Source organism: Reichenbachiella sp., from assembly GCF_039969095.1.
Taxonomy (GTDB): domain Bacteria; phylum Bacteroidota; class Bacteroidia; order Cytophagales; family Cyclobacteriaceae; genus Reichenbachiella.
Genome location: NZ_JBDVOL010000015.1, coordinates 57672 through 115342 on the forward strand (window position 1 = coordinate 57672; position 57671 = coordinate 115342).

A 57671-nucleotide genomic window follows, 5' to 3' on the forward strand; every position below is an offset into this window, starting at 1 on the left:
ATCACACGACATCAACATTATCGACACTGATGATGACAAACTGCAATACATTGCCAATCACCTCGATGTGCATACCACAAAGGGTAACTCCACCTCATTTAGAACACTAGAAGATGCACAGGTAACGAAGGCTGATTTGCTCATAGCAGTCACAGAATCCGAAGCTACTAATATTTCTACTTGCATAATTGGAAAAAATCTAGGTGCCCATAAAACCATCGCTAGGATTACGAACACAGAATATCTTCATAAAAAAGAAACGCTTGACTTGAAAGATATTGGGATTGATGAAATTATCTCGCCCGAATCTTTAGCTGCAAAAGAAATCAAACGTCTCCTCAAACAAACGGCTTTGACTGATCTGTTTGATTTTGAAAAAGGAACTTTGTCATTGGTGGGAATTACCATAGACGAGCAATCTGAGCTTTGTGAAAAAACGCTTGTGGAGGCGGCTTATCTCAATCCTGATCATAGTTTCACAACTGTGGCTATTTTAAGGAATGGAGAAACCATCATTCCTCATGGGGATAATAAGTTCAAGAACAACGACCATGCCTATTTTATCTGTCAACCCGACGGAGTGGAACGAGTGTTGGACCTGGCCAAAAAACAAAGTGAGGATATAAGAAATATCATGATACTTGGTGGGAGTAAGATTGGTATTCAAGCCGCTTTGCAGTTGAGTAAAAAATATAACATCAAGTTGATCGAAGAAGATAGAGATAAGTGCTTCGAATTAGCTGACACACTACAAAACACCATGATTATCAATGGTGATGGGAGAGATGTGGAACTTCTTAAAGAGGAGGGCATAGACGAAATGGATGCCTTTATTGCCGTTACCGGCAACTCAGAAACCAATATTATTTCTTCACTTGTGGCTAAAAACCATGGTGTAGGGAAGACGATTTCATTGGTGGAAAACATGGATTATATCCACCTGTCACAAAACATTGGTGTGGATACCATGATCAATAAAAAATTGATCGCTGCGAGTTTTATCTTCAGATATATCCGGAAAGGTCAAGTCGTAAATATGACCACCATACATGGTGTAGATGCAGAGATATTAGAATTTGAAGTGACAGAAGGCTCTAAAATTCTTGAGCATGAGTTGAGAAATTTAGAGTTTCCTAAGTCAGCTATTATTGGTGGTGTGATACGGAATGGTAGTGGCATCATCGCTCGCGGCAATTTTCATTTCGAAGTGAAAGATCGGGTGGTTGTATTGTCAAGATCTGAGTGTATTAGAAAAGTAGAAGGATACTTCAAATGAGATTCAACTACAAAGTAATCTTTAATGTATTGGGCTTACTGGTTTTGCTCAATGGTGCTTTTATGATGCTTTGTATTCCATTCAGTTTACATTTTGGAGATGGAGATTTAATTCCATTACTAAAATCAGGTGGAATAACCATGCTGATCGGATATATCACATTTGCATTTACTCGAAAAAATAGAAGTAAGGATCTTAAGAAAAAAGATGGCTATCTAATCGTAACTCTCGGTTGGCTCACCATGTCAGCTTTTGGGACTTTACCGTACATTTTAAGTGGTTCTATTCCAGATTTTACTGATGCATTTTTCGAAACCATATCAGGTTTTACTACTACAGGAGCTACTATCCTTACAGATATAGAATCTATCGACAAAGGTGTACTTTTTTGGCGTAGTTTGACACAATGGATAGGCGGCATGGGAATCATTGTATTAGCCGTAGCCATTTTACCCATATTAGGAATTGGCGGAATGCAATTATTTGTAGCTGAGGCACCTGGTATTACACCTGATAAACTGAAGCCGAGAATTACCGAAACAGCCAAAAGACTTTGGTTGATATATGTCGGCCTCACCTTGACTGAAATGATTTTGTTGTGGATTGGCGGGATGACCTTTTATGATGCGCTCAATCATGCACTTACCACGATGGCAACTGGCGGATTCTCTACAAAAAATGCGAGCGTTGCTTACTACCAGACTCCTTTTATTCAGTACACTATTACTTTGTTCATGTTCCTTGCTGGAACAAATTTTACATTGACATATTTCGGATTGCATGGAAAGCTGTTGACAGTTTACCGAAATGAAGAGTTTAGATTTTATGCTACATTTTGTATACTCCTTACTGTTATTTGCTCAGTGAGTGTATTTACTCATTCGAATCAGGGACTTGAAAAATCTTTTCGAGATGGCTTGTTTCAAGTAATTTCTATCATCACGACTACGGGGTATGTAACTGCAGATTACAGCCAATGGACCTCATCTATTGTCGTGTTGATGTTCGTTATGATGTTTTTGGGGGCGTCTGCCGGTAGCACAGCAGGAGGCGTAAAAATAGTTAGGCATATTGTATTGATCAAAAATAGTATCCTTGAACTCAAAAGGCAGCTTCACCCTTCGGCTATTATTCCAGTTCGGCTCAATAAAAAGGCCGTACATCGAGACATTACCTTCAATATTTTGGCCTTTATCATGATATACATTTCCATATTTGCTATTGGATCAGTAATCATGGCATGGATTGGGACTGATTTTCTCACAGCAGTGGGATCTGTGGCGACATGCTTAGGAAATATTGGACCAGGGTTGGGGCAGGTAGGCCCAGTGGATAACTTTGCTGGGATTCCTGAAATTGGTAAGTGGTTTTTATCTTTTTTAATGTTGCTAGGTAGACTAGAACTTTTCACCGTATTGATTTTACTGACGCCTTATTTCTGGCGCAAAATATAACTAAGCATGACATTTATTCTTGATTTTATTATTTGGAGCCCAAATCCAGAAATGTTCACTATCCCTGGTATTGGTCGCGAAGTCCGATGGTATGGTCTACTATTCGCCATGGGATTCATTGTGGCACAGCAAGTCATGTATTGGATATTCAAAAAGGAAAATAAGAATCCTAAGGATGTTGATCAACTAACTATGTATCTAGTTATTGCTGTAGTGGTAGGCGCACGATTGGGACATTGTTTGTTTTACAATCCTACCTACTATTTGAGCAATCCGCTAGAAATCATCAAAATTTGGGAGGGTGGATTGGCCAGTCATGGTGGAGCGATTGGTATGTTCATAGCCCTATATCTTTTTGCTAAGAAGTACGGGTTTACCTATTTGTGGATATTGGATCGTGTGGCGATTGTGACAGTACTTGTAGGGGCATTTATCCGATTCGGAAACTTCATGAATTCTGAAATAATAGGGTTGCCTACTGGTACGGATAATGGAATTGTCTTCTCCAGAAGTGTCGAAGATATGTTCTTGAATGGTGATGAACGTATTGAAGAAGTCTCTTTTGAAAAAGGAGGAAGTGCAGTGAGCGATAGTGCAGGATTGGTGCCGATGACTGTTGTGTTGGAGTATAAGAGAAGTATTGATTTAGATCCTGCGACCTCCAAAAACTTCTTTGAACGAAGTGTGCCCAATGCATTTGCTCGATCAAGTAGTGTGAGTAAGCATGTATACTATCAATCTGGCATGGAAATGCCTTATAAGTTGTACAAAGATGGTGGGGTGCAATATGCAAAAATTCATACTTTAGGAATCCCCAGGCATCCGGGCCAGTTATACGAATCTATCGCTTGTGTATTAATGTTCTTAATTTTAGCGCATGTCTGGTATCACCATAGAGACCAACTGAAAGAAGGATTTCTTTTTGGCTTTTTTATGACCATGCTTTGGTCTGAAAGGTTTTTTGTTGAGTTTTTTAAAGAAAATCAAGAGGCTTGGGAAGCAGACATTCCGCTCAATATGGGTCAATGGCTCAGTATTCCGCTGTTCCTTTGGGGAGTTACTTTTATGATCAAGTATTGGGGCTTCGGAGAAAAGAAATAAACTTATCCAAAGTTCGAAACTTTGGATAAGTTGGCAAGTGCTATCTGAAATAGTATTCAAAGAACCCTGAACATATTTCTGAAGCACCAATATAAATACCTACTCCATAAGTGATGTGTTTTACTGAAAGCTGATTAATGGCAAACGGTAAACCACTAATGTTTAATGTACTAAATCCAATAGCTGTTATAATACCGCCTGCAATCGAAACCGATAGGCTTGAAGAAAGCAGCAACACCAAGACTCCAACTCCCATAATAATCAAACTGGCAGAAAGAACTTTTTGTGTATTCCATATAGCCACCTTTTTACTGATAGCAAAAGCTAGAATTGCTGAGAAACCGAGTAATCCAAAAGAAATATAACTTCCAGCATTTCCTATATCAGGAAATGTAGTTTCAAAACTGGCGGGAATGTATTCTACCAAAAAAGCTTTTCCAATCCCGAGAGCTAAACCGACAACCAGAATGGCTACATAACTAATGAAACTCTGAGGTTTTGTTTTAGCCTCCAGCAATTCTTTTTTTCTTGAAATGACTTCGTCTGAAGAAATTTTGTGAAAGAAGTAGCCACTGGCAGAAATTAAAATGCCACCAACAATGAATGTCAATGTGTCTCCGAAGAATTGCACTAAGCCAACTACCAACGGCTCTAAAGCATACACAAGCTCAGTGACTAAAAACAAGAACCCCATGACAATCGGCAGTTTTTGAGCCGGCGCGAAGGCTTCAATCATAGAATAGGCAGGGCTGATGAATAAATTCATAGAGATCAACCATAGGATAATCATATAAGGAAGAAAGGGCTTCAGCGCTCCTACTGGCCCTGCGCCAATGACAGAGGCCACAATCATAAATATCATGGCTGTGGCTCCAATTCCTACGGTAAAAAGGGTAAAGAATTTACCGTTTTTACCTAATAAGTAATCGGCAAGTAACCCGGCCAATGCTGGAATCATTACTAGGATGATTGCTTTCGATACGATAAGAAAATCTGAAAGATGATCGAAACTAAAATTCTCTAATAGGATGGGTTGATATTCGTGATAGGCAATCCAACTAATCACTACAGAAACATTTAAAGCCCCAAGGCTAAAAATTTCTGGCCATTTAATGTCATTTGCCTTTGCTGTCATAGTACTCATTCTGCTTATTGTTTGGTTAATAACGATAGAGATACGAAGTGTACCTTACTTTTGGATTTATTTAATTAAAAGTATTTGATAAGAAAGCTGGCTGTAATCATACGCTTCCTTCAAGATACACTGTTATAGGAGACCTGCCATCTTAGTTTACTGAATTCCAATTGTTATTATATTTGTTCAAACAAAAAATTACATGGGCTACAAACTCACTTCACGAACTTTTTCATTAATTTTAATAGGGTTGCTACTCAATTTTGGCTCATGCAAATCGTCAAATTATCCGAAGGAGAGAAAACCAAGGAAAATCAAAAAGGGTAAACCAATACCTTGCCCAATAAAAGATTGCTAAAGTCAATGGCATCCAGATATTTATCGACTCATTAACCCACTTGAGCAAAAATCTCATGAGAAAAATTATCATCGCTATTGACGGTTATTCCGCTTGTGGCAAAAGTTCGACAGCAAAACGAGTGGCAGCAGCCCTCAATTACGGATATGTGGATACAGGAGCGATGTATCGCTCGGTTACGCTGTACTTTTTAGAGCATTACATTGACCTTACCAATCCAAAATCTGTTGGTAAAGCACTGGATGATATTAGTATCACTTTTCATCACAATGAATCCAAGGAGCAAAACGAGACCTATCTTAATGGCTTGAATGTAGAAGATAAAATCAGGGAAATGGAAATTTCTCAAAAAGTGAGCGAGGTGGCTGCCATCAAATTAGTGAGGGAAGCTATGGTCAAACAGCAGCAGAAGATGGGTAAGTCGAAAGGCATTGTCATGGATGGCCGAGACATTGGTTCAGTTGTATTCCCGGATGCTGAGTTGAAAATATTCATGAATGCTGATTTTGATGTTCGCGCTGAAAGAAGACAAAAAGAACTGTTTGATAAAGACAACTTAGTCGACTTGGACGAGGTAAAAGAAAACCTTCGAAAGAGAGACAAAATAGATACGAGTCGGGAAGAAAGCCCATTGATCAAACCTAAAGACAGTGTGGAGGTAGACACTACTCATATGTTTTTAGAAGAGCAAGTGGATCACATCGTTCAATTAGCGACTGGAAAAATGGCCAATGGTTAGGATTGCTTTTATACTGTTGGTTTTAGGATTGGGTTGTGGTGAACGTTACAATTCAGATAGCTCCTCAAATGTAGAAAGCAACAACTTACAGACATTAAAAACTGCTGATGTCTGGAACAAAGTTGAAATCAATTCAGAAAAAGCTGATATCACTCCAACCGATGAAAATCTTTTTGGGAAGTTTTATGATGATAGAATTGAGTTTCATATCATCGAAAAGCCTGATATTCAAATTTACAATGCTGGAGTAAACAAGGTGACGCTCTATTATATAGACAGTGTGCTTTGCAAGAAAAAGTACGAACTGGACCGTCCAATCCCAGATGAACTAGCAAAAACTTATGGCAAACTGAGTTATAAGTCACTCAATCAGGCGACAGATTCACTAGCTCGCAACATGGGAATTGTGCTCAGGTCAGAAAGTGGCAATAGACTGAATCCATATTTGAAGAAATATCAATTGAAGTGGAAGGTGGATGAAAAGGTCATTTATTTCAGACACCTGGAAGATTCTTTGAGCACAACTAACTTATACATTGAGGAACTGAAAGAATACCGTCGGTTGTTTAATTCAGTTCAAAAGGAAATCATTTAATTTTGCAGAAAGGATGCAAGTGCTACCATGCAAATAGAAATAGATAAAAATTCTGGGTATTGTTTTGGTGTAGAGTATGCCATAGAGATGGCAGAGGACGAGCTCAATGAGAGTGGGCAGCTCTATTGTCTGGGTGACATTGTACACAATCACATGGAAGTTGAGCGCTTGGCGGCAAAGGGTCTGGTGATTATAAGCAATGAAGAGCTAAAAGACCTGAAAGATTGCAAAGTACTGATTCGCGCACACGGTGAACCGCCTGAGACTTATAAGATTGCGATAGAAAACAACATCGAACTGATCGACGCTTCATGTCCAGTAGTACTCAAATTGCAAAATCGAGTGAAAGGTTCTTTCGATCAAATGGAAGAGCAGAATGGTCAGATCGTGATCTACGGTAAGCCAGGTCATGCGGAAGTCATCGGCCTTACAGGTCAAACAAAAGAAAAGGCGATCATTGTCATGGAAGATGAAGATTTGGAGCAAATTGATTTCTCCAAGCCGGTTACTTTGTATAGCCAAACGACCAAAAGCACCAAAGGCTTCTATCGTTTGAAAGCTATGATCGAAGATCGTATAACCGAAGCTAAAGGGCACGAACTAGAAGTCACGGACTTCAAAGCCAATGATAGTATTTGCAGGCAGGTGTCCAATAGAGAACCTAGCATGGAAAAATTTTCGCAGAAGCATGATGTGATCATCTTCGTAAGTGGCAAGAAAAGCTCCAACGGTCGTGCGTTGTACGGCGTTTGCAAAAACTTCAACGAACGCAGCTACTTCGTAGGCAGTGAAGAAGAAATTGATCTGGACTGGATCAATCCATCTGATTCCATCGGCATCTGCGGTGCTACTTCTACACCCATGTGGCTCATGGAGCAGGTGAGGGACTTTATCCAAAAACATTTTGACTCGGTGCCGATTTAAGGCCTTCACGGATTTACTCATTGACCATTGTTATTTTGGAAAACCAACTCTACAAGGATTTAGGCTTGACTCTGAACCTACCTATTCATTTTCACCCCAAGAGAAATCTCTACACCCTCCAATGCGGTAACCGCATCAGGATAAGCTACGGTTCGGGTTTCAATATCGCCGCCGATTGAACCACCAGAATATGCTCCCGTGATGGCTGCACCAGAATCTCCTTTCAGATATTGCACTTCAGTGGTGATAGAAAATTTGTCATTTACATGAAAGGCGAGCTCTACTCCAGCCATCCATCCAAAGCCAATTTTATTTTCGACATCAAGATTAGCATTGGCTACATCCCAACCTTCATAATCTCTGATAGCTCTATCCATATTGCCATAGTTGATTTGAGGAGCGAGGTGACCCATTCCAAATCCACCTCCAAGGAATTTGACAGACATGGCGTTAGCATCCAAAGTTAAGGAAAGTTGTAAGGGTACTAGTATGGACCAATGAGGCCCTGTCAAAGGTTCGTTCGCTTCAAAGGGCAAGCCATTCATAGGTAGACCCGGCATGTTATATAACGAGATACCAGTTTCAATTCCAATCAAGCCAAAATCCAAACCAAGTCCTCGAATGGACAAGGGACTAACAGGCGCAGAAAAATAGCCATCTTTTGGAATGATAAATGAGGCGGATACACCTTGGCCTTTAGCCGAAAGGCTGAGTAAAGAAAGTGCAAAAATGGAAAGTAGAGTTTTCTTTTTCATACTTAAAAGTAAAACATGTCTACGTCATTACCCTAGACGACGAAGGAGGATTCGGGTAATCCGTCTTTGGTGAGGGCTGTACTGTTCGATCATTCTGTTAATCGTAGGGCAATGACGTCGTAAGTTTGATGTAGCAATGCTTTCGCCCATTCATTACACGACCTTCCCGAGATAGCTGCAGCTGTCTAAATGTGAGGTGCCGCAATTAAATGCGGCAGGGTGGTATCCATTACTCCTCAGAGTCACTCGAAGAGGACTCTGAAAGAGGCGATAAAATAAGTACGCCCCTCAATTTTTTTCTATCCGCTTTCCTTCCTCAAATACTTTTACGATAATTGCGCTCCTAGCCCATTATCATCAATTTTTTATTATTTTTGCCTCGTTTTATAAAACAGGACTTTTGCATTAAAATATGTCTCAGAATATAAAGCTTAAGAAGGGATTCGATATTAATCTCGCAGGAAAAGCTGAAAAAAAAATCGGAGAGCTCCCATCAGCGGAGACTTACGCCATCAAACCCACTGATTTTGTTGGGATGAGTCGTCCAAAACTTCTAGTGAAGGAAGGCGACAACGTGAAGGCTGGTACGCCAATCATGATCGACAAATTAGTAGAGAACGTGATGTACTCAGCACCCGTAAGTGGAGAAATCGCTGAAGTGGTGAGAGGCGCCAAAAGAAAAATTTTAGAAATCAGAATCTTGGCTGACAAAGAGGTGTCTTTTGAGTCGTTCGACAAGCACGACGATGTAAAAGGGGTCTCCAAAGAATCAGCGATTGAGCAGATGACTAAAGGTGGTGTTTGGCCTAATATCATTCAGCGCCCATTCGGCGTGGTGGCTGATCCAAACGACACACCAAAAAATATTTTTGTATCAGCATTCGATACTCACCCTCTAGCTCCAGATATGAACTATATCTTGGAAGGGCAGAAAAAGTATTTTGAGGCTGGTATTAGCATATTAGCAAAACTGACAGAAGGCAAAGTTCACGTAAATGTGAATGCTAATGATTCTTCAGATTTCTTTAAGGGGTCAGAAGCTCAGGTCAATGCCGTATCTGGATCACACCCTGCAGGAAATGTGGGTGTTCAGATTCACCACTTGTCACCTATCAACAAAGGAGAAGTTTCGTGGACAGTACATCCTTATGGTGTTGCTCAAATAGGAAAACTTTTCTTAGAAGGAAAATACGACGCTTCAAAAGTGATTGCTTTAGCAGGGTCTGAAGTAAAGGCTCCTCAATACTACAAAACGTACTCTGGTGCGGCGATCAACAAACTAATTGACGGCACGATCAAAGATGGATATGTAAGATACATTTCCGGAAACGTTTTGACTGGCAATCAAGTGAATTCAACAGGTTATTTAGGGTTTTATCATAATCAATTGACTGTAATTCCAGAAGGTGATTACTATGAGTTGTTTGGTTGGATATTGCCTACGACTAATCGTTTGAGTTTCCACAAAGCTTTTGGCTTGCTTTCTTTCCTTGGCGGAAAGAAAAAAGAATTTGTGCTTGACACAAATAATAGAGGTCAACATAGAGCATTCGTTCAGACGGGTGCCTTTGAGAAAGTGACTCCGATGGACATACTTCCTACTTATTTGTTGAAGGCCATCCTTGCTGAGGATTTTGATGATATGGAAGGACTTGGTATTTACGAAGTAATCGAAGAAGATTTGGCACTTTGTGAATTTATCGACGTGTCTAAGAATGATGTTCAAGCCATTTTAAGAGAAGGACTAGATCTAGTAAAAAATAGTTAAGAATCGATGAAATTTATAGAAGACATATTTGCGAAGGTTCGCCCCAACTTTGAAAAAGGTGGTAAGTGGGAGAAGTTTTTCTATATATACGAAGCGCATGAGACGCTCTTTCTAGCACCGAATAGCACGACAGGTGCAAAAGGCGCTCAGATTAAAGATGCGATTGACATGAAACGTATGATGATGACAGTGATCATCGCTATGCTACCATGTTTGTTGTTTGGTATATGGAATGCAGGACATCAACACTATCTAGCTATCGGTCAGGTGGCTGATTTGGCAAGTGAAATTTTATTAGGTGCTACTTTGGTAGTTCCGATCCTGATTGTTTCTTACTCTGTAGGTCTAGGTATCGAGTTTACGTTCGCTACCATTAGAAAACATGAAGTAAACGAAGGATTCTTAGTAACAGGGATGTTGATTCCTTTGGTGATGCCTCCTACTATTCCATTGTGGCAAGTAGGTTTGGCTACCGCTTTTGCCGTCATTATTGGCAAAGAAGCCTTTGGAGGTACTGGCATGAATATCTTGAACGTGGCATTGACTGCCAGAGCGTTCTTGTATTTCGCATATCCTTCTCAAATCTCAGGCGATGTTTGGTCTTACTTAGGTAACGATCAGGCAGTAGCGGGCTTCTCTGGAGCAACTCCTTTAGCCATTGGCGCTGTCGCAGTAGAGGCTGATCAGTCGATGCTCAGCATGATGGGTGAGATGTGGTCCGAAGGACTCTATAGTTTCAACAACTTATTTATGGGTATCATCCCCGGTAGTATAGGAGAGACTTCTACTTTGATGTGTTTGATTGGAGCTGCGATTTTGATCCTGACTGGTGTAGGAAGCTGGAAAATTATTACCAGCGTATTTGCTGGAGCATTTGTGATGGCTACCATTTGTAATCTGCTTGGTGCTAACGAATACATGTTGCTACCGGCACACTATCACTTGGTGATTGGTGGTTTGGCTTTTGGTGCCGTTTTTATGGCCTCTGATCCAGTGACCGCTACACAGACAGAAACTGGAAAATGGATTTACGGATTCTTAATTGGAATGCTAACCATTATCATAAGAGTATTTAACCCGGCGTATCCTGAAGGGATCATGCTGGCCATTTTATTAATGAACGTATTTGCTCCACTGATCGATTATTATGTGGTAGCTGCTAACAAGAAAAGGAGGTTGAAACGTGCAACGGTCTAATTTATATATTATCGTATTTTCCGCCGTACTAACAATAGTATTGGGCGGGTTGTTGTCAGGGACTTCAGTTGTACTGAAGCCATTGCAAAACAAGCAAGTAGAACTGGACACCAAAAAGAAAATTTTGGGTGCTGTGATGGATATTTCCAATATTGAAGAGGCTAACGAAATTTTGGCTCTTTATGAAAAGCGAGTAACCTCTACTGTAGTAGATATCAATGGTGAACTAATGGCGAAAGATGCTAAAGGTAACCCTTTGGTAGCTGAAAAAATTGACTTCCAGAAAAACCACAACAAATTTAAGAAGGATGTGGAAGCTAGACCTTACCCGGTTTTTATGTATATGAAAGAAGATGGGTCTGGCGTAGATGCTTATATCTTCCCAATGTTTGGAGCGGGTCTTTGGGATTGGATTTCAGGATTTGTAGCTGTGGATTCTGATTTGAATACAGTTCGTGGTGTCGCATTTGACCACAAATCTGAAACACCTGGTTTGGGAGCTAGAATTACTGACGAGGCTGTAAAGTCAAGATATGAAGGTAAGAAGCTCTATGGTGAAGATGGTAAACTGCAATCTGTAAGCATGGTGAAAGGTGAAAAGGGAGAGCCTTTAGACCCCCATCATATCGACGGAATGTCTGGTGCTACTTTGACTGGAAAAGGAGTAAACGCCATGTTGAAAGATTATTTTGGTTACTACGGTTCTTTCATAGAAAAGACTAAAAATTCAAATCAGCCGGTGGCTGAAGTTGTTGAACCAGTCATGACAGAAGAGGCAGAAGAAACTGCAGAATAAATAAAGAATTGATTGGGTTAGCCCCATTTAAAAATAGAATACAATGAGTACAGAAACTTTGGAACAAGCGATAGTAAAAGAGCCAGCAGAGCCTTTATTGTCGAAGAGAAGGAAGAAGTTCATCACGGATCCACTAAACGATGACAATCCGATTACCATTCAGGTATTAGGGATTTGCTCTGCTTTAGCGGTAACTGTAAAAATGGAGCCTACATTGGTCATGTCTATTGCAGTTTTATTTGTGATTGTGTTTTCAAATTTGATTATCTCTTTGATGAGAGATATCATCCCAGGTCGTGTAAGAATTATAGTTCAATTGGCGATTGTGGCTACTTTGGTAACACTAGTTAGTGAAGTGCTTAAGGCCTATTTATTCGATATGTACAAAGTGCTTGGGGCATTTGTAGGATTGATCATTACGAACTGTATTGTTATGGGCCGATTGGAAGCCTTCGCAATGGCAAACAAAGCTTATGACTCTGTATTGGATGGATTGGGTAGCGGATTTGGATATGCTTGGATCATTTTGACGGTCGCGTTCTTCAGAGAATTGTTTGGGTCAGGAACTGTGTTTGACGTTCCAGTTTATGCCACTATTTCTGAATGGACTGGTGGATTTGTAAATATCCAAACCAATGGGCTAATGGTAGATTCAATTGGTGCCTTTATGGTATTAGGCATCTTGATTTGGATTCAAAGAACTCAAAACGGATACGTAGAACACTAAGCCAACGAGCTAAAAGAGATTTAAAATGGAAGCATTTAATATATTTATCAAAAGCGCATTTATCGACAATATGGTGTTCGCATACTTCTTGGGTATGTGTTCGTTCTTGGCGGTATCAAAGAAAGTATCAACTGGACTTGGTCTAGGTGCGGCAGTAATTTTCGTATTGACTATCACAGTGCCTATCAACTGGCTACTTCAAGAGTACGTGCTGAAAGAAGGTGCCCTGGTTTGGCTTAACAGTAGTTTTGAAACCATCGACTTGAGTTTCTTACAGTTCATCATGTTTATAGCCATTATTGCGGCGATGGTGCAACTAGTAGAAATGATCATTGAAAAAGTATCTCCAGCACTTTACGGATCATTGGGTATCTTCTTGCCATTGATTGCAGTAAACTGTGCGATTCTGGGAGCATCACTATTCATGGTACAAAGAGATTATAGTATCGTAGAAGCTACAGCTTATGGAGCTGGTTCTGGTTTTGGCTGGTTCTTGGCTATCATAGCCTTGGCAGCCATTAGAGAGAAATTGAAATATTCAAACGTGCCAAACGGATTGAAAGGATTGGGTATCACCATGATTCTTACTGGATTGATGGGAATCGCCTTTAAGTCCTTTATTGGAATTGTACTCTAAGAATTAAAAGAAATTAATTTGAAACATAAGATCCAGTCTTCGCGAGAAGGCTGGATTTTTTTGTGCCAATTTTAGAATGGAATGATCTGAGGAGCCCTAAAATCAAAATCCCTAATGTTAAGTTGGATGGAGTTGGAGAACTGAATATTACTTTCAGACGAATTGATAGGAGTGCTTGGATAATAGGCCAGACGCAATTGGAAGGTGGAGATAGCTAAGTTGTCATTTCTCAATCTTATACCTCCGCCAAACCCCATAAAGTGATCCGCATCAAAAAAATCATTTCTTATATTTTGAGTCGCCGTATAGTCGAAGAATGCAAAAGTCGCCATACGGAACTCAATAAAATTAATAGGAGTAAAAACGACTGTTTCAAATCGTATATTGAGCTTAGTAGTAGCCCTAAGGTAATATCCACGAAGCCCTCGGATGCCTATATCAGATTCTGAATTTAGAATGTATTCTTCATCAGGATTTAGCGCTTGACTGAAGGTGACATCCACAAACTGTCTAAGCTTTACTTGATTGATATTATACAATGGAGTAAAATAATCTACTCCAACATTGAAAATACCGTTTTCATACCCTTCGTTACCTATAAAACTCCCCCAAGAGGCTATGCCATTGAAATACCCGAACTTTTTGATATAACCACCGCGGGCATAATTAAAACCAACATACATTCTGTTGTTAAATTCTGCAGTTTGATACCCTGCGACGACACCAACAGCACTACCTGTTGGAATATCTTCTATTCGTCCATATTCAATAATAAATCTGTCCTTATAATAGTTTCGGGCACTCAATCCCAGACTGACCAAATAAGTTGTTTTGTCATGATATCTGTAATTGGTATCTGCAGTTACTTCTGGTCTGTCAAAGTAGTTGGCGTATTCCACACCTGCTGAGGCTACAGCATTTGTTTCTGCATTGATACCGAGCAATTGTGTTTTAATAGTGGTTTTGAATGCTCTTGCAAGCCAGAGATTGGCATATTGCTCGTCATAAGTATAAGTGGAAGTAATATCAGTTGTAGGCTCATAGTTATACTCCCCATAATTATATTGAGTCAATGAACCACCTCCGGCATACTTCATTTGTTGGGTCAGGAAGTCTCGTTCTAGAAAGACTCCATAACCTGTTCGTCTGAAATGGTGGGCATAGTTAAGCTCAGCATCAATGAATGATCCACCCACATTAGCGACTTTGTAAAAGAAATCAGAGCCACCATCTCTGATATAATCATATTCAAACTCATGCCCAAACCCAGCAATGTTGATAGACGTAACACCAAATAATGCATCATTATCACGGTTGGGGCTAAATAGAACACTATAGGGTAATACATCTTGAGTGACTACTACTACATCAGCATCTGTCTGATTTGGATTTTCATCAATCATAATCCTAGCATCTTTCACATATCGCAACCGACGTATAAGACGCTCACTATCGACAAAATCAATTGGATTGATATGATCCCCTTGTGTAAAAGTTAAATTTCTTTTTATAATCCAGTCCTGTGTGTGTACGTGGACTTTGTTCCATGGTGCTGTCCATTTTGATGGGTTATAGACTGTGGTATCCTTTACAGTCGATCCAAATATGGGCAAGGCTTTAAAATCAATTGAAGCTACAGTTTCCCTTTCATATGGTATAAATCGCTGTTCATGAAATTCCTCTGTTCTTGGTTTTGAGCTGTTTTGAACAAACATGTAATCGTACATCAAATTAGCAATTTTAGACTTTGTCATTTTTTTTTCTACCTGACGATAAAACTCCTGTGTTCGCTCCATGTTGTTTTTTCGGATATAGAAGTCTGTGGTATCAGGAAGAATAAAAACAGTGTCTTTTTTAGCATAATACACCTGGTCACTGATGAAAATAAATCTATCTGCTTTTACTTTCACAGAGTCCATTTTGGCAGTAGGCTGAGTACCAAAAGTGCGTGTTTGGCCAAATACTGCAACTGCAGGAATGTAAATGAATAGAACGAAGGTTAGAACAGTTGACTTCACTCAATGCTTAGTTTACTAATGACAGAAAGAGTCACAGATTGCAAATAAAGAAAAAGATAAAAAAAGAAGACCCCTAATGCTAGAGGTCTTTCCTTAAATATAATATTATTTTCAACGATTATTCGTATCGCAAATTGTCAACGGGATTTAATTTGGCTGATTTGATTGTTTGCGAAAATACAGTGATGGAACCAAGTAGGGAAAGAATCAAAATACTAGAGAGTATTTCGAATAGACCAATGGTTTTATTATAGAAAATGATTCGCTGCAACATAAACTCATAAAAGGCATAGGCCAGAGGTATGGTAATAACTAAAGCAAGCAGCATCAATTTCAAAAAACCCTGAGATAAATGGCGTGTAAGTTGAGGAACCGAGGCACCCATTACTTTTCGGATACCAATCTCTTTCACTTTGTTTTCCATTGTGAATACCACCATACCCAGTAAGCCGAGGCATGCGATACTTACCGCTAAGAAACTCAGAAAACCGAACATCTTGATTGGATTTTTGAGCTGATCATACATGGCGTTGAGTTTATCTTCAAGGAACGTAAATTCATAGGGGATCAGATCATTCAGTGCTTCCCATTTTTGTTCAAATTTGGTTGCCGTCTCAAAAACATTCTGAGTATCTACCTTTAATGTGGCATACGTGAATTGGCCAGGATCATACCGAAAAAAGAAAGGCTGAATTTCTTTCATCACTGGCAAATGATTGAAATTACCTACCACTCCTATGACTCTTGCTTTTTGATTGTTCGGCAAGTCGAATGACTTTTTTAATATTTCATTTTCAGACAAAGCCATGGATTGGACAAAGGTTTGGTTGACAATAATTTGTACTTCGCTCTCCTGATTGAGGTTCTCAACAAACGAATGACCTTGTATTAACTTAAACCCCATCAAATCAAGAAACGAATTATCTACAAACATTTGATGTACGGCAATAGAGTCTTCCACCTGATAAGTTTGAACCCAAACTTCATTATTGGATCCCGTGCCCGGTATTCCTGAAGAAAATGCGATTTCAGAAACTTCGGGAAAATTGGAATATTCGTGAGCAATGATTTCGGGTTCGATATTATGTAAGGGCAGAATTACTTTTCCCTTTTCATCAAATCCTTTGTCGTAATTCATCGAATGATAATATTGCGAAATCATAGCAATCGCACCAAAGATGAAAAATGTTGACAAACAAAATTGAAATACTGTAAGACCGTTTCTGAGTTTTGATTTGAATAATACGCCAGCTTTTCCACCTCCTCTCAAAGACGATATCGCTCTCATTTTGGAGAAATAGGTGGCAGGTATGATACCGGCCATTAGACTAGTGAATACTGCGAAGCCAACGAAAGCAATCATGACTTGAAGGTTTATGCTTAAGTCAAGCATTTCTGCACCAATGATCATAGCCAGATATTCCTCACGAATGACAGTGAATATGTAAATAGCCCCAAGCAGAGCAACAGATGTAATAATAAAGGTTTCAAAAATGAATTGAATAAATATGTCTCTTCGTCCTCCACCAACAACTTTTCGCATCCCTATTTCTTTAGACCGTTTTAGCGCACGGGCCATGGATAGATTTGCATAATTGAAGCAGGCAGGTGCCAGAATGATAAGTGTCAGCAAAATAAAAAAGGCCATGGTCAAGCGGTCGAATGATGGCCCGATGGAGTAATTGATGTTTTCACCTGCGGCAATGTTAGTGACTGGCTGTAAATTCAACTCAATGGTTTCATCTTGGTTGGACAATTCTTTAGCAATTTGAGCCAATGGAGATTGTAGCTGATCTGGGTTTATACCTTCATTGAGAAGAAGGTAGGTATAACTGTTAGTGTAAAAACGGTAATCTTCAAATCGTTTATTTAGCCCGGGCTCGATAGCGTCCAATGTACTAGAGGATACCAAGGATTCAAACTGCATATGAGAAGCACCGGGATAGTCTTTCATTATACCCGTCACTTGAAAGATTCCTTTATTTTCTAGTTCTATTGCGTTGCCAATGACGTTGGTGTGACCAAAGAGGCGTAAGGCAGTTTTTTCAGTGAGGATAAGACTGAATGGTTCTTGAAGCGCTGTGGATTCATTGCCAGCTACCAGAGGAAAAGTAAAAATTTTCAGAAATGTAGGAGGTACATACATGCCTGATAGAGACAATGTGTTTTGATTGATTATTACTTCGCCAGAAAACCCGTCATTAATTCCTACAACTTCCTCTATTTGGTTCGTGTAGGATTTCAAATGATCATGCACATAAGGTGCAGTAGTTGCAAATTTGTCATTAACCTGATTATTGATCACCTGTGTGTTGACTGTATAGATCCGATCCTTTTTGATATGAAACAAATCGAATTGTTGTAAACTATAGAACATAGTGATACTCAGCAAGCAGATAGACATACCCAATGACAGACCCAGAATATTGATAATAGAAAATGAGCGATGCCTGATCAAAGTTCGCATGGATACTTTAAAAAAATTGTAGAGTAATGCTGGAGATATACTACTAGATCTATAAGAATGTGCTGCATTAGTCTTTCTCGATTTTAGCGCATAAGAAAAAACAAGCGAAAGCACTTGTTTCCAAAAGGCTCTGTTGGCTTTTGCTTTGCCATAGGTGGCTACATTGGAGAGATAGATTTCCTCCATGTCTCCATATAAATCTTCGACTGCCGCAGATCCAGCAAACCAAAAGAATAATCGAGTCGCAAGTTTGGGTGGCTGTTGAGTTTTTTGACCTTGATTTTTCATTGCGCGGAGAGTTTGAGATTAGATAATTGCCACAATTCATCTCGTAGTGATTTCATCTCACCCAATGCCTGTGTGGCTGATGCGGTGAGTTGAAAAAATCGTTTGCGACGACCTCCTCTTTCATTGGTAGGTTCCCCTAAGTAGGAAGTAATAAATCCTTTTTCGCCTAGTCGGGTGATGGTAGAGTGCAAGGCACCAATACTAATTTTCCGTTTGGCTCTTTGTTGGATGTCTTCTAAGACGGCTACACCGTAGGCCTGATCCCCGAGAGTTGCGATCGTGAGAAGAACTAATTCTTCGAGTTCTCCGATATGTCCCTTCATAATGTATGAGTTTTGAGTTTTCGATTACATCATACGAAGGTAGCACTTATTAGTTTCACTTTTTAAGAAGATATAGTAGAACTAGCTGGAAAAGCCTAAATTAAGTATTCTTATTTGTCTATTCTGAAGACAACACCACCAGAAAACTCTCCATGAACAATCGGCACATAAAAAGAGGTTCCACCGCCACAACCCCCTGTTCCGCAGAAAACGCCAACCCCACTAAACATCAAAGGCATGAACATTTTGGCTTGTAACTTGATGCCAATTTTTTCTGTGGGAAAGATTTTGACCCCAAGTCCCGCACCCATTGAAAACCGAGTAACTGCGTCCAACTCGTGACCGGAAGGTTCGATATTTTTAGGTGTATAGGCGCCAACTCCCAAACTAAGAGCTCCATAGGGTATTAACATTTCATTTCCTCCTAAAACTTTTTCTGCACCTAGGTGAAATTGTTCGATGACTACATCTACATTATAAACTTCAGGATTCAATGTTCTGTAATAGACGACTCTCCCGTCTGTTGAATTTCTGTTGTATAAAAATTGAACCTGAATACCGTTGCCCAGATCGTAGCCAAGCGTACCCCCGAATACCGGCCCATCGTAGATGTCTATTTCACCATCGTAATAGTTGGACTCTCCACTCAGCATATATCCGCCATAGCCCGAAAGTTCTATAGCCTGACCGTGGAGGTTAAATATGCCAAGAGTAGCTAAGAAAAATATTAAAATGTACTGTTTCATGTTAGAAGTATGAAGGGGTTATTATTCTATTTAAAGAGAAGTTAGTCACAAAATATGAACCAGCACACGCTTCATATAAAAAATTAAAGCTAACTTATTTCGTTGTCCAACTTATGGTATTAAATTCATATTCAATATGAGATTAAAATATTATTTCACACTATTCATTTACTTAAATGTTTCTATTGTCATTGCGCAAGATCGGTTGCAAGGCGGCAAACCGTATACAGCAGGAGAATCTTTTTTAGCGCCAATGGTAGGGATGAAAGTGACCTTGCCAGAAAATTGGAAAGGCTATTACCCACATAATAGCGAAATATTTGCCATGGCGAATGACACATCTGTGGATGTAAGGTGTATGTATTTTGCCAATCAAACCAACCTTAAAAAATTAGCCTCCAATTGGAAAAAAGGTTTCCCCTTGGCGGAAGGGCTTTCTATAAAGCTAGGTAGCCGTATTAATAACGACGGTGATATCATGTCTGCTAAAGTATTAATTGAAAGTAATACAAACATCGAAGGGCAGTTATTAGCAAGGTGTGGAGCCTTTGGATATTGCATCACTGCAATGGTTTATGGTCAGGTTTCCGAAATGAAAAATTACCAAGACAAATTGAACCCGATTGTTTCCCAAATCGAATTTGTAAAACCTATTCCTAGAAGTGAACTAGAGGTTTTTGATTGGCAAAAGGAATTAACAGGCAAATATTTGTTTGCCTACGATAGAGCTCAATCTTCAAAAAAGGAAAGTCAAGTTTGGCTAAATTTAGATGGAACGTTTAAGAGTAAAATGAAAGGGACAGGAATATTCAAAAATGAGGCAGGAAAATATAAAGGAACAAAAAAAGGATCGTATCTGATCTATAATGAGAAAAATGGAGAACCTGCAAAGCTGGTGTTGCTTTTTACTAAGCTACCAGAAGTCACCTTACAATTAGAAAAAAAAGAAGATCAATTTTATATCAATAACCAAGTATTTTATTTCAGTAACCACTAAAGTTTAACCAAGAGATTATCTCATAACATTATTACTATGAAAAATTCAGTTCTATTATTATTTGCCCTGTTGTTTAGTTTATCCGCAAAGGCACAAAGCGACGATGATTATTTTGAAATCTTTCGATCAACTTTTGGGAATGATAAAAAAACGATAGTCAATCAATTGATTCCGCTTGAAGATATAAAGAATGCAGCATTCAATGAAGTGTACGACGCCTATGAAGCCGAACAACAAACTCTGGCCAAGAGCAGGTACAAATTATTAGAGGACTACATCGCAAATTATTATGAGATCGATGATGAAAAGGCGGACGAATTGATGAAAGAGGCCATGTCAATTAGAAAGAAAGAGACCAAAATTATGTCAAAATATCACAAACAAATGAGTAAAAAATGTGGTGGCAAGGTTGCTGCTCAATTCTATCAGATAGAAAATTACTTTAGCAACACCATCACGTTGGCCATCACGGAAAGTCTTCCTTTTGTTGGAGAAATAGAATAAACTATTTTTCTATAGGCCTATAGATCATCACCTTTCCTTTTGTCACGTGATTTAAATTGAAATTGCTCACCCCTACTTTTTTGCCCCAGTCACTCGTGTTCTGGTGGGCAATTTCATAATCTTTTTCCGCATTTACTTGATATACAATGGCGGTATGCTGGCCCATAGAAGAGCTGTACGAAGTATTCCCAACAGTCCATTTCATTTGAACATTTTCAAATTGGATTAAATCACCAGGTAGAACTTCCTCTTTGTTTGGGTTTAACTTTCTGCCATATATCGTAACGGTCTTTTTAGAACTCCTGTCGAAATAAGCACCAGAAGAAGCTAATGCCCCTGCGGCAAGATCCCAGCATTCCCCTCTATCCACTTTAGTGCCCATTACAGATTCTACATAAGTAATGATTTTAGCATTTAACGCTGGCAATTCAGGTTTAAAACAAAAAGAAGAAAGTACAATTAGTAGTATGATAGGTTTCCACATGGCAATATTTTTTGATTGATAAAATTGTACGAAATACTGAGACGAAAGATGTATAAAAAAATCAAACATGAAATAAAATTGGTAGACACCATTAAGTTCCAAATGAGTAGAAAGGAAGAGAAAAGCCTATCAAAATTTTCCATCTTTCCCACACCATATCTGTGGTAGCATTTTTATCAATCCCAGAATCAGGATTATTTTCGCCCGGTATTCTAGCTATTCTTCCCACGGTTTGTATGCCTCTAGAGTAGACGGTGCCGATCGTCAGGTCTATTTTGTTCAAATCAAGGGAAATGCCGCCTCCATAATTGTTGATATTCGCGGCAAATAAATTATTATCAAATCCATCAGTTTCTTCAAAGGAATCTCCTTGGAATGTACGAACTAGTGCAGAATAATCTGTAGAAAAACTTGTGTATGCATTGACACGACTACTCAAATACCACTCTACCCCAACGCCAAAGTTGGTTACAGATTTTCTTTTGTCTTTGTATCGATTTAGAATCACAGTACCGTCGTCCGGTGCCTGACGCTGAAATGAAGTAGGAACGAGCGCATAGTGTTCATCCACTTTGTCAAACCACTCCGCACTGAGACTAATCACATTCTTGCCAATATTTATCCCAACTCCAAATGCAACTGACATTGGAGACTTGTGTGTGGCACTTTGTGCACTGCCCCAACCAATTTCAGCCAGATTTGTGTATTCTGAAGCTTCATTATGAAAATTAGCAAGCACTTGGCGATAATAGGTATTTCCAGATCCTTTGAGGTTGGCTTTTGGTGTCGTATACGTAATGCCAAATTCAACCAATTTAGTACTATAATTTAATCCAAGTTTAGCTACATACCCATAACTTTTAATACTTCTATTTCTATTCATTTCATAAGTGGCTACTTCACAATTTGTGCAGTCACTGCCATCTTCTTTAGCCACAATACTTTGTGAGTATTTTGCACTCATGTCATGTACAGCTAGAAACTGTGATAATCCAACACTCCATTTTTTATTGTCATCCAATGGAATAGCCCAGGTCAAGCCCATCCATTCTTCTTTAACTTTTTTATTCCAATCAACATCAGACAGATAGCGTTCTTCACCTTCCCAAGCATCATTAAACTCTGCAGTTTCTACTTGAGATAGTTTGAGAGTATAATCCATATTTGTTCTGGAAAGGAAGCCGTAGGCAAACTTATGTCCATGAAAAAATTTAAGGAATTTGACTGAATCAAGATTGAATGAACCAGCCGCTAAAGTAGGTGCAGAGCCGAATACTGAGGAACCTAAATCCGCTTCACCAATTCCGTCTTTCACTTTTAATGAAACATTTTGATAAGCTTTTGCACTGATCAAAAAAGTGGGATCATCCTGCAATGCGAGCCTTGCAGGATTGTAGTACATCGCTCCCAAATCATCCACACTTCCGACTACTGATCCAGACATCAAAGTGGATTTATTTCCATATTGTTCAGTCCAGTAGTGCGCATCTTGAGCCATACAAATTGTATTAATGATAAATGTCAAAATGAGGGTGAGTGCCCAGCTATTGAATTTGATAAATCGCATGTTCAGAAAATTTGTTCACTAAAATTAGCAAAATAAAATGTAGAATGAATTGGACTTTAGCTAAAAGAAAAAACCAAAATCAAAGGAGATCAAGTTTTCTTCTGAGGAGAATGCATAAGATAATGAGGCAGCTGCTTTGCTGAGAGGCGCCACCCATAAGCCAAGTCCTGCTGATCGGTGCCATAGATCGGATGGACTAGAAGTCCAGACTCTGCCCACATCATAAAATCCATGTATACCAAATTTGCCAGGAAAGAGGATGGAAGAAAAGTCTAACAATTTGATACGCAAATCAACATTTTGGTAAAAGGTAGTTCGTCCATAAAATCGAGTTTTTCTATAGCCTCGCAAGTTACTTCGACCTCCCAAGGTGTTGGCGTTGTAAAATTCATCTTGTACAAACTTCCCGAAATTGTGAGCGTACCCAGTTCGTGAGGCTAGTGTAACAATCGCTGGATATTGAAAACTATAATATAGTGCCAGATTGGAATGCAGATGGGTAAAGTCAGTAGCGTTTTTATTTAGTCCTTGATAACTTGAGACTTCTGATTCCCAAAAGAGTCCTCTAGTAGGAAAAAGCTTTTCATCTCTTGTGTCGAATTCTAGTGTAGAAAATGCTCCTCCATATCGTCTTGGATCATCAAAAAGTTCATCTGTATTGAATTCGTTGAACCCTGAAGAAGTAATATATGTCCCTTCATTCTCTTCTATTTCAACGGACTTTTGATGAACGCCAAAAGCAAATTTTCCGGTGTTACCTATTTCATGATTGATGGACAGGTAAATCGAATAGTCTTCAATTCGTAAACGGTAATAGTCAATTCCTCTGTCTACCTCGTATATGGATTCATTTCCGATTCCGAAAAAGTTGTTCACCTCAGGTTTTTTAATATCGATCAGCGCTTCAAGGTTCCATTGACCCAGCACATTATTAAAATCGCCTTTGTATTCAATATTGAAGGCACCAGTCGCGACTGCAACATCTGCAAGTAAGCGATGCCTGGATGCAAAAGGGTCTTTTCGCCAGCCATGCTGCGTATACATAAATCCACCACCCAAAAACACACCGTCGTCTCGATTATACGAACCGTAGACCAAGGGCATCAATACATCGTATTTGAATTCATACTTGTTGTAGTCGTTGATTTGAGCATTATTACTAAGGCGGGATTTAAAACTTGCCTGATCAGAAACGATTAGTGTAGTGTTTTTACGATCATATAGCTTAACATTTTGAGCAGAATTATCCGTCGAATCCAAAACTTCATCATCTCCTTCTCCACCAATGATTCTTACTTTTACCTTGCTCTTCGTATTTCCAATAATTCTAAATTCATCGTCATCATTCAATCCATAAACCCTTACTTCTTTCGTATCGTTGGAATTAAAAATTCGATTGTAAATGATCTGTTCTGTCTGACCACGTTTTGAGATTTTATGTACAGTGACTTGTAGTTCTTCGGAGCTAATATTTTTGATCAGGAATAATTCTTTTTTATCCGTGCCTACCACATTCACATTTTTGGCCAAACTTTCATAAAACTCTAAAGCATAATCCTGTAAATGATCTCTTCTTGCTTTGAGCGTATTAATCGTTTTTTCTCCTGTCAATGCATAGATATTTTCTGGCCACAAATTGATAGCACTTTCTATGGACTCATCGGTCAAACTATCTTGAACCAATTGGATCATAGCTTGCCAAGCTTCGCGATCTGGTTCATTCATAAAAATCCTATCGAAGAAACGAGCATTAAAATTGAATCCTGGCGCCCATCTGACTTCATCGTTGAAACCTTCTATTTTGGCCATGGCCCATCTTCTACTGGCTATTTTAGGAAGTATGCCCTCGTTCATAAAAAAAGTTTGATCCCGGTCTCTTGGGATCGGTCGGTATCGCTTGCCTTTTCCATCTTCGAAAGATGCCCAGCGCCATTGATCTTCGTGTCTGTCCCAGTCGCCAATCACCATATCAAATAGCCTATTGCGTAAAACAAATTCCTGATCTACGCTATTGTCGTTGTCGTCAAGTAACTCCTCCTGTACGTCCGGAGAACTAATCACATCTTTTGAATAGCCGAAGAACTTAGCATCAGACCAGTCTCCACTTGGCCGTTCTTCAAAAAGCGCTAATTCATCACCCAATACTTCTCGGTATTCACCAAATGCACCATCGTCTGGGACATAAACCAAACGAGGGTTGGTGTGATAGATGCCAACCGCATCAGCCATAGGTGCAATTACATATGCTGCATATGGATGACTGGAACTGATTTGATCCTGCACCACGCCAACTGCGAAAGTTTCTTTTAGTACATGGGGGAGTGCTTTTGATGCATATTTTTCTACTGAGCGAAGTACATATTGCTTGCCATCTTTGGCTTCAAGTCGAAGTGAGTTGGTTTGCATTCCACCACCTCGCTTGATCACTTCCAACCCTCCTTTTTCTTCTGTTATATTAAATACTTGTGCCTCTACAGGTATGCTCCAGACCGCTCTATAATTAGAGCCCATCCATTTCTCTTTGCTTTTTGATGCTTGATATTGCATGGATGCAGAGGTAGTTTTTTTATCTTCTTTGAAATTTGGTCTAGGGTAATTGGCATGTGGGTCTGGCGTATACTTGAAACTATATAACTCTTTGACGTAAATCTGTTTTCCATTTGGAGAGCCTCTTTCAGGAGTCCAAAATTCAAGAGAGACATCGGCCTCTTGGTAGTTTACTTTTCCAAAACCCACAGAAGATGTACCGAAAGTCAAATACGCGCCATTTTCTTTCAGGTAAGTAGTTTTTGATCCCGATCCACTAACTATATAATTCACGCCATCTTTCTGAATATGCTGAAGTGAGTGTTCATGACCAGCCGTATAAATGACATTCGGATATTTTTTAAGAAAACCCTCAATTGTATTTCTAATGGTCTTGTACTCGGGGTGAGGGATGTCCTGGATAGAGCCAGCAGTAGCTCTGTATCCCGGATAAATGGATCCAATAACTGGGAGTGGGACGTAGAGGTTTTCGTTAAGTTCTGTTAGAGGAAAGATGTGAGACTTCAAAGGGAATTTTCCGCCATGAGCTCCATAGCTGTAAAGTGGGTGGTGTGACGCTAAAATCACATGATCATTTTTGTGCTTTTCAAGCAAAGAAGAAATATCAACTAGTACATCTATTGGTTCTGTCCGGTTCAGTGGGTCATCCTCCAGTGGTTTTTCCCAAGCATGGAGCATCCATTGCATATCAAAGACAATGAGATATAATCCGTCTGCCAATTTTATTTCTTCAGGGCCTGGTTCCGCATGTTTTGGATAAAACACTTTTTTGCTGTCGAAATAATCTTTAACAAATTTTTCTTGTTCAAGAATATGATTCCATCCTTCCTTTGAGCCTTTGGCCCAATCATGATTGCCTGGAATCACGATCGTTTTTCCTTTGAAGTCTTTTGTAATTTCAAATTGAATTTTTAGCTTTTCTTCGGCCTCTTTTCTGTTAGGATGCTCTATAGGTGGCAGTCCTTTTGGGTATATGTTGTCCCCTAGAAAGATAAGAGTGGCATTTTTCCCAGCCGATTGGAGTTGACTTGATAATGCCGAAAGATTGTCTTTGGCTAAAGAAGGTTCTCCAGCATCACCTATCAAAAATACCTGATGTTTTGCAGCAGGAGACTGAGCGTGTGAGAAACTAGCCAATCCTATTAAAAGAAAAAATAACAAAGGTCTAATCATTACTTCATGTTAAACTTTAGAATATAGCCTTTGTCACCTTGTCCTTCACTAGAAATAAAAAGGTCTCCGTTCGGAGCAAAACAAATACCTTCTGGTTGGCCAAGTAGTCTAGGGTCTATTGGAATACTTCCTTTAATCTCTCCATTTCGATCAGTTATCAACAGCAATTTACCAACTGAGGCAATAATATAGAAATGACCATTTATGGGGTGGAGGGCAATTCCAGAAGGTTTGAAATTGATTCGATTTTCCTCATACTTAAAGTCTTTGTATTGCTCCAGAAAGTTTTTGATATCATTTTTTGTGATATTGAAAGCCGCTTTATGCTCAATTTCTTTTTTGTCTATGTCAAAGTAGAAAACGGACTTACCTTTTTTCTCTTTTCCCTTTATTTCCCCATCTCCTTTGCATGCCACAAGCAATTTATTTAGAGCTGGGTCGTAGACCAATCCTTCGACGTCGTTGTGTTTTTTTAGGTCTGTGTTATACTTTTTAACCTTTTTTATTTCACCAGTTGCATTCAGCTCAAATTTGTAAATGTGCCCATTACTCTCTGCCACATAGAATTTTTCACCATTGGTAGCAATACCTTCATAATCTCCTGAGTCAGCAAACCTTACGGAATTATCTATTTTACGAGAGTGATGATTGTAAAAAAACACTTTGCCTTCTTCGTCTTGAACACAGGCAATGACACCTGATTTATGGTAGGTTAATCCAGAGATTTCTTCTAAGACATAAGGAAGAAAATATTTGGCATCAGGCTTTCTGAGGTTATAATTGTCCAAAGCTTTCGGGACATGATGAAACAAGGCTTCTGCCGTTGGGCGAGAATTGTATTGGCAGCCGAAGGAAAATGTCCAAAGGACTATCAAGTAAAATTTTGCTTTTGGCATAAGTTCTCGATTATATTGAGTGGGTTTTTACCCTAAAACTAAAATTATGAAATGCGTTTGGTATGTTACACCTTCTGCAAGGAATTTGTTTCAACTCATTTTTGTTTATTTGTAGTTTAACTAAAAAATAAATGGCAATTAAGTCCTCGGTTCTATCAAAAGTGGAAGATTATGTTAGTTCATCTCTAAAAAAGGAGTTGCCAGAGCATTTTTTATATCACAACTTGATACACACCCAAGAAGTAGTAAATGCAGCCATACTCATTGCTAAGGGGGAAAGGCTCAATAATGAAGATCTTGAGACTGTAACTCTTGCCGCTTGGTTCCACGATTTAGGGCACATCACAGATTGTGAAAGCCATGAAAGAAAAAGCGCGGAGATTTGTAGAAACTTTTTAGAGCAGCAGAATTTTCCAAGCCAGAGAATTGCCCAAGTTGAAGGCTGTATCATGGCAACTATGATGCCGCAGCGGCCACTCAATCATATGGAATCTGTTCTTTGTGATGCAGACCTTTACCATTTATCTACCGATCAGTTTGAGGCCCGATCCAACTTACTCAGAAAAGAATGGGAAGAGATTAAAGAAGAAAAATTCAAAGATTCTTCTTGGCGAAAAATAAATGCAGATTTTCTAAGTGGCCACACTTACTTTACTGATTATGCAAGAAAACATTTTGAAGAAGGCAAACAAAAGAATTTGAATGAGCTAAAGGAGCAAATTTCTAAGGATAAGAAAATCAGAAATTCCGATTTAAAAAAAAAGATAGCTAGTCTGGAAAAGAAACTGGAAAAAGCTACTAATAAGGAGAATAAACCTACTCGAGGAATTGAAACCATGTTTCGAACCACCTCAAAAAATCACCTTGATCTTAGTGCCATGGCTGATAACAAAGCCAACATAATGATCTCCATCAACTCAATTATTTTATCAATTATCGTTTCGGTTTTAATAAGAAAACTGGAGGAATATCCTCATTTTATTATTCCTACTTTGATTATGACAGTTGTATGTTTGGTGACGATAGTATTGAGCATTTTGGCTACTCGACCTAATATTTCAAAAGGCAAATTCACGCAAAGTGATATTACTAACAAACGAACGAACCTTCTCTTTTTTGGTAATTTTCATAAGATGAGTTTAAGTGAATATGAGTGGGGGATGAATGAACTCATGAATGACAGTAGTTATCTCTATGGAAGTTTAATTAAGGACATCTACTATCTAGGTGCTGTGTTGGGGAAAAAATATAAAAGATTGAGGGTGGCCTATACCGTTTTTATGTTTGGTTTTGTAGTTGCTGTGCTTTCTTTTATAGTGGCAGAAGTGTTTTTTAAGAATCAATATATGTATTAATAAATGCGTACTTATTACCCATTTTCTTCCCACTTTTTTACCATTTGGTAAGTATCTACTTGCGCATGATAGAGCTTTTCTCCTTTTTTTCGTTCTACTCTAATATTGTTTTGCTTTTGATCTAGCATTACCGCTTTGGTGTTGTCTTGAAGCTGAAGGTTCAAAATTTCCTTGACTTCTTGCTTTAGTTCTACGTTGTAGATTGGAAAGGTAACTTCTACACGGCTTTTTAGATTTCGTTTCATCCAATCCGCCGAGCCCATAAACAGTTCGTCTTTTCCGTTGTTGTTGAACCAAAAAACGCGCGCGTGCTCTAAATAACGGCCAACTATTCTTCTTACTGTAATATTTTCGCTCATCTCTGGCACACCAGGAATTAGACAGCAGATACTTCGTACAATCATTTCGATCTTCACGCCCGCACGACTTGCTTCATAGAGTTTGTCAATCATGCCCCGTTCTTCGATGTTGTTGAGTTTAATGATAATCCTACCTTCCTTGCCATTTTTCACATGATTGATTTCACGTTGAATCAGCTGGTTGAACGCTTCAACAATATTGAATTGTGAAACTAAAAGATGCTTGAAGGGTTTGGGCTGTTTTCTTTTATACAGGTATTTGAATAATTCATCCAATTCTTCACCCATTTTATCATGGCCAGTCAACAAGCCGTGGTCACAATAAATACTTGCTGTTTTTTCATTCAGATTGCCGGTTCCGAAAAAGCAATAGATTTTATTAGTACCCTCGTCGGTTTTTTTCTTTACCAAGGCCACTTTTGCATGCACTTTGAGTCCAGGAATACTATAAATAATCCGTATTCCCTCTTTCTGCATTTTTTCCGCCCAGAGCAAATTGTTCTCCTCATCGAATCTCGCTTTGAGTTCAATAAACACCGTTACTTTTTTGCCGTTTTTGGCTGCAGATATCAAGGCATTTCCAATCAAAGAATCAGATGCCATACGGTAAAAAGCTACTTTGATTTCGGCCACATGCGGATCTATAGCTGCTTGATTGAAAAATTGTAGGATATAGTTGTAGCTATGATATGGAAAGTGCAACATCTGATCCGACTCATCAATAGCAGTGAAAATAGATCGATAACGATCTATTTTATGGTTCCTTAATGGCTCTTGTGATTCGAATTCGAGAGCGCTCCCGACTGGATTAGGGAAATCCATAAAATCAAACAAACTGTGATATTGCCCGCCTGAAACTAAATCATCTTCTGAAAGATGAAATACATCTTGAAAATTTTCAAGCAATTCAGCAGAGATAGTTCGATCAAATAAGAAACGAGAAGGTGTGCCCAAATTTCGTTTTTGAATTTGTTTTTGAATCTTCTCAACCAAATCTCCACTAAACTCATCTTCAATATTGAGATCAGCATCTTTGTTCATTTTAATGCTCTTACACTCCAGTATTTCGTAATCTGGGAATACAAAATCCAAGTGCATGGCAACAATATCATCCAGAAATATGTAATGAAATTGAAAGCTCGGAGATGGAATCTTGAAGAATCGAGGCAGTCTATTCGACGGGATATTTAAGAATGCAAATTTGATGCCCTGAGAATATTTACTTCTCAACTTTAATGCAAAATATAATTCTCGATTATTGAGAAATGGTTCTCTTCTAGCCAAATCAAAATGATACGGCTGTAAAAAAGATAGTACTTTGGTTTTGAAGTAATAGAGACAAGCGGCTCGTTGATCCTCATTGAGTTGTTCTGGTGACAAGATAAAAACGCCATTTTTTTCCAATTCTTTCAATACACTATTGCGAAGTGTATTACCGTACTGGTCTAACTGGATTTGAATGCGGTCATGAATTTTATCAAGCAATACATCAGGGTCAATGTCTAACGCTTTGTTAATTTTTTTCTTTCCGATCTCTACCAAACGACGAATGTTAGCGACCCGAACTCGAAAAAACTCATCTTGATTAGATGAATAGATAGCCAAAAACTTGAGCCTTTCAAATAAAGGGACTTCACTGCTTTCTGCTTCTTGCAACACCCTGTAATTGAAAGTAAGCCAGCTTAGATCCCTGTTGAAATAAGTGTTGACTACGTCTTGCTTCTCCTGTTCGGTATTCTTATTTGCCTCCAATGCCTTTTTCAATTAAAAAAAGAAATATAAACGAAACAGAAACCAATCTTAAGTGATAAGTATGATATCTGTGTTAAATCTTTTTTAGTGGTTATATTAAGTAATTGAAACTAAAGAATGAGGCCTTTCGTTCGCAGATAGAGGCTTTTAATAATAATTATGGACGAAGAACTTGACCAATGCAATATGGGATTAGAATTCCCATTTGAAAGTAAATTAAGTCTTGCCAATTTGATCGGATATTGGGGGATGCGTATCAATGACCCGAATGCTCACTTGGCGTCAACTGCCAAGTTAATAATGGACCGAGTGAGTCAAGCACCAGAATTGCTTGCTCCTATAGAAGATTTGGGAATACTTGATAAGCATAGAGAAACTGTCAATCTTCTGATGACGGCCATATTTTCTCCTTTTACTGAAGAGGAGGAAATGGTATCGGCAATGGCTCCATTCAAAAAACAAGATGTTCATTCAACCAAAGGGTATAAGGATTTGATGATTCAGGCAGGATCGTATGAGGCCTTGCTTGATCCTGAGGAAATGGCTCAAATCATGCTTCATAAGACCATGGCTGCTTACTTCGCTATTATGCAGACGTACTATGGCCTCACTATCGAACTGAATAAGGATATTATATATACACTCTCTGATCATCGTACCGGACTGAAACGATATTTTAAAATTGAGATCAATCCAAAATTCTGTGAAATTGTATTGAATGGAACCCTGCCCGAGCTAACAGAGGAAGATTTGAAACACCTAACTGACCACATCGAAGATATTGATATATGGATGGAAAAACTGCCCACTGAGCTTTTTGAATTTCAGGGTTTGATTATATTCAAATTAACCGAAGTGACAAAGGATCAGGTGCTTTCTCGAATGAAAGAAACCTTGTTGGAAAAGGACAGCATTACTGAGGGGAGCAGGTTTGAAGACCTGGAACAGAAATTCAGATCTTTATTACAATTATCAGATTTACGATTGGGTATTTCTGCCTATCAGAAAAGCAAGAATAAGTTTTTCAACTTTGGTGGAAATGCTAGACGGAGTATTCTTATGGGTGATCAAGATCGAATAGAATGTCCTCTTGCCACGGCTGACTTATTTGAGCGTTTTGCTAATCAGGCAGATCCTATGATCGTTGAAGATATGGCAGAATGCCGTAATGCACTTCAACCTCAATCGGAAATTCTTCAGGAATGTGGCGTCCAAAACCTTATACTCAACCCCTTATTTTATAATGATGAATTCGTAGGATTGCTTGAATTGGCGTCTCCAAATAAAGGAGATTTGAATACACTCACACTCACAAGAATACGAGAGGTGCTACCACTTTTTGCCATTGCAGTGAAGAGAAGTTCGGAAGAATTAGAAAACAGTATTCAAAACTTGATCAAAGAGAAATATACTTCTATCCACCCAACGGTGGAATGGAAATTTAACGATGCAGCGCATGAGATGCTTGATCAAATTGCTAAGCATAAAAGCCCAGTTGCACCTCAGATCGTATTCAATGATGTCTATCCCTTATACGCTGCTTCAGATATTCGAAATTCCTCAGTTGAAAGGCATGAATGCATTTATAAAGATTTGAATCGCCAGTTACAACTGGCTAAGAAAGTTCTGAACATGGCTATGGAGCTCTCTAATCTGCCGATATTAGATGAAACTATATTCCGTCTGGATAATTTCAGAAAAAAAATCAAAAACAAATTAGTGACTGGCGATGAATCCTTGATTCTGGAATTTCTTCAAAATGAAGTTGAGCCGATTATTAGAAATATTGAAACCAATCACACGGGCGACAAAGATTTTTCGAAGGTTTACTGGAATGCTTTGGATGCCAATCTAGGAGTGGTTTATGAGCATCGTAAGAATTTTGAGGATAGTCTCACGGCGATCAATGATATTATAGGAGGAATTTTAGACCAAGAGGAAAAAAGTGCTCAGAAAATGTTTCCCCACTACTTCGAAAAGTATAAAACTGATGGTGTAGAGCATAATATTTATATTGGTGCATCCATGGTAGAGCACCTCAAATTTGATGAAGTGTATTTGAGAAATTTAAGATTATGGCAATTGGTTGTGACGGCAGAAATTGCAAATCGTACTGCAGCTGTGGTATCTGAATTGCCAATGCCGCTAGAAACCACTCATTTGATTTTAGTACACTCCAACCCGCTTTCTATCCGCTTTAGACAAGAAGAGAAAAAATTTGATGTTGACGGTGCTTATAATATTCGCTATGAGATTACAAAAAAACGAATAGATAAAGCATTGGTGAAGGATACTCAGGAAAGGATCACTCAACCTGGCAAAATTGCCATCATATATTCTCAGGAAAAGGATGCTGAGGAATATTTAAAATACATCGATTATTTAAAAAACAAGGATCTTTTGAAGGGCAAGGTGGAGCAATTAGAACTAGAAGAATTGCAAGGAGTAAGTGGACTGAAAGCGCTAAGGGTTGCCGTTAATACGGGCTCAGCGTCAATCATGGATGAGGTCAAGAAATTGCTCGAAGTAGCGTAATAAAAAATCCCACCGCGACAGCTATCGGGTGGGATAAATTTCTTTAAGAAAGGGATTAACCTTCTTTCTCTTCTTTTTTGTTAGTATTTCTAATGTCAATAAATGAAACCGCTGCAGCGAAACTGGCTAGTACGATCACAATATTTACAAACAAATCAACTCCTGAAGTTACTGCTGGATTAAACATAATCTTAGTTCTTTTTAAATAACAAGGCGAAGATAAATAAGAATACAATCAACTCAAAAGTTCCTTGTATCTATAGCAGTCTGTGGTGTGATCATTGACCAGTCCGGTGGCCTGCATATGAGCGTACATAATGGTACTACCTACGAATTTGAACCCTCTTTTTTTCAACTCTTTGCTAAGGTGATCAGATTCTGAGGTCGTGGCTGGTACTTCATCTTTAGTTTTCCAGTGGCCTACAATCGTTTTGTCATTTACAAATGACCAAATGTACTTTGAGAAAGTGCCGAATTCTTTTTGTATTTCAATAAAGCACTTTGCGTTGTTGACTGCAGCTCGGATTTTTTGCTGATTTCGAATGATTGCCGAATTGGAGATAAGAGAATCAATTTTGGGCTCATCAAACTTGGCTACCTCTTCCACCTTGAAATCAGCAAAAGCTTTTTTATACCCTTCCCTTTTTTTTAATACAGTACTCCAGCTTAAGCCAGCTTGAGCACTTTCAAGGATCATAAATTCAAAATGGACTTGGTCGTCAAAACAAGGAACACCCCATTCTGTATCATGATACTTTTCATACGCTTCAAAATGACCCATGGCCCATTCGCATTTACACATATCGTTTAGATTAATTCAAATAATCATACGAGGTTGTGCACCAATTTGGCTAATTTTCTGCGTTGATTTTTCAAAAGAAGAATAAATATTACCCATTGCAGAAGTTTGTCAAACCCATTGTAGTATCCATCCTTTTAGTTATTAGTCTAGCTAAGCTTGATTCTTCAGCTATAGCTCAGCCTAAAGGGGAACAATGGCTAGATTTGAAAAACCTGGATATTCAACCCCATTTGCCGAAATATTTGCTGTCAAGGAAAACGGTAGTGCTGGTTTCAGTGCCTTGGTCTGACAAAAACCCAAATGTTAGAGCCGACTGGAAGGCCTTATCTGCTAAAGCACATGCAGCTTTCAAACGCATGAAGATAGATCCTGTCGCCTATTATTATATGGATGATGTATTTGCCAGCCCTGATGCGAATGCGTCCATTGCTAAGGAAATGGAGAAAAGGGAAATTAAATATATTCTTGCTTTAGAACAGTTTCCAACGAGTAGTGCAGGAGTGGAGTCTTATCGAATAACTATTAGTGGATTTAATGATGAGCCAAGTTTCATTTCTGAAAGGCAAAAGGCCTGGCAGACTACTGGACCAGATTTGGATGTGTTGCTGACAGACATGAGAAAAGATGTGATTCGTGCTGAGATGGAAAGAGAAAATTACCTTGTACCGGATATCCCAGAGTTCTTCACAGATGCAAATATCCTGAAGGGCAAAAGGATTCCCACTTACGCTATGGATCTCAAGGTGGATAAATTGGTCATTCCGAAATTCAAAAAATATGAAATGGAAGATAGTGCGGCCTTGGATGCAATTACCTTAGCAAAGATTGCTGCATACAACAATGAAGTTGAGCAAAAGAATCGAAGACTCGAAGAAATAATGATCGACTATCCATTGGAATATGAATTGTCAGAGAGTTCTGATGACCGAGATATATATAATCAAGGCCATCAATTTGTATTGCTTTCTATCCATGGCACAGGTAGAACTGTTCGTGAAATGTTAGATTATGAAATAGATCCTTACGAAACCGACTATGTAAGTATCCGCTCTGGCAGCTCGCTTCATACCTTGCCAGTTGAAGCTGTCGTATATAAATACTATGTCAAACATGTGTACACTCAAGATGTCTACTTGGGTTCGCGATGGGATGCTGATTTGACATGGGAGCAAGCACTTCAAAACTTCATTTTTCACATGAAGGATATTCTGAAAGTTCAATAGAGAACGGCACTTGTTATCAATTGTCCTCTATTGGTAATAAAATTTGTGAATGAAACGCATTAACCCCTATATTAGCCTAAATTAATAAACTATGTCTTTGGTTAAAATGAAGATTGGGAATGCATTACTCATATTTGTGCTTTTGCTTGCGCAAAATTTGATGGCGCAAGAGGCTCCATTCCAATTGAATGAAGGAGATGAAGCACTCAATTTTCAAGGAGTTGATCAAAACGGACAGCCATTTGAATTATACAAAGCCCTAGAAAAGGGGCCTGTGGTTCTTATGTTTTACAGAGGTTTCTGGTGCCCTCACTGCAACAAACAATTGTCGCAATTAGAAGACTCCCTCAATTTTATTACGGAAAAAGGAGGCATAGTAGTAGCAGTAACTCCAGAAAAACCTGAAAGTATTGCCAAAACAATAGATAAAACGAGTGCGTCATTCAAAATAATTCATGACAAGGATTTATCAATTATGAATACCTATCATGTGGCGTTCAAAATGGAAGAAGCACTACTAAAAAAGTATAAAACTTGGGGCATAGACCTCGACGAAGCCAATGGAGATAATGGGCCAAACTTACCGGTGCCAGCTACTTATATCATTGGGCAAGACAAAAAAATATTATATGCTTTCTTTGATCCTGATTACAAGAAGAGAGCAACCGTAGGTAAAATCTTACAGAATTTATAAGTTTGAGATATTATGTTAACACCACTACAAATAAAGAAGTTATCTCATTTTTTCAATATCCTTGATTTTGATAAAAATGGTTCCATTGAAGCTGATGATTTTGAAGCAATTGGCGAAAATCTTGCCATCATCAGAGATATAGATTTGGACACGCCCGAATATGAGATAGTCATGGGAATGACTCAGGGAATTTGGGATAAGCTGGTTCCATTTGTTGAGAATGAGCAGGGTACTAAAGAGCAATGGTTACAGTTTATGACTGTTCTTCTTGACCCAAAAAATATTGAAACCTACAAAAAGTACTTGAACAATTTTGTTTCCACACTGTTCAAATTATTTGACATCAATGATGATGGTTATATTTCTCAAACTGAATACATTGATTTATTCATCGGAATGCGTATTGAAGTACGTTTTGCACCGAAAGCATTCCGAAACTTGGATATTAATCAAGATGGTCGCCTCTCTAAAGAAGAGATGATTCGTTCTGTAGATCAGTTTATGAGAAGTGACAATCCAAATGCAGCCGGCAACTGGCTGTTTGGAGGTTGGGAAGAAAGCAAAGTCTAGTTAGAACCCGTCGTCTTCGTCTTCATCTAATTCTTCGAAAGTATTGTAATCCTCTTCCACAGGTTGTTGTTCTTGAGGAGTATCTGCGCCTTCTTCTATCGTTTGATAGATGTCTTCTTCAAGGTGTGTTTCCTCAGGATATTCTAAACTATAGGCTTCATTGATGCCATAGTATCTATTTCTAAAATCATTGACAAACTTTAGAACTTCAAATTCGTCTCCTAATACTGTCGTATACTCACCGAGTCCCGTACTAGCAATTTTAGAATTTTCAGTTACGAAGTTGTTGAAATCATTGTTAGATGAGAACATCATCAGTCTGCTATGCTCATAGCTGAAGAAATACCAGGTAGAAGGTGCTATTTGTAAAAACAAATGAACGATGTCATCACCATCATCCGATTTTGTAATTTCTAAGAACCCATCCGACAGTGCATTGATATCAGTCTGTAGAATGTGCGAAAGGCCAAGCTTAGAAGTATTGTAGAATGCTCTATGTCTATGAGACCAGGCAAGGTTCACATTAGAGATAAATAGTGTTTTTGTGACTTTTGGTGAACTTTCTGCCAGAGCCATATATTCATTCATTGAATTATTTTCATAATTCTTGGTAGCTGCATCACCAATCATATCAGCTAATTTGTACATGACCTCAATGCTGTTGGAGTGTGCAACATCAGGACCAATTTGGGCAACTACATCGGTTACGTTTGTGGTCATTGATGTAATGACCGTAGGGTGAAGTTTCATATCCAATGCCAACATAGCGTCCATAAAATAGGTGTTGGAATCGGGTTTGGCATAACCTAGAACTGTCGCTTCCATTGAAAATTCAGGCTTGTTTTTAATGAAATTGACGGGGCCTTCAAATAAGAGTTGCTCTGTACTGTCGTTATAAATAAAACTCCTGCCGGCGTAAGTATCGTTGGTTGTTTTTGTTGGGTCTTCTATTCTAAATTCTTTCAGTGAATCCACATAAGAAAGCAATCCACCAGCTTTGAATACGTATTCGTCTGCTGGCCTAATTTTGTCATGCACATAAGACATGTATAGGTCATAAGTCACACTATTATACAGTAAGCCAGCTACAATGGGTTGTCCAGTGGTGGTGGTGGCTGTATCTACATCGATTATTACTTGATCCTGCCCCTCAGGCACTAGATAATTGATCCAGTAATCGTATTCTCCTAGACTTTTAATATTGGGTTTGACTTGACCTTCCATTTCAAGGTTTTTTCGGTCAGCATACATGGTAACATCTCCAGCAAAAAAGAACCCAGGAGATGGTTGTAGTTTTTGTGACTCTAACACTGTGCCGCCAGAGACTGTCATACTATCATATTCATTTTTACCTACTTGAAACCCTTTGAGTTCGAAGCTATCAAACTTAATGGCAAAAGTATCTTGAGCAGCATTGACCAATTCGTAAGTAGCATAACCCTCAAATTTCTTACTAGAAATGACAGTAATGTTGCCATCAAACAGGTTGTGATAGCCATTTAATGTGTCGATTTTCAGTTTTGCATTTTCGAAAGGTCTCAATACTGCATTTTCATAAATCGTAGTTTCATTATTGTCAGGGATGATTTCCGCATCCGCTACTTTGATGTATGGGATTCCCTGAATGTTAAGTTCAAAAGATTTGATGTCATAGAATGCATTGGTAGCGTTAAATGCCAACGAGTCCAATTCTTCACGTGTCGTGTAGAAATATGAAGATGCAATGTCCACTTCTTCTGGTTTGACCATTGCGATTCGATCCGAATCCAGATACCAAGTAGCTTCAGTAATTGAAGTTTTCATCTGTGCATAAGGGTAGCTGATTGCAGCTACTCCTTCTTGTTCAGGCCTTACTGTAGCAATGTTGTCTAGTAGATTGAAATTTAGTGCAATATCATCGCCTTTCATTGCCGGCTTATCGGGGTTATCAGTCAATATTTCGAATTCAGCATGTCGGCTTGAGTATTCATATTGGCTAAAATGGAATTCTTTCGAAATAGACTTAGAACCCCTAGAAAGCATTTCACCAGACCCATATACACCACCAGCTGTAATGTTTGCTTTACCATCGAGTGATGCTGTGGCATTGTAAAATTGGAATGGCTCATTTCTATTGGCAATATACATACTGTCTTTGAGTGGTTTCCAAAGCATCTTATAATCGGCCAACACTGCTTCAGGGTAAGACGCTTCATCCATTTTACCTTCACGAATTACTCCCTCCTGACCTACTGCAGAAACGGAGTCCATATAGAAAATAAAGTCATCAGAATTCACTGTGGTAGTACGATAATCGATACGCCCGTCGGCTCTCAAACCATCGGCAGTCAAAGTCAAACTATCGTAAAGCACACCTTCTCCTTTGTATAAAGGATAGCCTTCTGCTGGAATGATATGCTCAAAACCTAAAGATCGATCTGGCATGATGACCAAGTTTTCTGCTATCGGTGGCACAATTCCTCCAGAGAAGAAGGTTCCTTTGAAAGCTATTCCAGCAGGGTCGTCTCTATTGATACTGTCCATTTCAAATGGAGGCACTACAAAATAAATGGACTTATCATAGGCCCCATCCAAAATGTCCGGCCCATCGAAATACACAATAGCCTCAGAATCTGAAACAAAGAAAGGGTACTGAGCAAAATTTCGTACACCCGCCTTATTCTTAGGGTGATTGATGTAGAGTGTTCCCGACGTTTGAGTCAGATGGTTGCTGAGGGCTGTTTTGTGCTCCTCGCCACCTTCCTGAAAGTCTACCTGAATTCTCATAGAATCTATGACCGGCATTTGAATCAAATATTCATCGTAATTAAAGAAAAAATCTTTTCCCTGATAGCTGAAATCGCCAGCATTTACTCCACCACTGAATTTGATGTCTTTATCCTTGAGTAGGGTAATTCTACTAGAATCTGGAGTAATACGAACATCTTCATCAGGAGTCACCACAATTCGACTAACCCCTTTGACTACCATTTCACCTGTTTCAAAGTTGAGCGAGGCATTCGATCCTTTTGGATTGAGAGAAGAAATGAGAATATTGTCAAAATCTTTCTGTTTGGTATAAGCCATTACATAATGAAAGGCTTTTCGTAAGACTTTGATTTGAAGGTTTTCTTCATCAAAAAGAATGTAGTTGTTTTGTTTTAGAAAGAGCATGGCTGATCGTGCAAGCTCTGGCTTGATGTTGAAATGCTCCTGCATTTCAAGCAAATTATATTCAGAACTTTGTACAAGTCTTGCGAATTCAACTGCTGTCCGTACGGGATGAAACTCATACAAACCAGTCATTTTTTTATACCTCAAGGGATTAAAATACTCCTCAGATTCGAACAATGCAGGCACTATGTTCTTGGCATTTAGAATCGAAATATCCAAACTATCTGATTCAAGTTCCCATTCGATCATATCAGCTTTGAATTCAAGTTTGAAGAAAGAAGAAAAGAAATAGGTGTTTTTGTATTCCCCTTTGTCTTTGAGAAGTGTAAGCTTTGATATGGCTTGGTCATAATCTAAACGAACCACATGATGGTAAATGGAATCTGAACCATGATACAAAACAAAAGATGCTTTGTCAGATAGTATCAAAGAATCCTCAAAAACATATTCTTCCGCTTTTGCCGTAAATGATCGTCCTTTTGCAATTCCTTCTATGGTGGATGGGTTTTTGGAAACAGAGGTTCCAAATTTCTTAGCACCTTTCATAGCAAATCCGCCATTGTACTTCAGGTGATCATCCGAAAGGCTTAATTCCAAATCTGAATAATGAGAAATAAACTGCGGGTAGAACTTTTCTTCATGAGCTAATCTTTTGCCACTTTTAAAATAAAAAGCACCAGGAGCTTCTCCATTGAAAAGGTCTGGATATTTCAGTTTTGCTCGAGAAGTTTTGAGACGTGGAAATTTCACATTGAAGGAATAGCCTTCCAGTACAACTACAGCTCCATCCGTTCCTCGGAGATCATCTGGCCAGTCTACTTCTCCTGACTTACCTATAAACATTTGGTCTTTAATAAGAAAAGTTCCGGAGGCATTGTTAATAGTTAAAGTGTCGTACGGAGTCGCAATCTTAAAATCTATACCTGTCAATTCAAGTGCAGGTCCGGCCAAAATGGGGTCTTTATCATTGGCTTGCATCTCAGCGACATGATCTATTTTTTCGAGTGAATAGACTTGTCGTTCGAGTACAAGTGGTTTTTTCTCTTCTTCATAGGTTTCTTCTACAACCTCTTCACTCCCAAAACTGTCGCTACCCCAGCCATCACTTCCTGAACCAGAATCGTTACCCCATCCATCGTCGCTGCCCCATCCATCATCAGAACCCCATCCATCATCGCTTCCCCAGCCGTCGTCTGAACCCGTGTCTTCTTCAACATACTCTTCTTCGATTTCGTCTTCTGTGATGAATTCCTCTTCTTCTATCACTTCTGCTTCAGCCGGCTCGGGTTCGGGTAAACTTTCTTCCAGTAAAACCACTTTGTATGAACCTCCAGATGTGGATAGTTTGTTGTAATGTGAATGGTAGAGCGCACCTCGTGCAAAAAAGAAGGTAAGTGATTTATAAAACTCTGCAACTTCTTTTCTTTCATAATGATCTACAGCGTAGTGGCAAACATCCAAAATATTGGATAAATCTGCAGGATTCGCATTTTCTTGTGTGAGCGCATAGGTGATCAGGCTAAAAAAGTATTCGTGATAAGGTCTGGTAGCGAATCGACGATCTTCCATTTTGCCACAGAGCGTAATAATGGAAGCTTTTTGATCTTCATTTATTTGAGACGTCCAGGCATTTCTAAAATCATAGGCGACTTTTTTAGCTGGTTCAGTATCAATGGCATTGATATTATTTACAACATCCTCTACAAACTGATCAGGTTCTGTAGAAAACCTAAAGTATTGCGCTTGCGCTAAACCTGTGGAAAGGGTAAATAAAAGAAGAAAATATATATGTCTATGCCAGACCATTCAATGCTATTCTGAATCAACGACTAAAGATAGTAAACCGATTGCGATATGCTATGCGCTTTATCAGTATTTAGAGAACATCAATGCCGTCCAGTTGTCTTTGATAACTGATTTTTCAAGCAAAAGATTATATGAATCAGTGCTATTTTTTATATCTGGAATATCTTCTTCATAAAAACCGCTGAGAAATAGCTGGCCACCTTTTTCTAAAAGATTGGCGTAATATGACATTTCTTCCAGTAATACATTTTTGTTGATGTTGGCAATGACTACATCATAAGTAGGCTTATTGAGCTCAAGCGTGCTTATTGCCCCCTTATGATAATCGATTCCTTGGAGACCATTGAGTTGGAAATTTTCTAGTCCGTTTTCAACACACCATTGGTCTATATCTGTAGCTTCTATATAGCCTGCGCCTAGTTTAAAAGCCATGATTGCTAAAATGCCAGTGCCTGAACCGACATCTAAAACAGACTTCCCTTCGAAATTTCCGTCCAATTGAAGTTCCAACATGCCCTGTGTAGTCGCATGGTGGCCAGTGCCAAATGACATTTTGGGAGTGATTACGATCTCATGGTCATAGGAGTCGTCTGGCTCATGAAAAGTCGCTCGAACTCTGCATCTGCTATCTACAGCAATGGGGTCATAATTTTTCTCCCATTCTTCATTCCAGTTTTCCTTCTCGATGGTTTCAACCTTGTAAGCTATCGTGGCTAGTTGTTGATACCGCTCTACCATTTCTTTGATATGGCTAGCAGAATATCTTTCGGTTAGGATATATGCATCTAATCCTTGGTCGGTTTCTTCGAAAGTGTCGAAGCCCATCTCAGCTAATTCGGCCGTGAGGATATCAGCAAATTCTCGGTTAGTTTGGAAAATTATCTTTGTAAACGTCATTTATCTGTTGCAGCCGGCAAAGGAAGCGTACTCTGTGTAGTAGACAGAGAAGTCAGCCATATTTCGGTCTTGTTCAAAGTATATGTAAACATCAGCAAAATCTCGGTCATCCACAAAAGACCAGTGACCTACCTCATCTGCAAACAAAGAATTTTCTTCTTCAAAAATGATGATATCTGCAAAGGCTTCTGAATCGTCTTCGTATACTCGAAAGTGTGCAAACCTTGGGTTAGGCTCTATATAAACCTTACCGTAAATTTCACATGGATCAATTTGAGATGAGACGATGTCTGAATCGGCCCAGCTACCAATCAAAAATGCAATTATGAATGAGATCATATCAGGAAAATGTTGCTTAATTCACTTTTAGAATGAGTTGACAATCGCTAGGAAGTCATCGGCATTCAAAGATGCTCCTCCTATCAATCCGCCATCTACATCCGCTCCTTCGAAAATCTCCTTGGCATTAGAAGGTTTGCAACTTCCACCATAAAGGATAGGACATGCGTCGGCGGCATCCTGACCAAATTTGCTAGCCAAGTGACTTCTTAATTCAGCATGCATTTCTTGTGCTTGTGCAGATGTTGCCGTTTTACCCGTACCAATGGCCCAAATTGGTTCATAGGCGATAACGATTTTAGCAAATTCTTCTGCTGAAAGGTGAAATAAACTTTCAGTCAATTGTTGCTTTACATAATCATACTGTGTGTTGGCTTCTCTGATTTCCAATGGTTCTCCACAACAGAAAATTGGTGTTAAACCATTGACCAGAGCCAAATCCAATTTAGCCGCAAGTTCTGCATTAGTTTCATTGAAGTATTCTCTTCTTTCGCTGTGTCCGAGGATTACATAGTTGACACCAGTGGATTTGATCATTTCGGCAGAAGTTTCTCCTGTGTAAGCCCCAGAAGCTTTGTCACTGCAGTTTTGTGCGGCTACTTCGATTCCTTTTTTACCGACTACTGATTCTGCTAAAGCAGTCAAATGGATAAACGGTGTACCCAAAACAATCTGAGCCTCTTCATTTCCTGTCGCTTTGTCTAGCACTTCTTGCGCTAATTTTTTACCTGCCGACAGGTCATTATTCATCTTCCAGTTTCCCGCTACTATTTTCTTTCTCATTGTGTGTTTATTAATAAATGTGAATTTTCGCTGAACAAAGTTGCAATAATTATGGCATTAATTGATAATATTTCATCATTTTAGCGTATTGATTGAATTGGCCAGATTATGATTCGATCTCTACAGCGCACGATCCAAAAACTAATTTTCTGAAATTCTAATCCCAGATACATGGATAATAGACATACCTATGATTTTGGTGTAATAGGCAACTGTGCATATACCGCTCATATCAAAAAAGATACAAACGTAGCCTGGATGTGCTGGCCTCGTTTCGATAGCAGTTTCATTTTCGGAAACCTGCTGGATGATGAAAAGGGCGGTGAGTTTTCGGCATTACCTGTCGAAGGCTCATATGACTCAAAACAATACTACCTCGAAAATACAAACGTGCTGGTTACAGAAATCGCTTGTGCTACGGGAAAGTACAAAGTCACTGATTTTGCGCCGCGATATTTACAACATGGGAGGAGCTATAAGCCACTGATGCTCATCAGAAAAATAGAACCGATTTCAGATCATCCAAATATTAGAGTGGTTTGCGATCCTGTAGGAGATTATGGAAATACGAGACCAGAAAGAAGTTTTGGTAGTAACCATATTAGATTTTCAGGGTTGGACTCTCAGGTGAGGTTAACGACCAATATATCTTTGAGTTATCTGATGAAGGATCAGGATTTCGTGCTCAACGAAACAAAGTATTTGGTTCTCACTTTTGGACCTCCAATGGAATCAGATTTAAAGGAAACGGCGGAACTATTCTTAAATCGTACGGTGAATTATTGGCACAAATGGGTGAAGACAGCTAGCATAGCCAACTTCTATCAAAAGGCAGCTATTAGATCGGCGTTGGTTCTAAAGATTCATCAATTTGAAGATACAGGTGCTATAGTAGCCGCGACAACCACGAGTTTGCCAGAGTCACCTGGATCTACAAGGAATTGGGATTATCGATTCTGCTGGATGCGGGATACATTCTATACGCTAAATGCATTCAATAATATTGGTCACTTTGAAGAGCTGGAAAAATATTTTCATTACATCATGAATATCACCAGCGCAGAGAATGACAGGTATCAACCGCTATTTGGGATTGGAGGTGAAAAGGATTTGGTGGAAATTGAAACTAAGCTGAAAGGCTATCAAGGCAACCAACCTGTACGTGTTGGTAATCAGGCGTACGAGCATATTCAGAATGATGTCTATGGTCAGGTGCTGCTTTCACTTTTGCCTTTGTATTATGATCAGCGAATCATTTTTACCGACAGGTACGATTCAGGCGATTTGATCTTTAAAACGCTGGGTCTCATCGATAAAACCATGGAGCAGACAGATGCGGGACTTTGGGAATTCAGGAACCTGAGCCAACATCACTGCTATACTTATCTTTTTCACTGGGCAGGAAGCTTGGCGGCTGAAAAAATAGCGAAAGTACTCAAAGACGAAAAAATGGGCAAGCTCGCACAAAAGCTCGGAAAAATTGCCAAGAATAAAATTGAGCAATGTTATAGTGCAAGCAAAAAAGGATACAGCCAGGCGATAGGTACCGATCGTATGGATGCCAGCTGTCTGCAGCTCATCAATATGAATTACCTTGACAATAATTCTGATCGGGCGAAAGCGCATCTTAAAGCCATGGAGAAAGAATTGAAGGCTTCGAATGGGCTGTTTTATAGATACAAACATCAAGATGATTTTGGTGAACCTGAGACCACTTTCTTGATTTGTGCGTTCTGGTACGTGGAGGCACTGGCTTGTGTAGGCCGTTTGGATGAGGCTATAGAATACTTCGATAACATCGTAGGATATTCAAATCATGTGGGACTACTCAGTGAAGATGTAAATGAAAAGGATGGTAGCATGTGGGGTAACTTCCCGCAGGCGTATAGTCATGTTGGCTTGCTGAATGCTGCTCATAGAATTGCGAAAAAATTGGACATGCCTGATTTTAGGTGATAATTCTATTAACAGGTGTCATCACCTGGTCTATCTAGGTGATCCTTTTCGGACTATTGGATTCTTAGAGAAAAGCAGCGCCCTAGAGAACAGACTCCTCGAATGCCCATTGGGTCATCGGGGAATGACGAAACCATCTTATTCAGTAATCAAAGGCAAATAAACTCTGAAAGTAGTGCCTTTACCTTCTTCACTTTCTACTTCGATTTTTCCTTTATTTAGCTCAGTGAATTCGTGCACTAGCGTAAGTCCCAGACCCACTCCTTTTTCACCGTCAGTACCCCAGCGGCTGCGTTCGCCTTTGAAATCGAAGAGGTGCTCCATTTTTTCTTTAGGAATGCCGATACCAGAATCTTTTACAATCAGTACGGCCATATTCAGGTCATAAGTCAACTGCAAATCGACACTACCTCCTTCTGGAGTAAATTTGATGGCGTTGCTTACTAAGTTTCTGATGATGGTAGACACACTGTTTTTATCAGCCGTGATGCTCACTTTCTCCTTAATTTTTTCAGTCAATGTGATTTGTTTGGCAGTCGCTAAATTCTCCATGATGCTTAGATTGGAGTTGCACAACTCATGTAGTTTGATGGTCTCTGGTTTATAGGGCATCCTTCCTTGCTGGCTCATCGCCCATTCGAGTAAATTGTCAAGTAGAGACGAGACTTCTTTTGTAGAGGTGTCCAGCATCGTGCCGAGCTTAAGCAGTCCATCGTAGTCCTTACTCTCGACCAGTAAATGGATCAACTGAGATACACCCTGAAAATTGCTGATAGGACCACGAATGTCATGTGAGATGATAGAGAAGAATTTGTCTTTCGTGCGATTGACTTCTTCCAATTGATTCCTTTGAGCAGCTATAATTCTTCTTCTCTGTCTTACGATACGAATGGCTCGTACCTTCACTCGATAGACCTTCATCAAAGTAAAAACAAGGAATAGGACGAGTACCAAAATCACAATGACACTCCACAATACAATCTGATTGTTGCGAGCTTGTTCATTGAGCAGATCTACCTCAGTTTGTTTGAGGTCGACTTCTGCTTGCTTTTGAGAGACTTCGTACTCAGTACGAAGATCAGCCATCTTACGAATCGTCTCTTCATTATTGATACTATCGCGGTAGGCGATGTATTGACTTTGGTAGTCGTAGGCTTTTCTATAGTCGCCTTGCGTCTGGTAGAGTTCAGAGAGTTTGAGGCTAGCGTCTCGGATTTGTTCTTTAAGGCCTTCTTCTTGGCCAATGTCTAGTGCACTGTGAGCGTAATTTAAGGCTCTTTTTAAATCTCTACGTTTGGCATAAATATCGGCAAGAGAAACCTGGTAAACTGCTACAGGATACATATTTCCAGTTTTGGTTAACATTTTCACTGCTTCATTCATTTTGATTTCTGCAAGGTCATTTTTGCCAAGTTTAGCATAGACCAATCCAAGATTACCCAAATTATATGCTATTCCCACGGGGTAATTTTTTTTTCTAAAAATATTTTTTGATTCTTGAAAAAGGAGAATAGCCGAGTCGTAAGATGCTGAGTTATAGTACTCATCACCGGCATTTAAGAGCACAGATGCTAAAGAGATAGAATCTTTAGAAAGACGCAATAATTTAATTGCCTTGTTATAATAAAGAATGGCATTTTTGTGATTATAGTTGTTTGAATAGACATCAGCAATTGCAGTTAAGGATTCTCCTAAACCAACATTGTCTTTTAGGTTCTGAGCAATTTTAGCACTTTCAATATATAAGTCTAATGCGAGCTGTGGGGTTCCACTCAATCTTTGCGCTGACCCTTCTAAGAAAAGAGCTTTATATTTCTCAGAGTCAGTTTGAGCAATTTCGAATAATTGTTTAGAGTACTTTAATTTTCTCGATGGGTTAGTTTCATTAAATGCAATGTCAAGCAATACTTCAAATCTGTTGTCAACAATTGAATTATTGTATAAAAAAATTAAGCTATCGGCGATTTTTTGATCTTGAGAAAAAACCAAGTAAGGAATAAAAAAGCCTATTATCCAAATAGGCTTTTTTATAAGGTCTTGTATTTTGTTTAAAATAATCAACCTCCTGGTTTTATTTCAATTTTAGGATCAAGGCTGTAATCAGTTCCATTCGCCTTAAAATTCACATAAAAAAGTTCATCCTGCCCTGTATTTCCTGTTGCAGTTCCTACAAATCCATTAGAAGTTGCTGGAAGCGGATTGAGAATACCATCGGTATCGCCCTCATAGGTAAAGTCATTAAGTGATACTGGATCAGTTCCATTTTTTGCCGCAATAGTGAAACCTACTGTCTGACCAGCATTTGCTTCAATGTCGAAAGTTTCGCTATCTCCAGGAGTAGTATCATGATCTCCATTGTTGTCAGTGAGAACAACAGTCGTCTTTAGATTGTCGGGTGTGATATTTTCGGTATCTACCGTCACCAATACATTAATATCTGCCATAAGTAATATGGTTAAGTGTTAAAGTTAAAAAAATGATTAAGAACAGATGGGGTCATAATATTAATCAAACCCAATGAAATATCCAGCTGATTTTTGGTTTGAAATTATCAAAGCACAGAAGTATTTATAAAGTGCAACCTGAGCATGTGATTGTTATGTGGTTTTCGTCAATAAAAGATTGAAAATGATATTAATAATATTTGAGTTTAGTACTGACGATAGATTGCTATAAACAAATATCTTTGCGAAAATTTAAGCGAGCCATTACGACTTGAGCTGAATGAAGAAGTTTCTCCTCCTCTGGTTATTGATTTTACCGATGACCAGTTTTTCACAGAATTTTAAATCGGCGCTGTTTGCTGATCATCCAGGTGTATATGCCGTAGGAAACATGCCTTCTTTGTTGGTGGATAGAGATTCAAAATGGGACATTCAGGTAGTTGGTACTCAGTTCAATCTTTTCAACAGTGATAATGAAGGGCGATCATTTTATGAAAAAATGAAATCTGCCATGCTCACATCTAATCCTAGAAACCTTCTTTCATTAAAAGCCAGCTTTGCATTTGCTGAAGCCAGGGTAGTTCTGCCAGCTATTTCTTACGCTATCAACAAAAACAATGCAATTGCCTTCTCTGCAGGGATTAGAAGCATCTCTTATGAAAGCACATCAGGGTTAAATTTTTCTGAGTTTTTCCAATCTATAAGGGACGGCGAAAATTTCAACGGGAGATTCTTCGATGACTTTATGACCATGTATTCAAACACCTGGCTGCAGTTTGGTCTGAGTTATGCCAGAAATTGGGAGGTGTCCAGTGATTGGTCTGTTCAAACAGGGTTGACCATGCGTTATTTGTCAGGAGTGGCCTCAGGTAAATTTGAAATAGACGGATTGAATAGTGATTTTCGGAATTCTGAAACTGATAACATTTCGGCTAACGTTTCTTTTGTTTACAATGACGAGCTAAACCAGATGATGGAATCTGAGACCATCGAAGCAGATTTGTTTTCAAAAAATGGCTACTCTTTTGATTTTGGCTTTTCTGCTCAGTGGAAAGATCGATTGACTATTGGTTTATCATTTCTTGATATTGGGAAAATCAATTACAAAAGCGCAAAAAACAGTACAGATTATGCATTGAGCGGAGAAATGCTGGATGCTAAAAGTCTGCAACAAGTCCAAAGTGTAGATCAATTAACGGACTCGTTGAGCTCGCAGTTTTCAGTAGATGATTTTCCAATAGATAACTTTAGTACACGCACACCTTTTCGCGCGATCCTATTTGCCAAGTACAAACTATCTAAACATTTTAGTCTCAGTGTTTCTAATGTGCTCCTTAAACCTCGGGAATCGAACAGATCAACCGGAGATACGATTTGGAGTATCAATGTGGCTCCTACCTATGAAATTCGAAAAGTAGCTGTGACCATTCCTATGGGATATAATAAGAATTCCGATTTCCATACGGGGTTCGGGTTACAATGGAGATTCCTCAATTTGGGCTCTGATAATATATTGTCCTATTACTTCTCAGATGACCCTTCTCGGGCGATGAGTATTTACTTGTCCTTCAGACTCAAAGTAGGTCAATACGAAAAGAAAAAATAAATTCCTATTTCAAATACTCAAACGTGCCGTTTTCTGTAGTAATAGTGGCTTTGGTAGTTTCCGATGACTCTACTTTACCTATGATTTGAGCCGACACACCAAAGGACTCCGAGATTTGAATCAAGTCTTGGGCAATGCTTTCTGGTACGTATAGTTCCATACGATGTCCCATGTTAAAGACTTTGTACATTTCTTTCCAATCTGTACCACTTTCCTGATGGATGAGTTTGAATAATGGAGGAATCTCAAAAAGATTGTCTTTGATCACATGAACATCGTTAACAAAATGTAAAACTTTCGTTTGAGCTCCACCACTACAGTGAATCATGCCATGAATCTGGTCGCGATAATTTTCGAGCATTTGCTTGATGATCGGCGCATAAGTACGAGTTGGAGAAAGCACCAACTTACCCGCGTCCAATGGACAATCTTCCACCTTATCTAACAAATCTTTTGATCCAGAATAGATTAAGTCTTCTGGCACCGAAGGGTCAAAACATTCTGGATATTTTTCCATGTATTTTTTAGCGAATACATCATGGCGTGCTGAGGTTAATCCATTGCTTCCCATACCACCGTTGTATTCGGTTTCGTAGTTGGATTGTCCATAAGAGGCTAGCCCTACGATCACGTCTCCTCCCTTTATGTTTTCATTGGTAATCACATCGGCTCTTTTCATTCGGCCGATCACCGTACTGTCAACCACTACAGTTCTTACCAAATCACCCAAATCTGCAGTTTCACCACCAGTCGATCGAATGTCCACGCCATTGTCACGAAGCATCTGCAATACTTCTTCCGTACCTTCGATCAAAGCAGTCAATACTTCACCTGGGATCAGGTTTTTGTTTCTACCAATCGTGGATGAAAGTAATATGTTGTCAACCGCACCTACGCATAGTAAATCGTCGGTGTTCATGATGACGGCATCCTGGGCTATCCCTCTCCAAACAGACAAATCACCAGTCTCCTTCCAATACATATAAGCTAAGGAAGATTTGGTACCGGCACCGTCTGCATGCATGATATTGCAATAGGCTTCATCACCCGCTAGCATGTCTGGCACGATCTTACAAAAGGCATTTGGAAATACGCCTTTGTCGATGTTTTTGATAGCATTATGTACGTCTTCTTTGGAGGCTGATACGCCGCGTTGCATGTATCTTTCGTTCATCACGAATGGTATTTAAGATTCGAGCGCAAAGCTAATAAACTCTGCAGTGCAAAGAGGTATTTTCTCAATCAGAGTCACTTGAAAAGGACTCTGATAAATCTTAACCTTCGATCAGAGTTCTCCAATGAGTAACTCTGATTGAAATGCATGGATGTAAACCTTAAAGATTTTCAAACGCAGTCAGGTTAGAACAGGTTAGAACGAGTCGGTTATTTTCAGAGATTTGAACATTAAGCAATGAAATGTGACTTTTCAGCTAAAAATTGAAGAGCAAATCACAAAAGAAATTAAATTTAAGATGCATAAATTGAATAGATACAAAAGCAAACAAGCATGCTAGCGAAAATAGAAAACCTCAGTGAATATTTTTTGGCCTACGAAAAAAGTGTTGCCAACCCTGAGACCTTTTGGGAAAGAGTCGCCAACCAGTTTTTTTGGAGAAAGAAATGGGACAAAGTAGTTGATTATAATTTTGAGAAGGCTGATGTAAAATGGTTTGAGAATGCCAAACTCAACATCACAGAAAATATACTAGAACGTCACCTGTATACTTTAGGCGACAAACCAGCTATCATTTGGGAACCCAACGACCCAAAAGAGCAAGGCATTACATTGACTTACCAACAGCTATTTGAGAAGGTTTGTGAGTTCTCTAATGTCTTGAAAAATAATGGTGTTGAAAAAGGGGATCGGGTGATTATCTATATGCCGATGATTCCTGAAGCGGCTGTAGCCATGTTGGCTTGTGCGAGAGTAGGAGCCGTGCATTCAGTGGTATTTGCTGGATTTTCTTCTTCTGCTCTAGCAGATCGAATCAATGATTGTGAAGCCAAATTGGTGTTGACTTCTGATGGAAATTTTCGCGGAGCGAAGACTATCCCGGTGAAAGCAGTGGTCGATGAAGCTTTAGAAAAATGTACGACCATCGAAAAAGTAATCGTAGCTCAAAGAACCAAGACGGAAGTGACCATGGTCAATGACCGAGATCTTTGGTGGCATGAAGAAACAGCTAAGGCAAGCAAAGAACATAAAGCGGAAGAAATGGACAGCGAAGACATGCTGTTTATCTTGTATACTTCGGGTTCAACTGGTCAGCCCAAGGGTGTAGTGCATACAACTGGAGGCTATATGGTTTACACCCAATTCTCTTTCCAAAATGTATTTCAATACAACAGTGATGACATCTATTGGTGTACGGCGGATGTGGGTTGGATTACTGGCCATTCTTATATTGTATATGGGCCATTGTTGTCAGGGGCGACTACAGTGATGTTCGAAGGCGTGCCCACTTATCCAGACGCTGGACGCTTCTGGGAAATTTGCGACAAGTATCAAGTTAATCAATTCTATACAGCGCCAACCGCGATTAGAGCTTTACAAGCTTTTGGTCTCGATCCGGTGACTCCATACAAATTGGATTCATTGAAAGTATTGGGTACGGTTGGAGAACCCATCAACGAGGAGGCTTGGCATTGGTATCACGACCATATCGGAAAAGGTAAGTGCCCGATTGTTGATACCTGGTGGCAAACTGAGACTGGTGGAATAATGATTTCTCCGCTAGCAGGATTGACCCCTACCAAACCAGCTTTTGCCACTTTGCCCTTACCTGGAATTCGACCGATTATCGTGGACGCAGAAGGAAAAGAATTGAAAGGGAATGGAGTGGAAGGCAACTTGTGTATCAACTTTCCTTGGCCTTCTATGATCAGAACCACCTATGGTGATCATCAGCGATGTATTGACACTTACTTCTCTACTTACAAAGGTATGTATTTCACTGGTGATGGCGTAAGAAGAGATGAAGACGGCTACTATCGAATTATGGGCCGAGTAGATGATGTAATCAATGTGTCTGGTCATAGAATGGGTACTGCCGAAGTAGAAAACGCGATCAACGAACATCCACTAGTGGTAGAGTCTGCGGTGGTTGGTTATCCGCATGACATCAAGGGTCAGGGTATTTATGCTTACGTCATTTGTGATGCCGAAGGCAGAACCGAGACCAGTCTAAAAGACGAGATCAAAGCTACGGTCAACAAGATCATTGGGCCAATTGCTAAGCCAGACAAAATTCAAATCGTGCCTGGTTTGCCTAAAACCCGCTCTGGTAAAATCATGAGAAGAATCTTGAGAAAAGTTGCAGAGAACGATACTTCCAGTTTAGGAGATACTTCTACATTGTTGAATCCAGAGGTGGTCGATGAGATAATTAAAGGTGCACAGTAATTTTTCAACTTTGAATGGATACATTTGATATTTAACTAAAACCAAATAACATGAAAAGATTTGAAGAATTGAAGAACACTATCATAGAAGCTGGAGACTCAATTGGCAATTTTTTTGTTGAATCGTATGATTCCCTGGCAATCATGATCAGTTCTTTATAAAATCAAAAAGCGACCCTAGATTAATTCTAGGGTCGCTTTCTTTTACACCTTCACCAATTTCCACTTGCCCAATCTAAACCAATAGATACAAGCGGCAGCATGTAGCGCAAAGGCAACAGCTACTGAAATCATAGCACCAAAGAATCCATAGTCCAAATGAATCGCCAATGTATAGGCCAATGGAATCTGAATAAACCAGAAGAATATGATATTCATTACTACTGGTGTTTTTGTATCTCCCGCACCATTGAATCCTTGACTGATCACCATACCATAAGCGAAGGTAATATAGCCGACACAAATGACTCTTAAGGCCATCGATCCATGCTCTTGTACAACAGCTTCGTTAGAAAATATCGATACAAATTCGGGTGCAAACCAGAAAAAGATAATGGACACAAAAAACAAAAAGCCAGTATTCAGATGAGCCGTTTTCCAAACTGAGCTTTCTGCTCGATCTGGTTTTTCAGCACCGAGATTCTGCCCCACCAAAGTAGCGGCCGCATTGGCCATTCCCCAAGAGGGTAAAATGGTAAATACAATAATTCTAAATGCGATGGTATAACCTGCCAAAGCAGCACTTCCAAATTCAGAAATGATCCTGACTAGGAATATCCAACTGGCAGATTCTATCAAGAACTGACCCATGCCTCCTAATGCGATATCAAATATTCTTCGGATAGTTTCCAAACGCACCTTTACATTATCGATAGTCAATTTGATGATTCGCTGACCACCAAATAACCCAATTAATTGATAAAACACACCAACTGATCGACCGATTGTAGTAGCTATGGCGGCTCCTTCAACTCCAAATGCTGGAATAGGACCTAAACCAAAAATAAAAATTGGATCAAGAACAATATTCAAACCATTGGCAATCCAAAGTGATCGCATGGCCATGGAAGCATCTCCTGCTCCACGGTAGATACCGTTGATCAAAAACAGCAACATGATACTGGCGTTTCCACCAAGCATCACTCGTGTATAACCCGAGCCAGCAGCAATCAATTCTTCCGTGCCACCCATGATCCGAAGGATATCTTCGGCATAGATGATACCGAATACGCTTACCACAATAGACATGAATACGGCAATCAAGATAGATTGAAAGGCAGCATCTCCGGCTCGCTTGGGATCTTTTTCGCCTATTCGTCGAGCGACTACAGCCGTGGCTGCCATACTCAAACCAATGGCTATGGAGTAAACGATCATCACCACTGACTCTGTAAGCCCTACTGTGGCTACTGCGTCTACACTCACCTTGCCAACAAAAAATACATCAACTACGGCAAACAAAGATTCCATGATCATTTCCAATACCATAGGTACTGAAAGAAGAAATATGGCTTTGTTTATACTACCAGTAGTGAATTCTGTTTCTTCGCCTTTTAAGGCGATTAGAAAATATTTATAACCTTTCCTAAGGTTGTTAATCAAACTTGTCATTATTAAAGAAGTAAATGTTGTAAAAAAAGAAAAATAGCTGGGGTCTAAAAGGCTTTAGACAGTGGTGGCCGGTGAGGCCTTAAACGCTATGGTTTTCTTTGAGAACTTCATGATGGCCGCTAAGGTAGGTCTATTTTTGTTTATTCCCACTATTTGGATTTATTTTTGTACTACTTCAACCTTTTGAAGACCAAATGGGTCATAAGAATATGATTAGAACGTTGAATATAATTTTAATATTAGGGATCACAATAAGTTGTGGTGATCCAAATGAGGACTGTTGCAACGGGTCGAAAGAAGTGACACTTGGCGAATCGTTTTCCATTAAACAAGGAGAAACGATAGATGTTGAAAACTCCATTGTTGACATCACTTTTGTTGAATTGGTTGAAGACTCCCTTTGTCCTGAAGATGTAGACTGTGTGACTCAAGGAACATTGACAATTCAAATTGATATCAATGGATCGGAGAAAACCTTGTCAATAGGCGATGAACAAAACCCACAAGTGGCCTATAAGAATTATATCATTGAACTTGAGCAACTGGTATTTCCTACCAAACAATCCCAAAAGGACAACGGAAACTCAACGTATGCAGTGCAAATGATGGTTACTAAATCTTGACAGATTTGCTCTTAGGCATTGAATTATTTCACTTTTTATAGCATCGTTTTTATTCAAGTCAAATATTGCTTATCATAGTAGGCCTAATCGTTGTAAGCATTCATTCAATCATAAATCATCAATCCGCTACCATTCAAATCTATGAGTGATATTCAAATTGCGTTCAACATCAACAAGGCCATCGTTTCACACAGTACCTGGAAGGTTAGATTAAAAAAGTCAATTCAAACTCAAACCAGTGAGTTTGACATTGCTTATATAAAATCTACACAAAGTTGTGAATTTGGGCAATGGCTTTCCTCCGCTAAAGCAAGTTTAGAAAGTGACGAAGCGTATGACCTCGTTTTGGAATTACACCAATCCTTGCACGAAGAAACGGCTAGAATCACCGCTTTGGCACTAGCTGGAAATTCTACCGAAGCACAAGCGGCAATAGAGCCTGGAAGTGCCTATGCTAAAATTTCTTCCAAATTGACTATCACCTTGATGGCTTGGAAAAAACGAGCGCAGCTATTGGAAGAGCCGCTACAATAAGTGTCTTAAAGAGCAGATTTTAATCCGCTACGTTCAAGTAAGGCTTCCACGGAAGGTTCTTGCCCTCTAAAGCGCTTATACAATTCCATGGGGTGCTCACTTCCTCCCTTGGATAGAATATTGTCTCTAAAGGATTTGGCTGTTTCGGTATCAAAAATGCCTTTCTCTTTAAATACAGAGAAAGCATCCGCATCCAAAACTTCTGCCCATTTATAGCTGTAATAACCTGCAGCATAGCCTCCTTGAAAAATATGACTAAACTGTGTACTCATACAGATCCCTGGAATGGGTTTGAATAACTCGGTTAGTTTCATAGCTTCTTGTTCGAAAGCTGCCACATCTGCCACATCAATATTATCAGCCGTTAGAGAGTGCCAAGCCATATCCATTAAGCCAAAACTAATCTGGCGAAGTGTCTGATAGGCCTCATGGTAATTCGACGAAGCTTTTATTTTTTCTATCAAATCTTTAGGAATGGACTCTCCGGTTTGATAATGTATCGCAAACAGATCCAAACATTCTTTCTCCATCAGCCAGTTTTCTAATATCTGGGAAGGCAATTCTACAAAATCCCAATAGACACTCGTGCCGCTCAATGAATTGTACTTGCCATCAGCAAGCATGCCGTGCAAAGCATGTCCAAATTCATGAAATAAGGTTTCGACTTCGTTGTAAGTGAGTAAAGATGGTTTTGATTCTGTGGGAGGAGTGAAGTTGCAAACAATAGAAACGACTGGTCTGTGATCCTGGTCTGTTTTCCATTGGCCTCTGTAGGAGGTCATCCAAGCGCCACCTCTTTTGCCGGGTCTTGGGAAAAAATCTGCATAAAACACAGAGATGTGTTTACCAGATTCGTCTAGCACCTCATAGGCTTGCACATCTTTATGATATACTGGAATGTCTTTATTTTTTTTGAATGTTAATCCGTATAATTTGTTAGCGACCTGAAAAATACCATCGACGGCTTTCTCCATTTGGAAATATGGGCGGAGCATTTCGTCATCCAATTGGTATTTCTCATTCTTTAGTTTTTGAGAATAGAAGGCCCAATCCCATCGCTCCAATTCAATATCGTCTCCTAATTTTTTGATGTACGCCTTGAGTTCTTCTACTTCTTCTTTGGCTTTAGGCAATGCTTTTTCAAGTAGGTCGTTGAGGAAGAGCTTTACTTTTTCAGGCTTCTCCGCCATGCGTTCTTCTAAGATATAGTCAGCATAAGTCTCGTATCCAAGTAGCTGTGCCATCTCGTAGCGCAATTTCACAATTGCTTTAACTTTTTCTTGATTATCCTGATCATCACCTTTAAATGCTTTTGACATATAAGCCTTATACATTTTTTCCCTTAGCTCACGGTTTTCTGCGTATTCCATGAATGGCAAAAAACTTGGAGCCTGAAGTGTAAATAACCACATGCCTTTATGGCCTTTTTCTTCAGCGGACAGAGCAGCAGCATCTATGGCACCTTCTGGCAAGCCTTTTAAGTCAGCTTCATTTTCTAAGATCAACTCATAGCTATTAGTTTCTGCCAGTACATTTTCACCAAATTTGAGCGAAGCCATGGCCAGTTCGTTCGATAATGCGCTATATTTTTTCTTGTCGTCTTCATTGAGGTTAGCACCACTTCTTACAAACCCTAAATAGGTTTTTCTTAGCAGCATTTTATCTTCCTTGTCGAGATTCAAGGTGGATTGGTTGTCATAAACGGCTTTGACTCTGGCAAATAGCTCCGTATTTTGCATGATTTCATTGCCAAAA

45 protein-coding genes (2 of these 45 cut by a window edge) are annotated in these 57671 nt (G+C 39.2%); 23 read left to right on the plus strand and 22 right to left on the minus strand.

Annotated features, from left to right (window positions below):
• The 3 genes in view from trkA to ABJH98_RS15640 are tightly spaced (at most 6 nt apart) and all read left to right on the plus strand, a layout consistent with a single transcriptional unit that may run on beyond the window.
• Positions 1 to 1276: the 3' portion of a Trk system potassium transporter TrkA gene (trkA, locus tag ABJH98_RS15630; protein WP_348308636.1), read on the plus strand. Its footprint begins 65 nt before the window's first position; the window shows 1276 of its 1341 coding nt (coding positions 66-1341); its start codon lies off the left edge, out of view; its stop codon occupies positions 1274 to 1276.
• Positions 1273 to 2730 carry a potassium transporter TrkG gene (locus ABJH98_RS15635; RefSeq protein ID WP_348308637.1) on the plus strand — a complete coding sequence of 486 codons (1458 nt, stop codon included), beginning with the start codon at positions 1273 to 1275 and terminating at the stop codon, positions 2728 to 2730. The genes trkA and ABJH98_RS15635 overlap by 4 nt, the downstream gene beginning before the upstream one ends.
• Before the next feature lie 6 nt (positions 2731 to 2736).
• A complete protein-coding gene (locus ABJH98_RS15640; RefSeq protein WP_348308638.1) occupies positions 2737 to 3831 on the plus strand; it encodes a prolipoprotein diacylglyceryl transferase in 1095 nt (364 codons plus the stop codon).
• 40 nt (positions 3832 to 3871) lie between these two features.
• Here the strand turns inward: ABJH98_RS15640 and ABJH98_RS15645 are convergent, their stop codons facing one another.
• Positions 3872 to 4966, minus strand: a complete 1095-nt coding sequence (locus ABJH98_RS15645) for a hypothetical protein (RefSeq protein ID WP_348308639.1) — start codon at positions 4964 to 4966, stop codon at positions 3872 to 3874.
• A gap of 413 nt (positions 4967 to 5379) precedes the next feature.
• On the opposite strand from ABJH98_RS15645, the gene cmk reads away from it, so the two are divergent.
• Genes cmk through ABJH98_RS15660 form a run of 3 tightly spaced genes read left to right on the plus strand, consistent with a single transcriptional unit; the run spans position 5380 to position 7582 of the window.
• Positions 5380 to 6063 (plus strand): (d)CMP kinase, encoded by a 684-nt coding sequence (gene cmk / locus ABJH98_RS15650; protein WP_348308640.1) that lies wholly within the window; start codon positions 5380 to 5382, stop codon positions 6061 to 6063.
• Positions 6056 to 6658 (plus strand): hypothetical protein, encoded by a 603-nt coding sequence (locus ABJH98_RS15655; RefSeq protein WP_348308641.1) that lies wholly within the window; start codon positions 6056 to 6058, stop codon positions 6656 to 6658. The genes cmk and ABJH98_RS15655 overlap by 8 nt, the downstream gene beginning before the upstream one ends.
• Before the next feature lie 27 nt (positions 6659 to 6685).
• Positions 6686 to 7582, plus strand: a complete 897-nt coding sequence (locus ABJH98_RS15660) for a 4-hydroxy-3-methylbut-2-enyl diphosphate reductase (RefSeq protein ID WP_348308642.1) — start codon at positions 6686 to 6688, stop codon at positions 7580 to 7582.
• Positions 7583 to 7659: 77 nt separating this feature from the next.
• On the opposite strand, the gene ABJH98_RS15665 is transcribed toward ABJH98_RS15660, so the two are convergent.
• The gene (locus ABJH98_RS15665; protein ID WP_348308643.1) at positions 7660 to 8337 is read right to left on the minus strand and encodes a hypothetical protein; all 678 of its coding nucleotides are present in this window, start codon (positions 8335 to 8337) and stop codon (positions 7660 to 7662) included.
• Positions 8338 to 8749: 412 nt separating this feature from the next.
• Between ABJH98_RS15665 and ABJH98_RS15670 the strand changes: the two genes are divergently transcribed.
• From ABJH98_RS15670 to nqrE, 5 genes are read left to right on the plus strand one after another with little or no spacing between them, the layout of a single operon-like run.
• On the plus strand, positions 8750 to 10105 hold the full coding sequence (locus tag ABJH98_RS15670) for a Na(+)-translocating NADH-quinone reductase subunit A (protein ID WP_348308644.1): 1356 nt from the start codon (positions 8750 to 8752) through the stop codon (positions 10103 to 10105).
• Positions 10106 to 10111: 6 nt separating this feature from the next.
• The gene (locus ABJH98_RS15675) at positions 10112 to 11302 is read left to right on the plus strand and encodes an NADH:ubiquinone reductase (Na(+)-transporting) subunit B (protein WP_348308645.1); all 1191 of its coding nucleotides are present in this window, start codon (positions 10112 to 10114) and stop codon (positions 11300 to 11302) included.
• Positions 11289 to 12098: an NADH:ubiquinone reductase (Na(+)-transporting) subunit C gene (nqrC, locus tag ABJH98_RS15680; protein WP_348308646.1), complete on the plus strand. Its 810-nt coding sequence runs from the start codon at positions 11289 to 11291 to the stop codon at positions 12096 to 12098. Before ABJH98_RS15675 ends, nqrC begins: the two co-directional genes overlap by 14 nt.
• Positions 12099 to 12141: 43 nt before the next feature.
• Positions 12142 to 12825: an NADH:ubiquinone reductase (Na(+)-transporting) subunit D gene (locus ABJH98_RS15685; RefSeq protein WP_348308647.1), complete on the plus strand. Its 684-nt coding sequence runs from the start codon at positions 12142 to 12144 to the stop codon at positions 12823 to 12825.
• 25 nt (positions 12826 to 12850) lie between these two features.
• Positions 12851 to 13462: an NADH:ubiquinone reductase (Na(+)-transporting) subunit E gene (nqrE, locus tag ABJH98_RS15690; protein WP_348308648.1), complete on the plus strand. Its 612-nt coding sequence runs from the start codon at positions 12851 to 12853 to the stop codon at positions 13460 to 13462.
• A gap of 71 nt (positions 13463 to 13533) precedes the next feature.
• Here the strand turns inward: nqrE and ABJH98_RS15695 are convergent, their stop codons facing one another.
• From ABJH98_RS15695 to ABJH98_RS15710, 4 genes are all read right to left on the minus strand, one after another.
• On the minus strand, positions 13534 to 15480 hold the full coding sequence (locus ABJH98_RS15695; RefSeq protein ID WP_348308649.1) for a hypothetical protein: 1947 nt from the start codon (positions 15478 to 15480) through the stop codon (positions 13534 to 13536).
• 118 nt (positions 15481 to 15598) lie between these two features.
• Positions 15599 to 18235, minus strand: a complete 2637-nt coding sequence (locus ABJH98_RS15700; RefSeq protein ID WP_348308650.1) for an ABC transporter permease — start codon at positions 18233 to 18235, stop codon at positions 15599 to 15601.
• Positions 18232 to 18558, minus strand: a complete 327-nt coding sequence (locus ABJH98_RS15705; RefSeq protein ID WP_348308651.1) for a PadR family transcriptional regulator — start codon at positions 18556 to 18558, stop codon at positions 18232 to 18234. The genes ABJH98_RS15700 and ABJH98_RS15705 overlap by 4 nt, the downstream gene beginning before the upstream one ends.
• A gap of 110 nt (positions 18559 to 18668) precedes the next feature.
• Complete coding sequence (locus ABJH98_RS15710) at positions 18669 to 19304, minus strand: hypothetical protein (RefSeq protein ID WP_348308652.1); 636 nt, start codon at positions 19302 to 19304, stop codon at positions 18669 to 18671.
• Between the two features lie 136 nt (positions 19305 to 19440).
• On the opposite strand from ABJH98_RS15710, the gene ABJH98_RS15715 reads away from it, so the two are divergent.
• Positions 19441 to 20301: a hypothetical protein gene (locus ABJH98_RS15715; protein ID WP_348308653.1), complete on the plus strand. Its 861-nt coding sequence runs from the start codon at positions 19441 to 19443 to the stop codon at positions 20299 to 20301.
• 36 nt (positions 20302 to 20337) lie between these two features.
• Positions 20338 to 20805, plus strand: a complete 468-nt coding sequence (locus ABJH98_RS15720; protein ID WP_348308654.1) for a hypothetical protein — start codon at positions 20338 to 20340, stop codon at positions 20803 to 20805.
• Position 20806: 1 nt separating this feature from the next.
• Here the strand turns inward: ABJH98_RS15720 and ABJH98_RS15725 are convergent, their stop codons facing one another.
• The 4 genes from ABJH98_RS15725 to ABJH98_RS15740 all read right to left on the minus strand — a co-directional run bounded on the left by ABJH98_RS15725 (position 20807) and on the right by ABJH98_RS15740 (position 27472).
• Positions 20807 to 21289, minus strand: coding sequence for a hypothetical protein (locus ABJH98_RS15725; protein ID WP_348308655.1), 483 nt, complete (start codon positions 21287 to 21289; stop codon positions 20807 to 20809).
• A 91-nt stretch (positions 21290 to 21380) separates the two neighbouring features.
• Complete coding sequence (locus tag ABJH98_RS15730) at positions 21381 to 22856, minus strand: hypothetical protein (RefSeq protein ID WP_348308656.1); 1476 nt, start codon at positions 22854 to 22856, stop codon at positions 21381 to 21383.
• 60 nt (positions 22857 to 22916) lie between these two features.
• The gene (locus ABJH98_RS15735; protein ID WP_348308657.1) at positions 22917 to 26576 is read right to left on the minus strand and encodes a BamA/TamA family outer membrane protein; all 3660 of its coding nucleotides are present in this window, start codon (positions 26574 to 26576) and stop codon (positions 22917 to 22919) included.
• Positions 26576 to 27472, minus strand: coding sequence for an SdiA-regulated domain-containing protein (locus tag ABJH98_RS15740; RefSeq protein ID WP_348308658.1), 897 nt, complete (start codon positions 27470 to 27472; stop codon positions 26576 to 26578). Before ABJH98_RS15740 ends, ABJH98_RS15735 begins: the two co-directional genes overlap by 1 nt.
• Before the next feature lie 131 nt (positions 27473 to 27603).
• Here ABJH98_RS15740 and ABJH98_RS15745 point away from each other — a divergent pair, with 131 nt between their 5' ends.
• Positions 27604 to 28827, plus strand: coding sequence for a Pycsar system effector family protein (locus ABJH98_RS15745; RefSeq protein ID WP_348308659.1), 1224 nt, complete (start codon positions 27604 to 27606; stop codon positions 28825 to 28827).
• Between the two features lie 14 nt (positions 28828 to 28841).
• Here the strand turns inward: ABJH98_RS15745 and ppk1 are convergent, their stop codons facing one another.
• The gene (ppk1, locus tag ABJH98_RS15750) at positions 28842 to 30950 is read right to left on the minus strand and encodes a polyphosphate kinase 1 (RefSeq protein ID WP_348308660.1); all 2109 of its coding nucleotides are present in this window, start codon (positions 30948 to 30950) and stop codon (positions 28842 to 28844) included.
• 147 nt (positions 30951 to 31097) lie between these two features.
• On the opposite strand from ppk1, the gene ABJH98_RS15755 reads away from it, so the two are divergent.
• The gene (locus tag ABJH98_RS15755) at positions 31098 to 33473 is read left to right on the plus strand and encodes a GAF domain-containing protein (RefSeq protein ID WP_348308661.1); all 2376 of its coding nucleotides are present in this window, start codon (positions 31098 to 31100) and stop codon (positions 33471 to 33473) included.
• A 55-nt stretch (positions 33474 to 33528) separates the two neighbouring features.
• Here ABJH98_RS15755 and ABJH98_RS15760 read toward each other — a convergent pair whose 3' ends face one another.
• A complete protein-coding gene (locus ABJH98_RS15760) occupies positions 33529 to 33660 on the minus strand; it encodes a hypothetical protein (protein ID WP_348308662.1) in 132 nt (43 codons plus the stop codon).
• 48 nt (positions 33661 to 33708) lie between these two features.
• Positions 33709 to 34275, minus strand: coding sequence for a DNA-3-methyladenine glycosylase I (locus ABJH98_RS15765; protein WP_348308663.1), 567 nt, complete (start codon positions 34273 to 34275; stop codon positions 33709 to 33711).
• A 95-nt stretch (positions 34276 to 34370) separates the two neighbouring features.
• Here ABJH98_RS15765 and ABJH98_RS15770 point away from each other — a divergent pair, with 95 nt between their 5' ends.
• The 3 genes from ABJH98_RS15770 (at position 34371) to ABJH98_RS15780 (ending at position 36762) form a co-directional block, all read left to right on the plus strand.
• Positions 34371 to 35498, plus strand: coding sequence for a hypothetical protein (locus tag ABJH98_RS15770; protein WP_348308664.1), 1128 nt, complete (start codon positions 34371 to 34373; stop codon positions 35496 to 35498).
• Positions 35499 to 35589: 91 nt separating this feature from the next.
• The gene (locus ABJH98_RS15775; protein ID WP_348308665.1) at positions 35590 to 36192 is read left to right on the plus strand and encodes a peroxiredoxin-like family protein; all 603 of its coding nucleotides are present in this window, start codon (positions 35590 to 35592) and stop codon (positions 36190 to 36192) included.
• A 12-nt stretch (positions 36193 to 36204) separates the two neighbouring features.
• Positions 36205 to 36762 carry an EF-hand domain-containing protein gene (locus tag ABJH98_RS15780; RefSeq protein ID WP_348308666.1) on the plus strand — a complete coding sequence of 186 codons (558 nt, stop codon included), beginning with the start codon at positions 36205 to 36207 and terminating at the stop codon, positions 36760 to 36762.
• Here ABJH98_RS15780 and ABJH98_RS15785 read toward each other — a convergent pair whose 3' ends face one another.
• From ABJH98_RS15785 to tpiA, 4 genes are all read right to left on the minus strand, one after another.
• On the minus strand, positions 36763 to 41721 hold the full coding sequence (locus tag ABJH98_RS15785; protein WP_348308667.1) for a hypothetical protein: 4959 nt from the start codon (positions 41719 to 41721) through the stop codon (positions 36763 to 36765).
• A 63-nt stretch (positions 41722 to 41784) separates the two neighbouring features.
• Positions 41785 to 42618, minus strand: coding sequence for a 50S ribosomal protein L11 methyltransferase (gene prmA / locus ABJH98_RS15790; RefSeq protein ID WP_348308668.1), 834 nt, complete (start codon positions 42616 to 42618; stop codon positions 41785 to 41787).
• Entirely contained in the window at positions 42619 to 42957 is a 339-nt protein-coding gene (locus tag ABJH98_RS15795) for a DUF6150 family protein (protein ID WP_348308669.1), read from the minus strand.
• 27 nt (positions 42958 to 42984) lie between these two features.
• On the minus strand, positions 42985 to 43740 hold the full coding sequence (gene tpiA / locus ABJH98_RS15800; protein ID WP_348308670.1) for a triose-phosphate isomerase: 756 nt from the start codon (positions 43738 to 43740) through the stop codon (positions 42985 to 42987).
• 171 nt (positions 43741 to 43911) lie between these two features.
• Between tpiA and ABJH98_RS15805 the strand changes: the two genes are divergently transcribed.
• Positions 43912 to 45696, plus strand: a complete 1785-nt coding sequence (locus ABJH98_RS15805) for a glycoside hydrolase family 15 protein (RefSeq protein ID WP_348308671.1) — start codon at positions 43912 to 43914, stop codon at positions 45694 to 45696.
• 138 nt (positions 45697 to 45834) lie between these two features.
• Here the strand turns inward: ABJH98_RS15805 and ABJH98_RS15810 are convergent, their stop codons facing one another.
• Together ABJH98_RS15810 and ABJH98_RS15815 are read right to left on the minus strand one after the other, a co-directional pair.
• Positions 45835 to 47757, minus strand: coding sequence for a tetratricopeptide repeat-containing sensor histidine kinase (locus ABJH98_RS15810; protein WP_348308672.1), 1923 nt, complete (start codon positions 47755 to 47757; stop codon positions 45835 to 45837).
• Entirely contained in the window at positions 47754 to 48140 is a 387-nt protein-coding gene (locus ABJH98_RS15815; protein ID WP_348308673.1) for a hypothetical protein, read from the minus strand. Before ABJH98_RS15815 ends, ABJH98_RS15810 begins: the two co-directional genes overlap by 4 nt.
• Positions 48141 to 48420: 280 nt before the next feature.
• Between ABJH98_RS15815 and ABJH98_RS15820 the strand changes: the two genes are divergently transcribed.
• Positions 48421 to 49746, plus strand: a complete 1326-nt coding sequence (locus ABJH98_RS15820) for a DUF5723 family protein (protein WP_348308674.1) — start codon at positions 48421 to 48423, stop codon at positions 49744 to 49746.
• Between the two features lie 4 nt (positions 49747 to 49750).
• Here the strand turns inward: ABJH98_RS15820 and ABJH98_RS15825 are convergent, their stop codons facing one another.
• Positions 49751 to 50920 (minus strand): AIR synthase related protein, encoded by a 1170-nt coding sequence (locus ABJH98_RS15825; RefSeq protein WP_348309097.1) that lies wholly within the window; start codon positions 50918 to 50920, stop codon positions 49751 to 49753.
• A gap of 333 nt (positions 50921 to 51253) precedes the next feature.
• On the opposite strand from ABJH98_RS15825, the gene acs reads away from it, so the two are divergent.
• A complete protein-coding gene (acs, locus tag ABJH98_RS15830; protein ID WP_348308675.1) occupies positions 51254 to 53149 on the plus strand; it encodes an acetate--CoA ligase in 1896 nt (631 codons plus the stop codon).
• A gap of 203 nt (positions 53150 to 53352) precedes the next feature.
• Here the strand turns inward: acs and ABJH98_RS15835 are convergent, their stop codons facing one another.
• Positions 53353 to 54759 carry an MATE family efflux transporter gene (locus ABJH98_RS15835; protein WP_348308676.1) on the minus strand — a complete coding sequence of 469 codons (1407 nt, stop codon included), beginning with the start codon at positions 54757 to 54759 and terminating at the stop codon, positions 53353 to 53355.
• A 221-nt stretch (positions 54760 to 54980) separates the two neighbouring features.
• Between ABJH98_RS15835 and ABJH98_RS15840 the strand changes: the two genes are divergently transcribed.
• On the plus strand, positions 54981 to 55382 hold the full coding sequence (locus ABJH98_RS15840) for a hypothetical protein (RefSeq protein WP_348308677.1): 402 nt from the start codon (positions 54981 to 54983) through the stop codon (positions 55380 to 55382).
• A gap of 141 nt (positions 55383 to 55523) precedes the next feature.
• Complete coding sequence (locus ABJH98_RS15845; RefSeq protein WP_348308678.1) at positions 55524 to 55916, plus strand: CZB domain-containing protein; 393 nt, start codon at positions 55524 to 55526, stop codon at positions 55914 to 55916.
• 5 nt (positions 55917 to 55921) lie between these two features.
• Here the strand turns inward: ABJH98_RS15845 and ABJH98_RS15850 are convergent, their stop codons facing one another.
• Positions 55922 to 57671: the 3' portion of a M3 family metallopeptidase gene (locus ABJH98_RS15850; protein WP_348308679.1), read on the minus strand. Its footprint extends 302 nt past the window's final position; only the last 1750 of its 2052 coding nucleotides appear in the window; the start codon falls outside the window, past its right edge; it ends in the stop codon at positions 55922 to 55924.

Coding starts and splice junctions, on each gene's coding strand:
- ABJH98_RS15635 (WP_348308637.1), top strand. CDS start 1,273: ATGAGATTCAACTACAAAGTAATCTTTAATGTATTGGGCTTACTGGTT.
- ABJH98_RS15640 (WP_348308638.1), top strand. CDS start 2,737: ATGACATTTATTCTTGATTTTATTATTTGGAGCCCAAATCCAGAAATG.
- ABJH98_RS15645 (WP_348308639.1), bottom strand. CDS start 4,966: ATGACAGCAAAGGCAAATGACATTAAATGGCCAGAAATTTTTAGCCTT.
- cmk (WP_348308640.1), top strand. CDS start 5,380: ATGAGAAAAATTATCATCGCTATTGACGGTTATTCCGCTTGTGGCAAA.
- ABJH98_RS15655 (WP_348308641.1), top strand. CDS start 6,056: ATGGTTAGGATTGCTTTTATACTGTTGGTTTTAGGATTGGGTTGTGGT.
- ABJH98_RS15660 (WP_348308642.1), top strand. CDS start 6,686: ATGCAAATAGAAATAGATAAAAATTCTGGGTATTGTTTTGGTGTAGAG.
- ABJH98_RS15665 (WP_348308643.1), bottom strand. CDS start 8,337: ATGAAAAAGAAAACTCTACTTTCCATTTTTGCACTTTCTTTACTCAGC.
- ABJH98_RS15670 (WP_348308644.1), top strand. CDS start 8,750: ATGTCTCAGAATATAAAGCTTAAGAAGGGATTCGATATTAATCTCGCA.
- ABJH98_RS15675 (WP_348308645.1), top strand. CDS start 10,112: ATGAAATTTATAGAAGACATATTTGCGAAGGTTCGCCCCAACTTTGAA.
- ABJH98_RS15685 (WP_348308647.1), top strand. CDS start 12,142: ATGAGTACAGAAACTTTGGAACAAGCGATAGTAAAAGAGCCAGCAGAG.
- nqrE (WP_348308648.1), top strand. CDS start 12,851: ATGGAAGCATTTAATATATTTATCAAAAGCGCATTTATCGACAATATG.
- ABJH98_RS15700 (WP_348308650.1), bottom strand. CDS start 18,235: ATGAAAAATCAAGGTCAAAAAACTCAACAGCCACCCAAACTTGCGACT.
- ABJH98_RS15705 (WP_348308651.1), bottom strand. CDS start 18,558: ATGAAGGGACATATCGGAGAACTCGAAGAATTAGTTCTTCTCACGATC.
- ABJH98_RS15710 (WP_348308652.1), bottom strand. CDS start 19,304: ATGAAACAGTACATTTTAATATTTTTCTTAGCTACTCTTGGCATATTT.
- ABJH98_RS15715 (WP_348308653.1), top strand. CDS start 19,441: ATGAGATTAAAATATTATTTCACACTATTCATTTACTTAAATGTTTCT.
- ABJH98_RS15720 (WP_348308654.1), top strand. CDS start 20,338: ATGAAAAATTCAGTTCTATTATTATTTGCCCTGTTGTTTAGTTTATCC.
- ABJH98_RS15725 (WP_348308655.1), bottom strand. CDS start 21,289: ATGTGGAAACCTATCATACTACTAATTGTACTTTCTTCTTTTTGTTTT.
- ABJH98_RS15730 (WP_348308656.1), bottom strand. CDS start 22,856: ATGCGATTTATCAAATTCAATAGCTGGGCACTCACCCTCATTTTGACA.
- ABJH98_RS15735 (WP_348308657.1), bottom strand. CDS start 26,576: ATGATTAGACCTTTGTTATTTTTTCTTTTAATAGGATTGGCTAGTTTC.
- ABJH98_RS15740 (WP_348308658.1), bottom strand. CDS start 27,472: ATGCCAAAAGCAAAATTTTACTTGATAGTCCTTTGGACATTTTCCTTC.
- ABJH98_RS15745 (WP_348308659.1), top strand. CDS start 27,604: ATGGCAATTAAGTCCTCGGTTCTATCAAAAGTGGAAGATTATGTTAGT.
- ABJH98_RS15755 (WP_348308661.1), top strand. CDS start 31,098: ATGGACGAAGAACTTGACCAATGCAATATGGGATTAGAATTCCCATTT.
- ABJH98_RS15760 (WP_348308662.1), bottom strand. CDS start 33,660: ATGTTTAATCCAGCAGTAACTTCAGGAGTTGATTTGTTTGTAAATATT.
- ABJH98_RS15765 (WP_348308663.1), bottom strand. CDS start 34,275: ATGTGTAAATGCGAATGGGCCATGGGTCATTTTGAAGCGTATGAAAAG.
- ABJH98_RS15775 (WP_348308665.1), top strand. CDS start 35,590: ATGTCTTTGGTTAAAATGAAGATTGGGAATGCATTACTCATATTTGTG.
- ABJH98_RS15780 (WP_348308666.1), top strand. CDS start 36,205: ATGTTAACACCACTACAAATAAAGAAGTTATCTCATTTTTTCAATATC.
- ABJH98_RS15785 (WP_348308667.1), bottom strand. CDS start 41,721: ATGGTCTGGCATAGACATATATATTTTCTTCTTTTATTTACCCTTTCC.
- prmA (WP_348308668.1), bottom strand. CDS start 42,618: ATGACGTTTACAAAGATAATTTTCCAAACTAACCGAGAATTTGCTGAT.
- ABJH98_RS15795 (WP_348308669.1), bottom strand. CDS start 42,957: ATGATCTCATTCATAATTGCATTTTTGATTGGTAGCTGGGCCGATTCA.
- tpiA (WP_348308670.1), bottom strand. CDS start 43,740: ATGAGAAAGAAAATAGTAGCGGGAAACTGGAAGATGAATAATGACCTG.
- ABJH98_RS15805 (WP_348308671.1), top strand. CDS start 43,912: ATGGATAATAGACATACCTATGATTTTGGTGTAATAGGCAACTGTGCA.
- ABJH98_RS15815 (WP_348308673.1), bottom strand. CDS start 48,140: ATGGCAGATATTAATGTATTGGTGACGGTAGATACCGAAAATATCACA.
- ABJH98_RS15820 (WP_348308674.1), top strand. CDS start 48,421: ATGAAGAAGTTTCTCCTCCTCTGGTTATTGATTTTACCGATGACCAGT.
- ABJH98_RS15825 (WP_348309097.1), bottom strand. CDS start 50,920: ATGAACGAAAGATACATGCAACGCGGCGTATCAGCCTCCAAAGAAGAC.
- acs (WP_348308675.1), top strand. CDS start 51,254: ATGCTAGCGAAAATAGAAAACCTCAGTGAATATTTTTTGGCCTACGAA.
- ABJH98_RS15835 (WP_348308676.1), bottom strand. CDS start 54,759: ATGACAAGTTTGATTAACAACCTTAGGAAAGGTTATAAATATTTTCTA.
- ABJH98_RS15845 (WP_348308678.1), top strand. CDS start 55,524: ATGAGTGATATTCAAATTGCGTTCAACATCAACAAGGCCATCGTTTCA.